Source organism: Streptomyces sp. NPDC002004 (genome assembly GCF_053593975.1).
Window position 1 is genome coordinate 1 of the sequence record NZ_JBSFDP010000039.1, and the last position, 55,217, is coordinate 55,217.

Below are 55,217 nucleotides of genomic sequence, written 5' to 3' on the forward strand. Positions count from 1 at the left end.
CAAGAAGGTCAAGCGGCTGTCGCTGCTGTCGGGCGGTGAGAGGTCGCTGACCGCCGTGGCCATGCTGGTGTCGATCTTCAAGGCCCGCCCCAGCCCGTTCTATGTGATGGACGAGGTCGAGGCCGCCCTCGACGACACCAACCTCCAGCGGCTGATCCGCATCATGCAGGAGTTGCAGGAAGCCTCACAGCTGATCGTGATCACGCACCAGAAGCGCACGATGGAGGTCGCGGACGCGCTCTACGGCGTCTCCATGCAGGGTGACGGCGTCTCGAAGGTCATCAGTCAGCGGCTGCGCTGAGCCGGGCTCTCCCTACCAGCCTCACCAGTTTCACAACTAGTTCAATACTTGAACGCAAGGTGCCGCGGCGCCTGGTCCCAACTCACACTGCTTCTCCTATTGACTTAGAAACTTGAAGGCATAGTCTCTGCAACGTTGCTTTTACCTTCAAGTGGTGGGCGGCATGAAGGTGTGCCCCACTGGAAGAGTCCCCCGACCCCCGGCAACGCGGCCGGGGCGGCCCGAGGAGAACACGTGACCAGCACAGCGCAAGCGCCGGATTCCGGAGCCAGGACAGCCCATCCCGAGCATCTGGGGCATGTCATCTTCATCGCGGCGTCCGCCGCCATGGGTGGCTTCCTCTTCGGCTACGACAGCGCTGTGATCAATGGTGCCGTCGAGGCCATCCGCAGCCGGTACAACATCGGCCCCGCCGAACTCGCCCAGGTCATCGCGATCGCGCTGATCGGCTGCGCCGTCGGCGCCGCGACCGCCGGCCGGATAGCCGACCGCATCGGCCGCATCCGCTGTATGCAGATCGCGTCCGTCCTCTTCACGATCAGTGCCATCGGGTCGGCCCTTCCCTTCGCGCTGTGGGACCTCGCCTTCTGGCGCATCGTCGGCGGCTTCGCCATCGGTATGGCCTCCGTCATCGGCCCCGCCTACATCGCCGAGGTCGCCCCGGCCGCGTACCGCGGACGCCTGGGCTCCTTCCAGCAGGCCGCGATCGTGATCGGCATCGCCATTTCGCAGCTGGTCAACTGGGCCATCCTCAACGCCGCCGGCGGCCAGCAGCGCGGCCACCTGGTGGGCCTGGAGGCCTGGCAGGTCATGCTCGGCGTCATGGTCGTCCCGGCCGTCCTCTACGGTCTGCTCTCCTTCGTGATCCCCGAGTCGCCGCGCTACCTGATCTCCGTCGGCAAGGACGCCCGTGCGCGTGAGGTGCTGCGCGAGGTCGAGGGCAAGGGCGTCAACCTCGAATACCGTATGGCCGAGATCGAGAAGGCGCTGCGCAGCGAGCACAAGCCGAGCTTCAAGGACCTGCTCGGCAGCAGCTTCTTCTTCAAGCCGATCGTCTGGGTCGGCATCGGGCTCTCCGTCTTCCAGCAGTTCGTCGGCATCAACGTCGCCTTCTACTACTCCTCGACGCTGTGGCAGTCCGTCGGCGTTGACCCGACGCAGTCGTTCTTCTACTCGTTCACCACGTCGATCATCAACATCATCGGCACCGTGATCGCGATGATCTTCGTCGACCGGGTCGGCCGCAAGCCGCTCGCCCTGATCGGCTCGGTCGGCATGGCCATCGGTCTGGCGCTGGAGGCCTGGGCGTTCTCCTACGACCTCGTGGGCGGCAAGCTGCCCGCCACGCAGGCCTGGGTCGCCCTGCTCGCCGCCCACTGGTTCGTCCTGTTCTTCGCACTGTCCTGGGGCGTCGTCGTCTGGGTCTTCCTCGGCGAGATGTTCCCCAACAAGATCCGTGCCGCCGCGCTCGGTGTGGCCGCCTCGGCCCAGTGGCTCGCCAACTGGGCGATCACCGCGAGCTTCCCCTCGCTGGCCGAGTGGAACCTCTCCGGCACGTACGTGATCTACACGATCTTCGCCGCGCTCTCCATCCCCTTCGTGCTCAAGTTCGTGAAGGAGACCAAGGGCAAGGCGTTGGAGGAGATGGGCTAAGTCCCCGCTGCCCCTCTCCTCACCTCGTCCGTCCGCCCCAGCCGGCCCACTGCGCCGGCTGGGGCGGACGGTGCTTTCGTTCCCGCTGCCCTCTCGGTCACCCCGTGGTGCCGGACTCGGCCGGCGCCTCGGACAGGGGCGCCGCGACGTCCTCCAGGGAGCGGCGTTCCGCGTTGACCGCGAGGACCGCGGCCACAAGCCCGGACGCGCACATCAGCGTCGCGCCGATCCGGAAGGCGAACGCGGTGTCGCCGACCACGCCGGACTGCGTGAGGTCGGCGAAGACGAGGGGGCCGCTGATGCCGCCGGCTGCGGTGCCGATCGCGTAGAAGAAGGCGATGGCCATGGCCCGGGTCTCCAGCGGGAAGACCTCCGAGACGGTGAGGTACGCGCTCGACGCACCGGCCGAGGCGAAGAACAGGACCACGCACCAACAGGCCGTCACCGTTGTGGCGTTGAGCGATCCCCGGTCGAACAGCCAGGCCGTGGCGAAGAGCAGCAGACCCGAGAGCAGATACGTCGAGGAGATCATCACCCGGCGGCCGAGGGTGTCGAAGAGCTTGCCGAGCACCAGCGGGCCGAGGAAGTTGCCGGCCGCGATGACGGCGAAGTAGTAGCCGGTCCCGTCGGTGGGCACCCCGAAGAACTTGGTGAGGATGGCCCCGAAACCGAAGGTGATGGCGTTGTACAGGAACGCCTGGCCGATGAAGAGAGCCAGTCCGAGGACCGCCCGCCGGGGATAGCGCCGGAAGACCGTTCCGGCGATGACGCCGAACCCGATGCTCTTACGGGTGTGCACGGTGATCGTGCGCTCGGCACGCGGCAGCCGTACGCCCTTCTCCTGCTCGATCTCCTGCTCCACCGACGAGACCAGTCCGTCCGCGTCCTCGCCGCGGCCGTGGATGAACTGCCAGCGCGGGCTCTCCGGAACGTGCCGCCTGACCAGGAGGATCACCAGACCGAGGACGACGCCGAGCGCGAAGGTGAGCCGCCAGCCGATGTTCGCGGGGAAGATCCCGGTGTCCAGCATCACGATGGACAGCAGGGCGCCGCCGATCGCGCCGAGCCAGTAGCTGCCGTTGATGATCAGGTCCACGCGGCCGCGGTACTTGGCCGGGATCAGCTCGTCGATCGCCGAGTTGATGGCCGCGTACTCGCCGCCGATGCCGAAGCCGGTGAGGAACCGGAAGGTGAAGAACCACCAGGGCTGGAAGGACAGGGCGGTCAGCGCGGTCGCCGAGAGGTAGACCGCCAGGGTCACCATGAAGAGCTTCTTGCGGCCGAAGCGGTCGGTGAGCCAGCCGAAGAACAGCGCCCCGAGGCAGGCGCCCGCCACGTACAGCGCCGCGGCGACGCCGGTGACCTGGGCCGAGCTGATGGGCAGACCGCTGTCCGGCTCGGAGAGGCGGCCGGCGATGTTCCCGACGGTGGTGACCTCCAGGCCGTCCAGGATCCAGACGGTTCCCAGTCCGATGACGATCATCCAGTGCCAGCGCGACCAGGGGAGGCGGTCGAGACGGGCCGGCACGTCCGTGGTGACGGTTCCGGTGGTGGCGGGCGCTGAGCCCGGCGACGCTGATCCAGACATGGCTCCCTCTCCCTCGGGCCCGGCGGGTGACCCCGTCCGGCCCCATGCACAGTGCCCCGGTCCTGGGGCTTTACGCCCCCGAGGACAGGGACCGTCACACCCCCGAGGACACAGGGCCGTTCACGCCCCGGGGACCTGCTCGCCGGATGCCGGGCCGGGGATCGTCCCCGGTGTCCGCCCCCTCGCCGTCTCACGGAAGCGGAGCGGTGTCGCACCGTCGCGCTTGCGGAAGAACTTGGTGAAGTCACTGGGGTCGGGGAAGCCCAGCTCGCGGGATATCTCCGCGGACGTGGCGTCGGTGTGGACCAGGAGCCTCCTGGCCTCCAGCAGGATGCGGGCGTCCAGGTACCGCTTGGCGGTGGATCCCGTCGCGGCCCGGGTGGCACGGGTCAGGGTTCGCACGCTGTAGCCGAGGGCGGCGGCGTAGTCGCCGACCTGGTGGGAGTCGGCGAAGTCGCGTTCGACGGCGGCGCGGAAGCTGCGGAAGACGTCACCGGCGGACCCGGCCGGCTCGGGGGCGGCGGGGCAGGCGTGGGCCAGCCGCAGCAGCAGGACGGTGAGGAGGTGCCGCAGCGTCTCGATGTGCGCGTCGAGGGGGAGGGACGTCAGGTCGCCGTACTCGTGGACGAGATGGCGCAGTGCGAGACCGGCGGAGCGGGAGTGCGGGCCGCTGAGCAGCACCGGGGAGCCCTCCTGGAAGGGCTCGGCGGCGACGAAGCCGGGCTGCCAGATGACGATGGTGCCCCGCGCCGCCGCGTGATCGCCGGGCACGTACTGGTGGACCTGGCCTGCCTGCACCCAGAGCCAGGAACCCGACTCCAGGGTGTGCTCCCGGAAGTCCACTGTGTGCCGCACGGGGCCCCGCCGGACGTGGATCAGATGGTGGAAGGAGGGCCGGAGCGGCGCCGACAGATTCAGTCCCCGGCGGTCTCCGCGCGTGGCCAGTTCGGCGAAGTCGAGGACGTCCATCCCGATGGGTGCGCCCAGCGAAGGCCGGTACGACACATCGGTGACGGAGAGCTGTCGCTTTTTTCCCATGGCTGGTCCTCAGATTACCCCGCCGCCCGCCGGGCCGCCCCTAGCGTCGGAAGCGAGGGGGGCGAGCGAGGAGGTGATCGACGTGCGGCTGATCGTCGCCATGACGGGAGCCACCGGTGCCGTGCTCGGCGTGCGGCTGCTGCGGCTGCTCGCCGGGCTGCCGGAGGTGGAGACGCATCTGGTCCTCAGCCGCTGGGCGCGGACCACCATCGAGCTGGAGACCGGCCTCGGCGCCCGCGATGTCGCGGACCTCGCCGACGTCGTACACGGCCCCGAGGACCAGGGCGCGACCGTCGCGTCGGGCTCGTTCCGGACCGACGGCATGGTGATCGTGCCGTGCTCCATGAAGACGCTGGCCGGGATCCGCGCGGGCTACGCCGACGGTCTCATCGGCCGCGCCGCCGACGTGGTGCTCAAGGAACGCCGCCCCCTGGTGCTCGTACCGCGCGAGACACCGCTCGGCGAGATCCATCTGGAGAACATGCTCGACCTGGCGCGCAAGGGCGTGCAGATCGTGCCGCCCGTGCCCGCTTTTTACAACCATCCCGCCTCGGTCGAGGACATCGTCGACCACATCGTGGCGCGCGTCCTCGACCAGGTGGCGCTGCCCGCCCCCGCCGCCCGGCGCTGGGAGGGCATGCGCGCCGCCCGGACCGCGCCCTTCCGCCCCGCCGTCCGATAGAAGGGACACCCCCATGGCGTACGACGACCTGCGCGGCTTTCTGGACACGCTGCGGAAGGAAGGCCGGCTGCTGCACATCCGTGACGAGGTCCTGCCGGAACCCGACCTGGCCGCGGCCGCCAACGCGGCGGGCCGGATCGGCGAAGGGGCCCCCGCCCTGTACTTCGACAACGTGACCGGCTTCCACGACGCCCGGATCGTCATGAACGTGCACGGGTCCTGGCGCAACCACGCGCTCGCCCTCGGACTGCCCCCGGGCACCCCGGTCAGGGACCAGGTCGAGGAGTTCGCGCGCCGCTGGGACGACTTCCCGGTCGCGCCCGAGCGTCGCGAGGACGCGCCGTGGCGCGAGAACACCGTGGCGGGCGCCGACGTCGACCTCTTCGCGGTCCTCCCGCTGTTCCGGCTCAACGACGGCGACGGCGGCTTCTACCTCGACAAGGCCGCCGTGGTCTCGCGCGACCCGCGCGACCCCGACGACTTCGGCAAACAGAATGTCGGCACCTACCGGCTCCAGGCCGTCGGCCGGGACCGGCTCGCCGTCCAGCCGGTCCCCATGCACGACGTCGCCCGGCATCTGCACGCGGCGGAGAGCCTCGGACAGGACCTGCCCGTCGCGATCGCCCTGGGCAACGACCCGGTGATGGCCATGGCGGCGGGCATGCCGCTGGGTTACGACCAGTCCGAGTACGAGATGGCCGGTGCCCTGCGCGGTGCGCCCGTGCCCCTCGCGACGGCCCCGCTGACCGGTCTCGATGTCCCGTGGGGCTCCGAAGTCGTCATCGAAGGGGTGATCGAGGGCGGGAAGCGCCGCTTCGAGGGCCCCTTCGGCGAGTTCACCGGCCACTACTCCGGCGGCCGACGCATGCCGGTGATCCGCATCGACCGGATCTCCCACCGCACGGACCCGGTCTTCGAGTCGCTCTATCCGGGCAAACCGTGGACGGAGGTGGACTACCTCGTCGGACCGAACACCTGTGTCCCGCTGCTGAAGCAGCTGCGGGCCGAGTTCCCCGAGGTGCAGGCGGTCAACGCGATGTACACCCACGGCCTCCTGGTGATCATCTCCACGAAGAAGCGCTACGGCGGCTTCGCGAGGGCGGTCGGCATGCGCGCGATGACCACTCCGCACGGACTCGGCTATGTGGGTCAGGTGATCGTGGTCGACGAGGACATCGACCCCTTCGACCTGCCGCAGGTGATGTGGGCGATGTCGTGCAAGGTCGATCCGGCGGTCGACGTGGTCGTCGTCCCGAACCTCTCCGTCACGGAACTGGCGCCCGCCGCATTCCCGGTCGGCATCACCAGCAAGATGATCATCGACGCCACGACCCCCGTCGCCCCGGACGACCGCGGGAATTTCAGCACCCCGGTCCGCGACCTGCCGGAGACCAGGGCCTGGACCGAGCGCCTGAAGTCCTTGACGACCGCCCGCTGAACCCGCCCCGAGGAGTCACCGTGATCTGCCCCCGCTGCACGTACGGCACGATCGAGCGCGTCACCACGGCACCGGTCCCCGGCGCGTGGGACGTGCTCCAGTGCGCCCGCTGCCTCTACATGTGGCGCACCACCGAACCGGCCCGCCGAACCCGGCGCGAGGACTATCCGCCGGAGTTCCGGCTGACCGCCGCGGCCGTCGACGGGGCCCCGGAGGTCCCGGCCGTCCCGCCGCTGGGGGCCGGCTGAGCCGGTCCAGGGGGTGTCCGGTCCGGGAGCCCCGGCAGCACACGTTCCGCGAACAGATGGAGGCTGCGCCAGCCCTCGTCCACCGGCATGCCCCCGCAGAGCGGGTGGAGGACCAGGCTGTCGGCGCCGAGTGCGAGGCAGTCGTCCGGCGTGACGACCCGGTAGACACCCTCGGCCCGCAGCTCCTCGACCGTCGTCGCCGCCGAACGCACGGCCGAACGTATGTCGTTCGACTGCCAGGAGGCGTAGGTGCGTGCCTCGTGCAGGAAGTGCTTTCCGTACTCGGCCCACACCCGGTCCGGGTCCTCGGCGATGTGCAGCAGCGGCGTCTCGGCCGCCGGCATCATCGTCCATCCCTCGGTGCCGTACTCGGCGAGCCGTTCGCGGTAGTACGTCTCCAGTTCGGGCAGATGGGCGCTCGGGAAGAACGGCAGCCCGAGCCGGGCGGCGCGGCGGGCCGCGGCCTGCGAGGAACCCCCGACCAGGAGCAGGGGATGCGGCCGGGTGAACGGGCGCGGGGTCACCCGCACCGTCCGCCCGCGGTAGGCGAAGGGCTCGCCCTTCCATGCCGTGAGCAGCGTCTCCAGCACCTCGTCCTGGAGGCGTCCCCGCCGCTTCCACTCGACGTCGAACGCCGCGTACTCCTCGGGCCGGTAGCCGATTCCGGCCACCGTCACCAGACGCCCGCCGCTCAGCAGGTCGAGGACGGCGATGTCCTCGGCGAGCCGCAGGGGGTCGTGCAGCGGTCCGATCACCGCCGAGACGGTGACCGCGATGCGCCGGGTCGCGCCGAACACCGCGCCGGCGAAGGCGAAGGGGGAGGGCAGCCAGTTGTCGGCGACGCCGTGGTGCTCCTCGGTCTGCACCGTGGACAGACCGCGGTCGTCGGCGTACGCGGCCATCTCCACGGCGGCCTTGTAGCGGGCGCTCAGCGAGTGGGGCGTCGCGTCGGGATCGACGAGGTTGAAACGTACGACCGTGACCGGCATGCGGGACGTCCCCCTTCACCGTGGGTGGCGAAGGGGGACGTTAGCTGACGTCGCGTCAGATGGGTAGGCCCGGCGTCAGACCGAGACCAGCTCGGTGGGCGCCTCCGCGTCGGCGGCCCCGTCCTCGGCCGTCTCCGACGGCAGGAGCGCCACCTTGGGCAGCACCGCGTAGAGCGCGCCCGCGATCACGATCGTGGCCAGCCAGCCCAGGCCGTTGCGGCCGACCCAGGACGTGGCGAGCGGGCCGCTGAACCAGTCGACCCTGGTGAACAGCAGCCCCGCCACCAGGGCGACACCCCAGGCGGTCATGGCCTGCCAGGCGAAGCCCGCCCGGTACCAGTAGGCGCTGGTGCGGCCGGTGTCCATCAGGGCCTCGGCGTCGTACGACCTGCGGCGGAGCATGTCGATGCCGAAGACGCCGATCCAGGCCGAGAAGGCCACCGCGAGCAGGGTGAGGAAGGAGATGAACGAACCCATGAAGCTCGTCGCGACGTTCATCAGCAGATAGCCGAAGACCAGGCTGATGACGGCGTTGACGCTGACCGCCCATGCGCGCGGAACCTTGATCCCGAGGGTCTGCGCCGTGAAGCCCGCGGAGTACATCGACATCGAGTTGATCAGCAGCATGCCGATGACGGCCATCAGCAGATACGGCACGGCGATCCAGGTCGGCAGCAGCTCGCCCAGGAACGACACCGGGTCGGCGGCCGACGACAGGTCCGGCGTGGAGACCGCCATGACCGCGCCCATCAGCACCATCGGGACGACCACGATGCCGGCGCCGCCGACGGCGTGCCCCACGAGCGCCCGGCTGGAGGCGGTGCGCGGCAGATAGCGCGTGAAGTCCGGGGCCGCGGGCACCCAGCTGATGCCGCCGGCGGCGATCGTGCCGACGCCCGCGACCATCATGGCCGTGGTGCCGGCCGGCCGGGCGAACACGGCGTGCCAGTCGGTGTTGGCGAGCAGGTAGGCCAGGACGAGGACGCTGAAGGCGCCGAAGAGATACGTCGACCAGGTGCTGCAGATGTTGAGGACCTTGCGGCCCAGACCGCTGATGACGAACGTGAGGGCGACGAAGCCGACCAGCGTGACGATCGTCAGCGCCGTGCTGCTTCTGATGCCGAAGCAGATGTCGAGCACGGTGATGATCGCGTACGCGCCCGTGACCGCGTTGATCGTCTCCCAGCCCCAGCGCGCGACCCAGATGAGGGCGCCGGGGAACAGGTTGCCGCGCTGGCCGAAGACGGCGCGCGAGAGCGTCATGCCGGGGGCGCCACCGCGCTTGCCGGCGATGGATATCAGGCCGACCAGGCCGTAACTGAGGAGCGGCGAGACGAGGGCGACGACCAGGGCCTGCCAGAAGTTCAGGCCGTTGGTGACGACAAGACCGGCGCCCATGGTGAGCAGCAGGACGCTGATGTTGGCGGCCACCCAGGTGGGGAAGAGCTCCCGGGTCCTGGCGTGCCGCTCGGTGTGGGGGACAGGCTCGATGCCGCGGGTCTCGAGTGCGCTGTCGACGGCGCCTTCGTTTTCTGCGGTGGTGCTCATGGGGGTGGGTATTGCCTCTCGCTCGGCTCTGGGGGTACCGCCCACGCCCTTGAGGCCGCGGGGAGGAAGCCGGTGGGGATCATGCGAAGGGGACTCTACGCGCGTTGACGCGAGTGCTCCAGTGGAGTTTAGTCCGACTGGTTCCTCCTGGCGACCTATGTCCTTCGGAGGAACATCCAATCGGGGCCCCCGGCGCCCCCATGGCCGATACTGGGTGCGTTATGGACATCGTCATCCTTGCTGTAGTCATCGCCGTGGTCGTGGTCGGTGCGCTCGGCGGGCTTGTGGTCGGCAGCCGCAAGAGGAAGCAGCTCCCCCCGCAGGCGCCCACCACCACGCCCACCATCACCGCTCCTCCCGCCGAGCCGCAGGTCGGCGAGGAGGCCGAGAAGCCGCGCGACGAGCCGCGGCGCACCATCGAAGAAGTGGACCTCCCGCTCGTCGAGCCGGAGCCGTCCGCCCCCATCGTGGTCGAGGAGCTCCCCCCGGCCGCTCCCGAGATCGAGATCCCGGAGCCGGCCGCCGGCCGCCTCGTGCGGCTGCGCGCCCGGCTCTCCCGCTCGCAGAACGCGCTCGGAAAGGGTCTGCTCACGCTGCTGTCGCGGGAGCACCTGGACGACGACACCTGGGAGGAGATCGAGGACACCCTCCTCACCGCCGACGTCGGCGTCGCCCCCACCCAGGAGCTGGTCGAGCGGCTGCGCGAGCGCGTGAAGGTGCTCGGTACCCGCACGCCGGACGAGCTGCGCGGGCTGCTCCGGGAGGAGCTGCTGCACCTCGTCGGCACCGACATGGACCGCACGGTGCACACCGAGTCGGATCTCGACACACCCGGCATCGTGATGGTCGTCGGCGTCAACGGCACCGGGAAGACCACCACCACCGGCAAGCTCGCCCGGGTTCTGGTCGCCGACGGCAAGTCCGTCGTGCTGGGCGCCGCAGATACGTTCCGCGCGGCGGCCGCCGACCAGCTGCAGACCTGGGGCGAGCGCGTGGGTGCCCGCACCGTGCGCGGGCCCGAGGGCGGCGACCCGGCGTCGATCGCCTTCGACGCCGTCAAGGAGGGCATCGAGGCGGGCGCCGACGTCGTCCTCGTCGACACCGCCGGCCGCCTCCACACCAAGACCGGCCTCATGGACGAGCTCGGCAAGGTCAAGCGCGTCGTCGAGAAGCACGCCCCGCTGGACGAGGTGCTGCTCGTGCTCGACGCCACGACCGGGCAGAACGGTCTGGTGCAGGCCCGTGTGTTCGCCGAGGTCGTCGACATCAGCGGCATCGTGCTCACCAAGCTCGACGGCACGGCCAAGGGCGGCATCGTGGTCGCCGTCCAGCGCGAGCTGGGCGTGCCGGTGAAGCTGGTGGGCCTGGGCGAGGGCGCGGACGACCTGGCGCCGTTCGAGCCCGAGGCGTTCGTGGACGCGCTGATCGGCGACTGACGTCGCCCCTCCTCTCCTCATGACCGGGGCCCGTCGCACGATGTGCGGCGGGCCCTCTTGCTGTCCGGTCCCGGCGCTTCTCCTCGGCCGGTGCTCGGCCTCGGGCCGGACGGGGTGGCCGCGCTCCCGGCCTCTCGGAGCGGCGGGCGAGCCTGCATGGGCCGGACCGGATGGCCGCGCTTTCGGCATCCTGGGTCGGCGTGCACGCCTGCATGGGCCGGAGGCCGAGTCGTCTCCGGAGACGGACGCGCCGACGCCGCAGTCCCGAGGAAGGGCCGGAGCTCTGGGGGACGGCCGCAGTTCCGGGGGAGGCTCGGAGCCTCCAGGAGTGGCCGCAGTCCCGAGGGAGGGCCGGAGCCCCGGTCCCGGGAAGGGGCGGGACCGGGGGAGCTCCCCGGCATGGGGGGCCTGGGGCCCGGGGGCGTCAGGCCCGGGAGCGATGAGCGACGTATGCCAGGGTGCCCAGCACCAGTCGCGCCTCGGGCGGGTTCGTCGCGGTGTCCAGGGCGGGGGCGCGCAGCCAGCGGACCGGGCCCAGGCCGGCACGGTCCGACGGCGGGGCGGTGATGTGGTCGCCCGGGCCGAGTCCGTGCAGGTCGAGCGTGGCGTCGTCCCAGCCCATGCGGTACAGGAGCAGGGGGAGCCCGGTGGCGGCGCCCGGGGCGACGAAGAAATGGGCACGGCCCTCCGGCGTCACCGCGACCGGCCCCAGCGGCAGTCCCATCCGCTCCAGCCGTACCAGGGCCCGCCGGCCCGCCGCCTCCGCCACCTCGATCACGTCGAAGGCGCGCCCCACGGGCAGCATCACCGAGGCACCGGGGAACTCGCCCCACGCCTGCGCGACCTCGTCGAGCGTGGCGCCCGCGGGGACGGCCGGGGCGAAGTCCAGCGGATGCGCGCCGGGGGACGGGCAGGCGGAACGGCCGCAGGAGCAGACGCCCTCGGACGCCCGCGCACCGGGCACCACGTCCCAGCCCCAGAGCCCGGTGAACTCCGCCACCGTGGTGCACTCAGCGATGCGGCCCCGCCTGCGTGAGCCGGACCGCATCTCGCGGATGCCGCCGATCGTGAAGCCCATGCCCCCTCCAACGGGTCCGATGCACCGGTGGTTACGGCGCGGATGCGGACCATGACGCTCCGTGTCCAGGCATTCCCCGGCACCGACCGGTCGTGGCGGCGTCCGGGGGCGGTCGTGGTGGTGCGCCGGACGTCGCACGCCCCGGCGTGCACCGTCCCGCCTTCCAGTGGTCGATCCGTGTCAAGTGAATCGTGTGGAGTCGGCAACCGGCTCGTTGGAAGGGGTGGCGAATGGTGGCGTTTCCGCAATCGCCCTCGCCGGGGCAGTGATCACCGGATTACTGTCGGTACACAAGCTCTGGAGATGCATCCGCTCGTGGGTATGCCGGAGGCAACTCGCCCCCCTGTTCGATGGGTGACAACCAGCGGACGGACGGCGGTCCGGCGCGGCATTCTGTTAGGGCTGTAGGGACTTGACGCGACCGCGGGCAAGTGGCTTCAGGGATGGGGGCGTTCGAGTGGGCGGCAACGGCGAGAGCGGTACGAACGCTGAGAAGCGCCCGAACTCCATGCTCAACTCATGGTTCGTGCGCAGCGGCTGGTCCAAGGGCGAGCTGGCACGGCAAGTGAACCGCAGGGCACGGCAGTTGGGTGCCAACCACATCTCCACCGACACCTCGCGGGTGCGCCGCTGGCTGGACGGGGAGAATCCGCGCGAGCCGATCCCGCGCATCCTCTCGGAGCTGTTCTCGGAGCGGTTCGGCTGCGTCGTCGCCGTGGAGGACCTCGGCCTGCGCGCCGCGCACCAGTCGCCCTCCGTCTCCGGTGTCGACCTCCCCTGGACCGGGCCGCAGACCGTCGCGCTGATCGGGGAGTTCTCGCGCAGCGACCTGATGCTCGCCCGCCGGGGCTTCCTCGGCACCTCGCTCGCGCTCTCCGCGGGCCCCGCGCTCATCGAGCCCATGCAGCGCTGGCTGGTGCCCACCCCGGGCGGACCGCGCGTGGAGCAGGAACCGGCAGGCGCGCGCCGGGGCAACCGGCTCTCCAAGCCGGAGCTGGACCTGCTGGAGTCGACCACGGTGATGTTCCGCCAGTGGGACGCCCAGTGCGGTGGCGGGCTGCGCCGCAAGGCGGTCGTCGGTCAGCTGCACGAGGTGACGGACCTCCTCCAGGAACCCCAGCCGGGAGCCACCACCAAGCGCCTGTTCAAGGTCGCCGCCGAACTTGCCGAGCTCGCCGGGTGGATGAGCTACGACGTGGGACTCCAGCCCACCGCGCAGAAGTACTTCGTGCTCGCCCTGCACGCCGCCAAGGAAGCGGGCGACAAGCCCCTCGGGTCCTACATCCTGTCCAGCATGAGCCGCCAGATGATCCACCTCGGGAGGCCGGACGACGCGCTGGAGCTGATCCACCTCTCGCAGTACGGCAGTCGGGACTGCGCCAGTCCGCGCACCCAGGCCATGCTGTATGCGATGGAGGCCCGCGCGTACGCCAACATGGGCCAGCCCGGCAAGTGCAAGCGCGCGGTGCGCATGGCCGACGAGTCCTTCCAGGACGCCGTCGAGTTCGACGAGCCCGAGCCCGACTGGATCCGCTTCTTCTCCGAGGCCGAGCTGAACGCGGAGAACGCGCACTCCTACCGCGACCTCGCCTATGTCGCCGGCCGCAGCCCGACGTACGCATCGATGGCCGAGCCGATCATGGCCAGGGCGGTGGAGCTGTTCCGTGACGATGCCGAGCACCAGCGTTCGTACGCACTGAACCTGGTCGGCATGGCCACCGTGCACCTGCTCCAGAAGGAGCCCGAGCAGAGCGCCAGGATGGTCGGGGAGGCCCTGCACATCGCCAGGAAGGTCCGCTCCGAGCGGGTGAACACACGCATCCGGAAGACCGTCGACGCGGCGGCCCGGGACTTCGGCGACGTCGCCGAGGTGCTGGAACTCACCGAGAAGCTGTCCATCCAGCTCCCCGAGACCGCCGAAGCGGTCTGACACCGACTCCTCGATACACCCCCGGACCGGCCGTGCCGGTCCGGCATATGCCCCCGGCCGCGGCGGCCATCCACAAACAGCCCGACTCGGCTCCCCCGTGCCAGGTCAACCGGATGGCCGTCGCGGCCGGGCCGCTCCGCGACCGAAGAACACAGGTCCCGCGTGTCCGGCTTCCCGCCACCCCGGTTTCCCCTGCGCTTCGCGGCGATTCCGTGACGGCCTCTGTAGCCATTCTCCGCACAATCGTCCGGCCTTCTCCCGGGTGCCGCCCCGGATTCTCCGTCCGCCGCCCGGGTTCATCCGGAAGGTATCCGGATCCGCGCCCGTAGCCCGGATTTCCCCGCCGTGGATGCGGCCCTCATTCAGGGACGCGATCGTCTCGACGGCGATTGCGGCACGATAACGATCCGGGTCTCATGGATCTTGCTGTTCATATGGGCGTAACACCCCGGACCTCTTCGTCACCGCCGCGAAACATCGAGAGCCGTCGACCGAAACCGCGCTGCGACAACCTCTGGCGAATAACCGGCCCACCCCTCATGACCGCACTGGCTTCGCCCGCACGGGCCGTACCGACTACGAGGAGACGCCGATGCCCCCAGGCATCACGCTTGCCGCGGACGCACCGCACCTGTCCGCCGCCAACACCGGGTTCATGCTCATCTGCTCCGCCCTGGTGATGCTCATGACGCCGGGGCTGGCCTTCTTCTACGGAGGCATGGTCCGCGTCAAGAGCACCCTCAACATGCTGATGATGAGTTTCATCAGCCTGGGGATCATCACCATCCTGTGGGTGCTCTTCGGCTTCTCGGAAGCCTTCGGCACCGACCACGGCAGCCTCATCGGCTGGTCGTCGAATTACCTCGGACTCAGCGGTATAGGCATCACCGAACTGTGGCCCGGATACACGATTCCGATCTATGTGTTCGCCGTCTTCCAGCTGATGTTCGCGATCATCACGCCCGCCCTGATCAGCGGCGCACTCGCCGACCGCGTGAAGTTCACCGCCTGGGCACTGTTCATCACGCTCTGGGCCGTCATCGTCTACTTCCCGGTCGCGCACTGGGTGTGGGGCACCGGCGGCTGGGCCTTCGAACTCGGCGTGATCGACTTCGCGGGCGGCACCGCGGTCCACATCAACGCGGGTGCGGCGGCGCTCGGCGTGATCTTCGTGATCGGCAAGCGGGTCGGCTTCAAGAAGGACCCGATGCGCCCGCACAGCCTGCCGCTGGTGATGCTCGGCGCCGGTCTGCTGTGGTTCGGCTGGTTCGGCTTCAACGCCGGCTCCTGGCTCGGCAACGACGACGGCGTGGGCGCGGTCATGTTCGTGAACACGCAGGTCGCGACCGCCGCGGCGATGCTGGCCTGGCTCGCCTACGAGAAGATCCGGCACGGTGCGTTCACCACCCTCGGCGCCGCGTCCGGCGCCGTCGCGGGCCTCGTCGCGATCACCCCGTCCGGCGGTTCCTGCTCGCCGCTCGGCGCCATCGCCATCGGCGCCATCGCGGGCGTGGTGTGCGCCATGGCCGTGGGCCTCAAGTACAGGTTCGGCTACGACGACTCGCTCGACGTCGTCGGCGTCCACATGGTCGGCGGTGTCATCGGCTCCCTGCTCATCGGCTTCTTCGCCACCGGGGGCGTCCAGTCCAAGGCCAAGGGCCTCTTCTACGGCGGCGGCTTCGACCAGCTCGGCAAGCAGGCCGCGGGCGTCTTCGCGGTCCTCGCCTACTCGCTGATCGCCTCCGCGGTCCTGGCCTTCCTCCTCGACAAGACGATCGGAATGCGGGTCTCCGAGGACGACGAGGTCTCCGGCATCGACCAGGTCGAGCACGCCGAGACCGCGTACGACTTCAGCGGCGCAGGCGGCGGCACCGCGCCCCGCACGGCCGCCCCCGCCCCCGCCGTCGAGACCAGTGCCGCGGCGAACGACACCAGGAAGGTCGACGCATGAAGCTCATCACCGCGGTCGTCAAGCCGCACCGGCTCGACGAGATCAAGGAGGCCCTCCAGGCCTTCGGCGTCCAGGGCCTGACCGTCACCGAGGCCAGCGGATACGGACGCCAGCGCGGTCACACCGAGGTCTACCGCGGCGCCGAGTACACCGTCGACCTGGTTCCGAAGATCCGCATAGAGGTGCTGGTCGAGGACGACGACGCCGAAGAGCTCGTCAACGTCGTGGTGAAGGCCGCACGCACCGGGAAGATCGGTGACGGCAAGGTCTGGACCCTCCCGGTCGACTCGGCAGTCCGGGTGCGGACCGGCGAACGCGGACCGGACGCGCTGTAGCCGGACCGTGAGGCAGAGGAAAGGAGTCGCTGGGTGACGAGCGTCGAGGTACGGACCGATTCCGAGGGCTCGGGACCCAGCGGCTACGCGGCGGCCCGGCTGCGTCTCCTGCAAGGGGAGACGCAGCCCGGGCCGCCGCGCCGTGCGGCCCTTGCCGAACTCACCGACGACTGGCTCGCCGGCCTGTTCGGAGCGGCCACGGGCGAGCTGCGGGGCATCTCGCTGATCGCCGTCGGCGGCTACGGGCGCGGCGAGCTGTCCCCGCGCAGCGATCTGGACCTGCTGCTGTTGCACGACGGCGGCGCGGACACCGCGGCGGTCGCCTCCGTCGCCGACCGGATCTGGTACCCCGTCTGGGACCTCGGACTGGCCCTGGACCACTCCGTACGCACCCCGGGCGAGGCCCGCAAGACCGCGGGCGACGACCTGAAGGTGCAGCTCGGTCTCCTCGACGCCCGCCATATCGCGGGCGACCTCGGGCTGACGGCGGGCCTGCGCACCGCGGTCCTCGCCGACTGGCGCAACCAGGCACCGAAACGGCTGCCCGAGCTCCGCGAGCTGTGCGAGGAGCGCGCCGAGCGACAGGGCCGGCTCCCCTACCTCCTCGAACCCGACCTGAAGGAGGCGGGCGGCGGCCTGCGCGACGCCACCGCGCTGCGGGCTGTCGCCGCGTCCTGGCTCGCCGACGCCCCGCGCGAAGGCCTTGCCGACGCACGGCGGCGCCTGCTCGACGTACGCGACGCCCTCCACCTCACCACCGGGCGCGCCACCGACCGGCTCGCCCTCCAGGAACAGGACCAGGTCGCCGCCGAGCTCGGCCTCCTCGACGCCGACACCCTGCTGCGACAGGTGTACGAAGCGGGGCGCACCATCTCCTACGCCAGCGACGTCACCTGGCGCGAGGTCGGGCGGGTGCTGCGCTCACGGGCCGTACGCCCCCGGCTGCGCGCCATGCTCGGCGGGGGCAAGCCGCCCCAGGAGCGCACCCCGCTCGCCGAAGGCGTCGTCGAGCAGGACGGCGAGGTCGTGCTCGCCCGCGCCGCCCGCCCCGAGCGGGACCCGGTGCTGCCGCTGCGCGCCGCCGCGGCCGCCGCCCAGGCGGGACTGCCGCTGTCCCTGCACGCCGTACGCCGGATGGCCGCCGCTGCCCGCCCGCTGCCCGCACCGTGGCCCGCCGAGGCCCGTGAACAGCTGGTGACACTGCTCGGCGCCGGACGCCCCACCGTCGACGTGTGGGAGGCGCTGGAGGCCGAGGGACTGATCACGCGGATGCTGCCCGACTGGGAGCGGGTGCGGTGCCGTCCGCAGCGCAATCCCGTGCACACCTGGACGGTCGACCGGCACCTCGTCGAGACCGCCGTCCGCGCCGCCGAGCTGACCCGCCGCGTCGGACGGCCCGACCTGCTGCTCGTCGCGGCCCTGCTGCACGACATCGGCAAGGGCTGGCCCGGCGACCACTCGGTGGCCGGCGAGATCATCGCCCGCGACGCGGCTGCCCGGATCGGCTTCGACCGCGCCGACGTCGCCGTCGTCGCCACCCTCGTACGCCACCATCTGCTCCTCGTCGAGACGGCGACCAGGCGGGACCTGGACGACCCGGCGACCGTGCAGTCCGTCGCCGACGCGGTCGGCTCGACGGGCACCCTGGAACTGCTGCACGCCCTCACCGAGGCGGACGCCCTCGCCACCGGGCCCGCCGCCTGGTCGTCCTGGCGCGGCTCCCTCGTCGCCGACCTGGTCAAACGGGTCGCGGCCCTGCTCGCGGGACGGGCCCCGGCGGACCCCGAGGACGCGGCACCCACAGCCGAGCAGGAACGGCTCGCCGTGGAGGCCGTCCGCACCGGCGGTCCGGTGCTCGCGCTGCGCGCACATCCCGCAGAGCCGGAGGACCCCGCGGGCGAGCCCGAGCCGCTGGGCGTGGAGCTGCTGATCGCCGTACCCGACCAGCCCGGGGTGCTGCCCGCGGTCGCGGGCGTGCTGGCGATGCACCGGCTGACCGTCCGCACGGCCGAGCTGCGCGCCCTGGAGCTCCCGGAGCGGATGGGCGGCTCGGTGCTCCTGCTGGACTGGCGTGTCGCCGCCGAGTACGGATCCCTGCCCCAGGCCGCCCGGCTGCGCGCGGACCTGGTGCGCGCCCTCGACGGTTCGCTGGACATCCGCGGCCGGCTGGCCGAGCGGGACGCCGCGTATCCGCGCCGCCGCGGCACGGTGGCCCCGCCGCCCCGCGTGACGGTCGCACCGGCCGGGTCCCGGCTGGCCTCGGTCATCGAGGTGCGCGCCCACGACGCGCCCGGGCTGCTGCACCGCATCGGGCGTGCCCTGGACGGTGCCGGGGTGCGGGTGCGCAGCGCCCATGTGTCCACGCTCGGATCGAACGCGGTGGACGCGTTCTACGTCACCGGGCCTGACGGGGCGCCCCTGCCGGGGGAGGAGGCCGCCGGGGTGGCCCGGGCACTGGAGGAGGCACTGCGGGGCTAGCGTCTGCCCGTCTGCCCGTCTGCCCGTCTGCCCGTCTGCCCGTCTGCCCGTCTGCCCGTCTGCCCGTCTGCCCGTCTGCCCGTCCGCCCGTCGTCCGTCGCCCGCCGCGCGCGGGCCGGTGTGCGGGGGCCCGGCGGGGGTGCCGGGAGACGGACCGGCGGGCGGCCCGTGCGGGTGCGGGCGGGACCCCCGTACGGCGGGCGGCATCTTTGACGACAGGTCCTCGGAGCCCGGTCCCCGGGATGGGTACCCTTGAGGGCGACCTGTCCGCCTTCCCTCGCAGCCGCCGGGGCATGAGGACTCCCAACGACCCGAGGATTCGCGACCGCCGTGTTCGACACTCTCTCCGATCGCCTCGCAGCGACATTCAAGAACCTCCGCGGCAAGGGGCGCCTCTCCGAGGCGGACATCGACGCCACGGCGCGCGAGATCCGTATCGCCCTGCTCGAGGCCGACGTGGCGCTGCCGGTCGTACGCGCCTTCATCAAGCAGGTGAAGGAGCGCGCCCTCGGCGCCGAGGTGTCGCAGGCGCTCAACCCGGCGCAGCAGGTCATCAAGATCGTCAACGAGGAGCTGATCGGCATCCTCGGCGGCGAGACACGCCGTCTGCGGTTCGCCAAGCAGCCGCCGACCGTGATCATGCTCGCCGGTCTGCAGGGTGCCGGTAAGACGACCCTCGCCGGAAAGCTCGGCCACTGGCTGAAGGCCCAGGGGCACACGCCGCTGCTCGTGGCCGCCGACCTCCAGCGCCCCAACGCCGTCAACCAGCTCCAGGTCGTCGCCGAGCGCGCGGGCGTCGGCTTCTACGGCCCGGAGCCGGGCAACGGTGTCGGCGACCCGATCCAGGTCGCCAAGGACTCGGTCGACCACGCGCGCACCAAGCAGTACGACGTCGTCGTCGTCGACACCGCCGGCCGCCTCGGTATCGACACCGAGATGATGCAGCAGGCCGCCGACATCCGTGACGCGGTCTCGCCGGACGAGGTCCTGTTCGTCGTCGACGCGATGATCGGCCAGGACGCCGTCAACACCGCGGAGGCCTTCCGCGACGGCGTCGGCTTCGACGGCGTGGTGCTCTCGAAGCTCGACGGTGACGCCCGCGGTGGTGCCGCCCTGTCGATCGCGCACGTCACCGGCCGCCAGATCATGTTCGCCTCCAGCGGCGAGAAGCTGGACGACTTCGACGCCTTCCACCCGGAGCGCATGGCGTCCCGCATCCTCGGTATGGGCGACATGCTCACGCTGATCGAGAAGGCCGAGCAGACCTTCTCGCAGCAAGAGGCCGAGAAGATGGCCTCCAAGCTGGCCTCCAGCAAGGGCAAGGACTTCACGCTCGACGACTTCCTGGCCCAGATGGAGCAGGTCAGGAAGATGGGCTCGATCTCCAAGCTGCTCGGCATGCTGCCCGGGATGGCCCAGATCAAGGACCAGATCAACAACATCGACGAGCGGGACGTCGACCGCACCGCCGCGATCATCAAGTCGATGACGCCGGGCGAGCGCCAGGACCCGACGATCATCAACGGCTCCCGCCGTGCCCGTATCGCCCGGGGTTCCGGCGTCGAGGTCAGCGCCGTCAAGAACCTCGTCGAGCGCTTCTTCGACGCCCGCAAGATGATGTCGCGGATGGCCCAGGGCGGCATGCCCGGCATGCCCGGCATCCCGGGCATGGGCGGCGGTCCCGGCCGTCAGAAGAAGAAGCAGAAGTCCGCCAAGGGCAAGCAGCGGTCGGGCAACCCGATGAAGCGCAAGCTGCAGGAGCAGGAGGAGGCGGCGCGCCGTGAGCAGGGCGGCGCCCTGGGCCTGCCGCAGCCCGCGCAGGACTTCGAACTTCCCGACGAGTTCAAGAAGTTCATGGGCTGAGTCCCGCCCGCAGACGTCCGCCGACTCGGGCGGCGCCCCGGCCGGGGCGCCGCCCGAGTGGCACGCTCCTCCGAACTGTGCGGTCATGGGTGCAGTCGGCAGAGGAGACGCAGGCGTGTCCAACCCCGTACCTCCACGCGATCGCCCGGACCAGCCGTGGCGCTCCGAGGGTGCGCCACCGCCCCAGCCGACGCCGCCCCCGAAGCGGCGCCCGCCGGGCGGCTGGGCCGCCCTGATCATCACCGCGCTGATCATCCTCGCGCTCGCGGCCGTCGGGCTGACGTTCTTCAACCAGAGCAGCCAGACCTCGATCTCGTACACCGAGTTCAGCAAGCAGGTCGCCTCCGGCAACGTCACCAAGATCTACGCCAAGGGCGACGCGATCCAGGGCCAGCTGAAGGCGAAGCAGCCCAGGCCGGGCGGGCACGGTGACTACACCCAGTTCACGACCCAGCGCCCGGCCTTCGCCGGCGACAACCTCTGGCAGGACCTCACCCGGAACAACGTCACGGTCACCGCCGAGCCGGTGGTCAAGGAACGCAGTTTTCTCTCCAACCTGCTGCTCTCGCTCGTGCCGCTGGCGCTGCTCGTCTTCCTGTGGATCTTCTTCGCGCGCCGGATGCGCAACGGCCTGGGCGGCACCGGCGGCATGTTCCATCGCAAGGCGCCGCCGCGCCCCGTCGAACTGTCGCCCGGCCCCGGACGCACCACGTTCGCCGACGTGGCCGGCATCGACGAGGTCAGGGGCGAGCTCAACGACGTCGTCGACTTCCTGAAGAACCCGGACGCCTACCGCAGGATGGGCGCCAAAATGCCGCGCGGTGTGCTCCTCGCGGGGCCGCCCGGCACCGGGAAGACGCTCCTTGCGCGCGCGGTCGCGGGCGAGGCCGGGGTGCCGTTCTTCTCGGCCTCCGCGTCCGAGTTCATCGAGATGATCGTCGGCGTCGGGGCCTCACGGGTGCGCGAGCTCTTCGCCGAGGCCCGCAAGGTCGCCCCCTCGATCATCTTCATCGACGAGATCGACACCATCGGCCGGGCCCGGGCGGCGGGCGCCGCGGTGGGCGGTCACGACGAGCGCGAGCAGACCCTCAACCAGATCCTGACCGAGATGGACGGGTTCTCCGGCTCCGAGGGCGTCATCGTCACCGCCGCCACCAACCGCGCCGACATCCTCGACCCCGCCCTCACCCGCCCTGGCCGCTTCGACCGGGTCGTCCAGGTCTCGCCGCCCGACCGCAGGGGACGCGAGGCCATCCTCAGGATCCACAGCAGGGACATCCCCCTCGCCCCGGACGTCGACCTCGATCGGGTCGCGCGCAGCACCCCCGGCATGACCGGCGCCGACCTGGCCAACCTCACGAACGAGGCCGCCCTGATGGCCGTGAAGCGCAAGCAGTCGCAGGTCACCCAGGCGGACCTGTCCGAGGCCCTGGAGAAGGTCCAGCTCGGCGCCGAGCGCCCCCTCGTGATGCCGGACGACGAGCGCCGCCGCACCGCCTACCACGAGAGCGGCCACGCCCTGCTCGGCATGCTCCAGCCCGGCGCCGACCCCGTCCGCAAGATCACCATCGTGCCGCGCGGACGCGCCCTGGGCGTCACGCTCTCCACACCGGAGACCGACCGCTACGCCTACACCGAGGAGTACCTGCGCGGACGCATCATCGGCGCACTCGGCGGGATGGCCGCCGAGCACGTCGTCTTCGGCGTCGTCACGACGGGTGCCGAGAACGACCTCGAACAGGTCACCAACATCGTGCGCGGCATGGTCGGACGCTGGGGCATGAGCCCGCGCGTCGGACGGCTCTCCGCCCTGCCGAGCGACGCGCAGCAGGCCTACGGACTCGCCGCGGCGCCCGAGACGCTCGACGCGATCGACGGGGAGATGCGGCGGATCGTGGACGAGTGCTACGACTCCGCGTGCGGGCAGCTCCAGGAGCACCGGGACAAGCTCGACGCCCTTGCGGAGGCGCTGCTCGCCAACGAGACGCTGGAGGAGGCCGCCGTCTACCAGGTCGCGGGGATCCCGCGGATGAAGAAGGACGCCTGAGCCCCGGCCCGCGCACCCCGCACCATGCGCCCTACGGCGTACGGGCGATCAGATAGCGGAAGACATTGGGCATCCACACCGTGCCGTCCCTCCGCTCGTACGGGTGCAGAGCCTCCGTCAGTTCCTTCTCCACCTGGGCCGGGTCGGTGGCCTCGACGGCCCGGTCGAACAGGCCCGTCGACAGCAGGCCGCGTACCGCGCAGTCCAGGTCGGCGTAGCCGAAGGGGCAGGCGACGCGGCCCGAGCCGTCCGGGCGCAGGCCCGCACGCTGGGCGACGTCCTCCAGGTCGTCGCGGCCGGCCGTGCGCCAACCGCCCGTGGCGCGCAGGGGATCGGGGAGCGGGGCGGTCCCCGCGCGCGGGAGGTCGAGAGCCTGGGGGAGTGCGGCCACGCGCAGCACCGCGGAGGTGGCGCAGCGCTCGGGCGGACCCCAGCCGGTGAGCACGACGCAGGTGCCGCGTGCCGTCAGCGGCGCGGCCTCGGTCAACAGGTCCAGAAGGTCCTCGGAGTCGCCCGCGACACATCCGATCGGCTGGAACGCCGTCACCACGGTGTATGTGGGGGAGGCCGGGCCGGCCAGGTCCGCGGGGCCGCCGTCGACCACCAGGGCCTCCGCGCCCGCGCGCACGCCGGGCGCCGTCTCCGCCGGCAGGCGCTCGCGCGCCAGTTCCAGCCGCTCGGGCCACGCCGCGTCCACGCCCGTCACCGCGGCGCCCCGGGCCGCCGCCAGGAGCAGCGCGAGCCCCGAGCCGCAGCCCAGCCCCAGCAGACGGTCGGCCGGGCCCAGCTCCAGCCGTTCGTACACCGCTTCGTAGAGCGGCACCAGCATCCGCTCCTGTATTTCCGCCCAGTCGCGTGCGCGTGCCCGCGGGTCCACGGGGCACCGGTCCACGGGGGGAGCCGTTCCCGTACCGTCCCGGTGCCGCCGCACGAGCGTAGGTGTCATCGAAATGCGCCCCAATCCGCCGAGAATGCCGCAGTGCCCTGTTGGTCCGCCCCGCGCAGTGCGCTCGCACTCCCCCCGTATGCCAGGGAACTCCCCATCCGCTGCCCCGTCCAGGGGTAGTGGGCCAATGGTTGCGAGCCACTGCACGACGCAACCGTGCGCCGGTGCAATCACGTTTCGTGCGCCCGTCGGCGCCGTAGCATGCGCGGCATGGCCAAGCAACCGGTGCTCACACCGCGTGCGGACGACTTCCCGCGCTGGTACCAGGACCTCGTCGCCAAGGCGGAACTCGCGGACAACGGGCCGGTGCGCGGCACCATGGTGATCCGGCCGTACGGGTACGGGCTGTGGGAGCGGATGCAGCACGACCTGGACGCCCGTATCAAGGCCACGGGCACCCAGAACGCCTACTTCCCGCTCTTCATCCCCCAGTCGTACCTGGCCCGGGAGGCCGAGCACGTCGAGGGCTTCGCACCCGAACTCGCCGTGGTCACCCACGGCGGCGGCAAGGAGCTGGAGGAGCCCGTCGTGGTACGCCCCACCTCCGAGATGATCGTCAATGACTACTTCGCCAAGTGGGTGCAGAGCTACCGGGACCTGCCGCTGCTCATCAACCAGTGGGCGAACGTCGTGCGTTGGGAGCTGCGGCCGAGGCTCTTCCTGCGGACGTCGGAGTTCCTCTGGCAGGAGGGGCACACCGCGCACGCCACGCGCGAGGAGGCCCGCGGCTTCGCGGCCCGGATCCACCGCGAGGTGTACGCGGACTTCATGGAGAACGTCCTCGCCATGGACGTCGTCCTGGGCCGCAAGACGCCACGGGAACGCTTCGCCGGGGCCGTCAACACGCTGACGCTCGAGGGGATGATGGGCGACGGCAAGGCCCTCCAGCTGGGCACGAGCCACGAGCTCGGCCAGAACTTCGCCCGCGCGTTCGACATTCGCTATCTGACCAGGGAGGGGCACCGGGAACTCGTCTGGCAGACCTCCTGGGGGTCCACCACCCGCATGATCGGCGCCCTGGTGATGATGCACGGCGACGACGACGGGCTCCGCGTCCCGCCCCGTCTCGCCCCCGTCCAGGTCGTCGTCCTGGCCGTCCGGGGCGACGAGGAGGTGCTCACCCGGGTCCGCGAGATCGGTGCCCTGCTGGCCGCCGCGGGGCTGCGCGTCCAGGTCGACGACCGGATGGACACGCCGTTCGGCCGGCGCGCCGTCGACTGGGAGCTCAAGGGGGTGCCGCTGCGCATCGAGGTGGGCCCCCGCGACCTGGAGAGCGGCACCGCGGTGCTCGCCCGCCGCATCCCCGGCGGGAAGGCGCCGATCACCGTGGGCTCCCTGGTGGGCGCGGTTCCCGTGATCCTCGAGGAGGACCAGGCGCTGCTGCTGCGGCAGGCCCGTGGACGCAGGGAGTCGCGCACCGCGGACGTCACGACGGCCGATGAGGCCGTGGAGGCCGCCTCGGCCGGCGGCTGGGCGCGCATCCCCTGGGCCGTGCTCGGCGCGGCGGGCGAGGCCCGGATCGCCGAGCACGGGGTGACCGTACGGTGTCTGGTCGCCGAGGACGGGTCGGTGCCCGACACCGATGACGCACCCGGTAACGTCGCCGTCGTGGCCCGCGCCTACTGACCGTCCGTTCGGCAACAGGGGTCACCGGGGCGCCGGCGGTCCCGGACGTACGAGCTCCGCTACGCGTCGGGGCGTACGTGTGGCTACGTACCACCTTGGTGGGAGCTGCGAGGCTTCTCCGCAGATCGGCGCACCCGCCCTCGTCCCTGCGCATCAGCGGCAACTGACGGGTACGTGCAAATTATTTGGGATGCCCCGGAATAGGAACACAGGGGCACCTCCGCTCGTTGTCACGACGTGAGCACGACACCACCTGTTCTCGCCGCAGAGCTGGCGCAGGCGTGGGCCGATATTCAGCGGCACCACCCCGAGCTGCCGGATCTCGCCGCGCCCGAATCCCTGATCGGGGAGTCGTCGTCCGCCTGTGGGCACGAGCTCTCCTTCGAACGACTCCTCCATGAGGCAGTCCATGGCATCGCCGCCGCCCGCGGTGTCCGCGACACCTCGCGCGCCGGCCGCTATCACAACCGCAGATTCCTTGCGATCGCCGAGGAGCTGGGTCTCGACCACCCGGAGGAGCCGCACCCCAGCAGCGGCTTCTCGCTGGTGACACTCAGCCCTGAGGCGAAGAAGCGGTACCGCCCGACGATCGAGCGGTTGCAGCGCGCCCTCAAGGCGCACACCGCGGCGACGGCCGCCGACACGGCCCGCAGCTTCCGGGGTCCGGCCGCCCGGCACGGCTCCTCCGGGGGCGGGGTCCGGGTCAAGGCGGTCTGCGACTGCGGCCGCAATGTCCGCGTGGTGCCGTCGGTCCTGGCCCAGGCGCCGATCATGTGCGGGGGCTGCGGCAAGCCCTTCCGCATCCCGGAGCCGGTGGGGGCGGGCGCGGGAGCGCACTGAGGCGGGCCGCCGCCACGGGCACGCGCCGGTCCGGCGCCGCGCCCGCGGGCAGCCGCCCGGAAGTGAGGACCGGAGGGGCTCCGGCGCCGGGGGGAGGCGCCGGGGGCCGATGCCGGAGGGCACGTGCAGCTGGGTGCGCGTGCTGGGTGCGCATGCCCGGCGGTGGCGAGGGTTGTCCGCGGGCTGAAGTGGTGGCGCGTGTGCTCCAGGCGTGCGCGGTGCGCGCGCCGGTGCATTGTGCGGGGCGCGCACGGGCGTAAGGCCGCTGTGCGGGGCGCACATGGGCGGGATGGTGCGCGCGGGGAGTGCGCCCGGCACGGGCGTGTCGCCCACCCGAGCGCCGGCTGCCGTTCGTGTGCGAAGGATGCGGACCCAGCCCGGTGTGCCGCGGACGATTACCCAGGCCATGTCCGTGGCGACGGATCGGCGGTGTGGCGCCCCTGCCGGATCGCACCGTCCGCCTCCCGGTACCGGCGGGGGGTCGGCAGCCGCGGGCACGGGCGCGCTCCGGGCCGCGTACGCCCCGGTCCGGCCACCCTGCGACGGTATGGCACAATGGCTAGCTGTACTCGACAGCCGCACAGGACCCCTCTCTCCTCCGGCTGACGCGTCCAGCGGGCCATCGGGTACCGCAACCCCACGCGGCATCTCGTTGTGCCCCACCACGTCAAACCAGGAGAACCCACTCCCGTGGCAGTCAAGATCAAGCTGAAGCGTCTGGGCAAGATCCGTTCGCCTCACTACCGCATCGTCGTCGCCGACTCCCGTACCCGCCGTGACGGCCGGGCCATCGAGGAGATCGGTCTGTACCACCCGGTGCAGAACCCCTCGCGCATCGAGGTCAACGCCGAGCGTGTGGCGTACTGGCTGGGTGTCGGCGCGCAGCCGACCGAGCCGGTGCTCGCCATCCTGAAGAAGACCGGCGACTGGCAGAAGTTCAAGGGCGAGCCCGCCCCGGCCCCGCTGCTGCAGCCGGAGGCCAAGGCCGCGCGTCCGTCGTTCGAGTCCCTCGGCGGCGACGACGAGGCCAAGGGTGAGGCCATCACCCAGAAGAAGAAGGCCGAGAAGAAGGACGAGGCCGCCGCTGAGTCCTCTTCGGCTGAGTCGACCGAGGCCTGAGCATGCTCGAGGAGGCTCTCGAGCACCTCGTGAAGGGCATCGTCGACAACCCTGACGATGTGCAGGTCGCTTCGCGCAACCTGCGCCGCGGGCGTGTCCTCGAGGTCCGGGTCCACCCCGACGACCTCGGCAAGGTGATCGGCCGCAATGGCCGCACCGCACGCGCTCTGCGCACCGTCGTGGGCGCCATCGGTGGCCGCGGCGTCCGCGTCGACCTCGTCGACGTGGACCAGGTTCGCTGACAATACGCAGCACCGGCTCGGGCCGGGGAGGGCTTACGAGCCGTCCCCGGCCCGCAGTCGTATCGCAAGCAATGCCCCAGGCAGACGACAGGAGAGCAAGCACAGTGCAGCTGGTAGTCGCACGGATCGGCCGCGCCCACGGCATCAAGGGCGAGGTCACCGTCGAGGTACGGACCGACGAGCCGGAGCTGAGGCTCGCGCCCGGGGCCGTCCTGGCCACCGACCCCGCCTCCCGTGGGCCGCTCACCATCGAGACCGGCCGGGTGCACAGCGGCCGGCTGCTGCTGCGCTTCGAGGGGGTCCGCGACCGCACCGCCGCCGAGGCCCTGCGCAACACCCTGCTCATCGCCGAGGTCGACCCGAAGGAGCGCCCCGAGGAGCCCGACGAGTACTACGACCACCAGCTCATGGACCTCGACGTGGTCACCGAGGACGGCATCGAGGTCGGCCGGATCACCGAGATCTCGCACCTGCCCTCGCAGGACCTCTTCGTGGTGGAACGGCCGGACGGCAGCGAGGTTTTCATCCCGTTCGTCGAGGAGATCGTCACCGAGATCGACCTGGAGGAGCAGCGGGCCGTCATCGTCCCGCCGCCCGGGCTCATCGACGACCGCGCGGTCGTCGCCTCGTCGAGGGACGAGGACGCGACGGCCGAGGACGAGAGCGCCACGGCCGACGGGACCGCGACGGCCGAGGACGAGAGCGCCACGGCCGGCGAAGACGCCACGGCCGGCGGGGATGCCGCGGAGGGCGGCCGCTGATGCGTCTCGACGTCGTCACGATCTTCCCCGAGTACCTCGAACCGCTGAACGTCTCCCTGGTCGGCAAGGCACGCGCGCGCGGTCAGCTCGACGTCCGGGTGCACGACCTGCGGCAGTGGACGTACGACCGGCACAACACCGTCGACGACACCCCCTACGGCGGCGGCCCCGGCATGGTGATGAAGACCGAACCGTGGGGTGACGCCCTCGACGACATCGTCGCCGAGGGGTACGAGACCGGCGCACGCGAGCCCGTCCTCGTCGTGCCCACGCCCAGCGGGCGGCCCTTCACCCAGGAGGTCGCCGTGGAGCTCGCGCAGCAGCCCTGGCTGATCTTCACGCCCGCCCGCTACGAGGGCATCGACCGCCGGGTCATGGACGAGTACGCCACCCGTATGCCCGTCCACGAGGTGTCCATCGGCGACTACGTGCTCGCGGGCGGCGAGGCCGCCGTCCTGGTGATCACGGAGGCCGTGGCCCGGCTGCTGCCCGGCGTACTCGGCAACGCCGAGTCGCACCGGGACGACTCCTTTGCGCCCGGCGCCATGGCCAACCTCCTGGAAGGCCCCGTCTACACCAAGCCCCCCGCCTGGCGCGGCCGCGGCATCCCGGAGGTGCTGCTCAGCGGCCACCACGGGAAGATCGCGCGCTGGCGCCGTGACGAGGCGCTGAAGCGTACGGCGGCCCACCGGCCCGACCTCATCGAGCGCTGCGACGCGGCGGCGTTCGACAAGAAGGACCGCGAAACCCTGTCCATACTGGGGTGGGCACCGGAACCGGGCGGCCGATTTTGGCGCAGGCCACAGGCCGTGGAAGAATAGCCCGCTGTTGTGCGTCGTCCGACGCGGCGCCCCTGCCACAGGGGGACACGACGCCCGGCCCGACGCGCACAGCAATCACCAACTCGAATCGACTTCCGTTGATGACCTGTGGCATCAGCGAAGAAAGCAGACATCATGTCTCACCTGCTCGACTCCGTCGACAGCGCGTCGCTGCGCAGCGACGTCCCGGCCTTCCGCCCGGGTGACACCGTCAACGTCCACGTGCGCGTCATCGAGGGCAACCGCTCCCGTGTGCAGCAGTTCAAGGGCGTCGTCATCCGCCGTCAGGGCGCCGGCGTGCGCGAGACCTTCACGGTCCGCAAGGTCTCCTTCTCTGTCGGCGTCGAGCGCACCTTCCCGGTGCACACGCCGATCGTCGAGAAGATCGAGCTCGTGACCCGCGGTGACGTCCGTCGCGCCAAGCTGTACTACCTGCGCGAGCTGCGCGGCAAGGCCGCGAAGATCAAGGAGAAGCGCGAGAACTGATCTCGCGTCCGGCTTCGCCCCCGGCACCCCGGAGGCGACAGAGCCGACAGAAGGTGTCACAGCAAGGGCGGATAGCATCTGGCCTCGATGGACACCGACACACAGCATCCGGAGCGCGGCCGCTCCCCCAGACCCGCCGAAGGCGGGGACACGGAGGAGCGGTCGCGCTTCGTGCGCATCCCGACCCGCGTCTCCCGGTTCGTCGAGTGGCTGCCCGGCGGGCGGATCACCCTGGGTGCCCTGCTGTGCCTGCTGTCCCTGCTGGTCCTCAGCCGTTTTGTGATGCAGCCGTTCGAAATTCCGAGCGGTTCGATGGAGCCCGCACTGAGAGTCGGGGACCGCGTTCTCGTAAACAAGGTGGCGTACCGTTTCGGTGCCGAGCCGAAGCGCGGCGACGTCGTTGTGTTCGACGGCACGGGATACTTCGGCGACGCCGACTATGTGAAACGTGTCGTCGGCATCGGGGGAGACCATGTGGTGTGCTGCGACAGCAAGGGGAGGATCCGGGTGAACGGCAATCCGGTCGAGGAGCCGTATCTCTACCCCGGGGACGCACCGTCCGCGGTGCCGTTCGACGTGGCCGTGCCGTCCGGGACCCTCTTCCTGCTCGGTGACCACCGAAGCGACTCCAGCGACTCGCGCGACCACCTCGGCCAGCCCGGCGGCGGCATGGTGCCCGTCACCTCCGTGATCGGCAGAGCCGCCTGGGTGGGCTGGCCCTTGAGGCACTGGGCCGCGCTCGGCCGGGGCGGCGCCCGTGGGTAACCGAGGAAGGACCCGCGCCAGCCACAGCACCGACACACGGCTGCCCACCGGATCGCGGCCCACCAGCGGCCCCGTGCTGCCGGGCCGCGCCGAGCGGCGCAAGCTCGCCCGCAAGGTGAAGCGGCGCAGGCGACGCTCGGCGATCAAGGAGATACCCCTCCTCGTCGGGGTCGCCGTACTCATAGCGCTGGTCCTGAAGACGTTCCTTGTACAGGCGTTCGTGATCCCGTCCGGCTCCATGGAGCAGACGATCCGGATCGGCGACCGCGTCCTGGTCGACAAGCTCACGCCGTGGTTCGGCGCCAAGCCGCACCGGGGGGACGTCGTCGTCTTCCAGGACCCCGGCCACTGGCTGGAGCAGGAGCAGGGCAAGAAGAAGAGCGACCCCGTCGTCGTCAAGCAGGTCAAGGAAGGGCTGACCTTCATCGGGCTGCTGCCGTCGGACAACGAACGCGACCTGATCAAGCGGGTCGTCGCGGTCGGCGGGGACGACGTCAAGTGCTGCGACGCGCAGGGCCGCGTCACCGTCAACGGCACCCCCCTCAACGAGCCGTACATCCATCCGGGCAACAAGCCCTCCGACTTCGCCTTCGAGGTACGGGTCCCCCAGGGCCGGCTCTTCGTGATGGGCGATCACCGGGCCGACTCGGCGGACTCGCGCTTCCACCGCAACGAGGGCTACGGCGGCACCGTGTCCGAGGACTCGGTGGTGGGGCGCGCCCTCGTCATCGCATGGCCCGTCGGTCACTGGCGGAAGCTGGAGGAGCCGGACACCTACGCATCGGTGACCGACGCGCGCGGAGGGTCGTCTTCCGCGCTCGGCGCGTCGCATAGGGTGGCTCCCTCGGATCTGAACGGATTGGTCCCACTCCCGACCCCTGCGGAACTCCCGCTCGTTATGGGAGTGGTGGGCCTGCATCGACTACGGGGCAGGCAGCGGCACGGAGTGAGGAGTGGATGTGGGGGATTTGGCGGTCGGCGCACGATCCGGACACGAAGGCCCCGAAGAGCGGCCGGGGCGCCCCGACGCCGCAGGCCCGAAGGACGACATGGACCCTGAGCGCGAGTTGAGCGGCGGCGGCCGCGGGGCGGAGGGCAACACCCCGCGCACGCGCGGCGACGGCCCGAAGAAGCCGAAGTCGTTCTGGAAGGAACTGCCGCTGCTCATCGGTATCGCGCTGGTCCTGGCCCTGCTGATCAAGACGTTCCTGGTGCAGGCGTTCTCCATCCCCTCCGACTCCATGCAGAACACGCTGCAGCGGGGCGACCGGGTGCTCGTGGACAAGCTGACCCCGTGGTTCGGTTCGGAGCCCCAGCGCGGCGAGGTCGTCGTCTTCCACGACCCGGACAACTGGCTCGCAGGTGAGCCGACACCGCACGTCAACCCGGTGCAGCGGGTCCTCAGCTGGATCGGCCTGATGCCGTCCGCCGAGGAGAAGGACCTCATCAAGCGGGTCGTCGCGGTCGGCGGCGACACCGTCGAGTGCAAGGGCACGGGCCCGCTGAAGATCAACGGCAAGGCGCTGAACGAGCCGTACGTCTACGCGGGCAACACCCCCTGCAGCGTCGACAATGAGGGCGGCCAGTTCAAGGTCACGGTGCCCAAGGGCAAAATCTGGGTCATGGGTGACCACCGGCAGAACTCGCTGGACTCCCGCTACCACCAGCAGGACAAGGACCAGGGCTTCGTGCCGATCGACCACGTCGTCGGCCGTGCCATCGTGGTCGCCTGGCCGCCCACCCGCTGGGCCACGCTGCCGGTGCCCAGCACGTTCGACCAGCCGGGCCTCGCCGCGGCCGAGGGCGCGGCACCCGGCGTGCTCGGGCTCGCGGGCGCGGCGCCGATCGTGCTCTGGCGCCGTCGCCGGACGACCGTGCGGATCACCGGCCCGGACACCAGGGTTACCGCCGGGAAGACCGCCGGGTAGGGTGCCGTCCCAGATCGCCGATCTTCCACGTCCCCTCGCCCGGGACGGGGGATCGATTCTCCGACCCTGGGGAGCACTGGGATGAGCAGGACACGTGGTACGGACGAGGGCCGCGGACGGCTCGGCAGCGTGCTGTCGGGACTGGCCGTGGCCCTTGGCTGTGTGCTGTTCCTCGGCGGGTTCGTCTGGGGCGCGATCGTCTACCGGCCCTACACCGTGCCGACCGAGTCGATGACCCCGACCATCGGCGCCGGTGACCGGGTCCTCGCGCAGCGCATCGACGGCAGCGAGGTCCGCCGTGGCGACGTGGTGGTCTTCCGCCAGGCCACCTGGGGCAACATGCCGATGGTCAAGCGGGTCGTCGCGGTGGGCGGCGACAAGGTGGCCTGCTGCACCGATGGCAAGCTGACGGTCAACGGCAAGGCGATCGACGAGCCCTACCTGCCGCAGGACCAGAAGGCCTCCCTGACCGGCATTCCGGCGACCGTGGTCCCCGCGGGCCGCATCTTCCTGCTCGGCGACGAGCGCAGCGGCTCGCTGGACTCCAGCGTGCACCTGGAGGACTCGGGCAAGGGCTCGGTGCCGCGCAGCGCGGTCGAGGCCCGGGTCGACGCCGTGGTGTGGCCCATGAACGGCATGCTGGACCGTCCCAGCAACTTCGAGTCCCTGCCCGGCGGCATCTCCCAGCCCGGCCCGTTCCGGACCGTGGTCGCGATCGTCGTGGCGGGCGCCGTGCTCGTCTTCGGCGGGGCCTCCTACGGGTCCGTGGCCAAGCGGCTGGCCGGCCGGCGCAGCCCGCAGCGCCGGGAGATGGCGAGTGCCGGGGTCTGACGCGGCCGTGCCGGACCGGGGGACGGACGGCGCCGCACGGCTCGGGAGCGACGTCCCCGCGCCGGTGCGCGAGCCGCGGAAGGTGGCCCGGGTCGTCCTTCTCGACCCGGAGGACCGCATCCTGCTGCTGCACGGGCACGAACCGGGCGACCGGGCCGACGACTGGTGGTTCACACCCGGCGGCGGCGTGGAGGGCGATGAGACGCGCGAGCAGGCCGCCCTGCGGGAGCTGGCCGAGGAGACCGGCATCACGGACGTCGAGCTGGGCCCGGTGCTCTGGCGGCGCCTGTGCTCCTTCCCGTTCGCCGGGCAGCGCTGGGACCAGGACGAGTGGTACTACCTGGCCCGTACGAGACGCACGGCGCCGACACCGGCGGCGGCCCTCTCGGACGGGCTGACGGAGCTGGAACGCCGCACCGTCGCCGGAGCGCGCTGGTGGACGTGCCGGGAACTGACCGAAGCACATGAGACGGTGTATCCGACCAGACTCGCCGGACTGCTGCGCAAGCTGCTCGACGAGGGTCCCCCGGCCACTCCTGAGGTTCTGGACACCGAAATCGTCTAGAGGCCCCCAGGACTGGCGCACAATGGGGGGATCGCACGGCTGAAGGGGAACATGCCATGAGCGCCGAGGACCTCGAGAAGTACGAGACCGAGATGGAGCTGAAGCTCTACCGGGAGTACCGCGATGTCGTCGGTCTGTTCAAATACGTGATCGAGACCGAGCGGCGCTTCTACCTCACCAACGACTACGAGATGCAGGTGCACTCGGTCCAGGGCGAGGTGTTCTTCGAGGTGTCGATGGCGGACGCCTGGGTCTGGGACATGTACCGACCCGCGCGGTTCGTCAAGCAGGTACGGGTGCTGACGTTCAAGGACGTGAACATCGAGGAGCTGAACAAGAGCGACCTGGAGCTCCCCGGCGGCTGAGGGCCACCCGGCTGAGCCAGGGGCTCCGCCCTGACCGGTGAGGGCTCCCCGCCAACAGCGGGGGCTCCGCGCCCGGCCGACCGAGGGACTCCGGCCCTCGTCGGCCCGACCGTGCGCTCGCGAGCACCGGCCCGGCAGCTCGAAAACCCGCTCACGAGACCACTCGTACGGGTGGTGGAGTTATCCCCAATCGGACGGCCATCCACCAAGATCCCATAGCGTGCCGGCCCTGCCCCAGTGTGGGTGCCGGAGGTGGTGCGACATGAACGCACGCACGGCACGCAACGCACGCACGGCACGCAGCGCACTGGGCAGATACGGCGAGGACGTGGCCGCGCGGCGGCTGACCGAGGCCGGGATGACGGTTCTGGAGCGCAACTGGCGCTGCGGCAGAACCGGCGAGATCGACATCGTGGCCCGGGACGGCGACGCCCTGGTCGTCTGCGAGGTCAAGACCCGCAGGGCGGGCTCCTTCGAACACCCCATGGCGTCGGTCACGCCCGCCAAGGCGGAGCGGCTGCGCGGACTCGCCGAGCGCTGGACCCAGGAACACGGGGGCGCACCACCCGGCGGGGTGCGGATCGACCTGGTGGGCGTCCTGCTCCCGGAGCGTGGCGCGCCGGTCGTCGAGCACGCACGGGGGGTGGCCTGATGGGATTCGCGCGTACGTGCTCGGTGGCGCTGGTCGGCGTCGAGGGTGTCGTCGTCGAGGTGCAGGCCGACCTGGAACCCGGGGTGGCCGCCTTCACGCTCGTCGGGCTCCCCGACAAGAGCCTCACCGAGAGCCGGGACCGGGTCAGGGCGGCCGTGGTGAACTCGGGCGCGGCCTGGCCCCAGAAGAAGCTCACGGTCGGCCTCAGCCCGGCGTCCGTGCCCAAGGGCGGCAGTGGATTCGACCTGGCCGTCGCCAGCGCCGTGCTCGGAGCCGCCGAGCGCATCGACCCCCGTGTGCTCGCCGACATCGTCATGATCGGCGAACTCGGGCTCGACGGCCGCGTGCGCCCCGTGCGGGGCGTCCTCCCGGCCGTCCTGGCCGCGGCCGACGCCGGATACGAGCAGGTCGTCGTCCCCGAGTCCGCGGCCGCAGAGGCGTCGCTGGTGCCGGGTGTCTCGGTGCTGGGCGTGCGGAGCCTGCGGCAGCTGATCGCGGTGCTGACGGACGAGCCCGTGCCCGAGGAGGACCCGGACGAGGAAGGCCGTGCGGGCCGGCTGCTCGCCGGCCTGTGCGCACCCGGGACGGGGTTCGGCGCCGGCCTCGGGGGCGTCGCGGCCGCACCCCAGGACCAGGCCTGCGACCTCGCCGACGTCGTCGGCCAGCGGTCGGCGAGGACAGCCGTGGAGGTCGCGGCGGCGGGCCGGCACCACCTCTTCCTCCAGGGGCCGCCCGGCGCCGGCAAGACGATGCTCGCCGAGCGTCTGCCATCGGTCCTGCCACGGCTCACCAGGGAGGAGTCGCTGGAGGTGACGGCCGTGCACTCGGTCGCCGGCATGCTGCCGCACGGCAAGCCGCTGGTGGACGTGCCGCCCTACTGCGCGCCCCACCACTCCGCGACCATGCAGTCCCTCGTCGGGGGCGGCAAGGGACTGGCCCGGCCCGGTGCGGTGTCACTGGCCCACCGGGGCGTTCTCTTCCTGGACGAGGCGCCGGAGTTCAGCGGCCATGCCCTGGACGCCCTGCGCCAGCCCCTCGAATCCGGGCACGTCGTGGTCGCACGCAGCGCGGGCGTGGTGCGCTTCCCGGCGCGGTTTCTGATGGTGCTGGCCGCGAACCCCTGCCCCTGCGGGCGTTTCACCCAGGTGGGCGACATGTGCGACTGTCCGCCCTCCGCCATCCGCCGGTACCAGGCCCGGCTCTCCGGACCGCTGCTCGACCGGGTCGACCTCAGAGTCGAGGTGGAGCCCGTGACCAGGGCCGAACTGATGGCGGGCGACACGAGGGGCGAGTCCACACGGGACGTCGCCGATCGCGTTCTCGCGGCGCGCGAGCGGGCCGCCGCACGGCTGGCGGGCACCCCGTGGCGCACCAACGGCGAGGTGCCGGGACACGAACTGCGCACCCGTTGGCACGCGGTGGCCGGGGCGATGGCCGAAGCCGAGCGGGGCCTCGAGCGAGGGCTGCTGACGGCGCGAGGCCTCGACCGCGTCCTGCGCGTCGCCTGGACCGTGGCGGACCTGGCCGGACACCCCCGGCCGGACGCGGGGGACGTGGGCCTCGCCCTCCAACTGCGTACCGGGATCCCCCGTGGGGTGCCGATGACGATCGGCGCACCGGCGTGACTCGCGACGGCGCGGACGGGGAACGCCTGGCCCGCGCATTGCTCTGCCGGGTCCTGGAGCCCGGCGACGAGGCCGGTGGACGGTGGCTGCGGCAGTGGGGGCCCGAGGCCGTGGCAGAGCGGCTGCGCGGTGCCGGGACGCCCCTGCCCGGGGTGACGGAGAAGCGGTGGGCGGGCCTGCAGGCGCGCGCCGCCCATGCCCGGCCCCGGCAGGACCTGGACACCGCCCGGGCGGCCGGTGCCCGCTTCGTGTGTCCCGGTGACGCCGAGTGGCCGGCGCAGCTCGACGACCTGGGCGATGCGCGCCCCATCGGGCTGTGGATCCGCGGCCGTGCCCACCTGCGGATATGGGCGCTGCGCTCGGTCGCGCTGGTGGGGGCCCGCGCCTGCACCTCGTACGGCGCCCATATGGCCATGACGCTGGGCGCGGGCCTGGCCGAGCGGGGCTGGGTCGTCGTGTCCGGTGGGGCCTACGGCGTGGACGGCGCGGCGCACCGCGGGGCGCTCGGCGCGGCCGGGGCCACCGTGGCCGTGCTGGCCTGCGGCGTCGACCAGCCCTATCCGCGAGGCCACGCCGAGCTGATCGAGCGGATCGCTCAGCAGGGCCTCCTGGTCGGTGAGCTGCCGCCGGGCGACCATCCGACGCCCAGCCGGTTCGTGCTTCGCAACCGGGTGATCGCCGCGCTCACCCGCGGCACCGTCGTCGTCGAGGCGGCGTACCGCAGCGGTGCGCTGTCCACCGCCCGGAGCGCGCAGCGGCTCGGCCGGCTCACGATGGGCGTCCCCGGACCCGCCACCAGCGGGCTCTCCGCCGGGGTGCACGAGCTGCTGCGCGGCGAGGCCGTCCTGGTGTCCGACGCGGCGGATGTCGTCGAGCTGGTCGGCGGCATGGGGGAGCTGGCTCCGGAGCGGCGCGGTCCGGTCCTGCCGCGCGATCTGCTCGCCCCGGGCGCCGGGCGCGTCCTGGCCGCGCTCCCCGCCCGGGGAACCGCCCGGGTCGAGGACATCGCCCGCGGCGCCGGGACCACCCCCGATGACGCGGTCGGCAGACTGTACGAACTTCGCTCACTGGGGTTCGTCGAACGACACAGCGATGGCTGGCAGTTGACACGCCAGGCGATCGTGTCGCTGTTTCCTTCCGGGCGGAGTCGGTGACCGAGCGTGCTCGGCCGTCCGGCCATCCCCCCGAAAGCCCGGGAATTCACGGCAGTTGACGGGCCGTTCCCGCTACGCTCAGCAACCATCGCGCAACCGCGCGCCCTCCCGCGGAACGTATCTGCGCAGGGGTGATCCCCGCTTCTTCGCGCACCGCGACACTCCAGTCACGCTACGCTCACAGGATTCCGACTTCGACAGACAACTCCCAGGCGATTCAGGGTGGGACCGGGCGCCGCGCTCGGTCCCGCCCGGTTCATGGCAGAACGGCACGAGAGCGACGAATGCCCCAGCACACCTCCGGGTCTGACCGGGCGGCAGCTCCCCCCGCTGCCCGCGGCAGCGTGCGGCCTCCCGCCCCCTCGACGCTCGACGAGCTGTGGCGGTCGTACAAGGCGACGGGCGACGGGCGGCTGCGCGAGCAGCTGATCCTGCACTACTCGCCGCTCGTCAAATACGTCGCGGGACGGGTCAGCGTAGGGCTGCCGCCCAATGTGGAGCAGGCCGACTTCGTTTCGTCGGGCGTGTTCGGGCTGATCGACGCGATCGAGAAGTTCGACATCGAGCGCGAGATCAAGTTCGAGACCTATGCGATCACCCGTATCCGCGGAGCGATGATCGACGAGCTGCGGGCACTCGACTGGATCCCCCGCTCCGTGCGGCAGAAGGCACGCAATGTCGAGCGGGCGTACGCCACCCTGGAGGCCCAGCTGCGGCGCACGCCCACCGAGAGCGAGGTGGCCGCCGAGATGGGTATCGCGCTGGAGGAACTGCACGCGGTGTTCGGCCAGTTGTCGCTGGCCAACGTGGTGGCCCTGGAGGAGCTGCTGCACGTCGGCGGCGAGGGCGGCGACCGGCTCAGCCTCATGGACACGCTGGAGGACACCTCCGCCGACAACCCCGTCGAGGTGGCCGAGGACCGCGAGCTGCGCCGGTTCCTGGCCCGCGCCATCAACACCCTGCCGGAGCGCGAGAAGACCGTGGTGACCCTGTACTACTACGAAGGGCTCACGCTCGCCGAGATCGGCAACGTCCTCGGGGTGACCGAGAGCCGGGTGAGCCAGATCCACACGAAGTCGGTACTCCAGCTCAGGGCGAAGCTGGCCGCCTTCGGGCGCTGACGGAGGCGAATCGTCCCTGCCGCGCGTTGCCCGGCGCCCGGCGCGCGCCACGCGCCCCCGGACCGCGCCGGGCAGGCTCCCGCCCCGCCGAGCGCCTCCGTACAGTGGAGGGCGTGCCAAGGATTCGAGCGGCCTCCGTGGCCGAGCACAGGTCGATGCAGCGCAGCGCTCTTCTGGACGCCGCCCGTTCCCTGCTGTCCGAGGGCGGTACGGAAGCGCTGACCTTCCCCGCACTCGCCGAGCGCACGGGCCTCGCGCGGTCCTCGGTCTACGAGTACTTCCGGTCGCGGGCCGCCGTCGTCGAGGAGCTGTGCGAGGTCGACTTCCCGGTGTGGGCGGCCGAGGTCGAGGCGGCGATGGAGCGCGCCGACGGACCCGAGGCCAAGGTCGAGGCGTATGTGAGACAGCAGCTCGCGCTCGTCGGCGACCGGCGCCACCGGGCCGTGGTCGCCATCTCCGCGAGCGAGCTGGATGCCGGGGCCCGGGAGAAGATTCGTGCCGCGCACGGCGGGCTGGTCGCCATGATCGTGGAGGCGCTGGCCGCCATGGGGCACCGGGAGCCGCGGCTGGCCGCCATGCTGGTCCAGGGCATCGTCGACGCGGCGGTGCGGCGCATCGAGCTCGGCGCTGCGGAGGCGCCCTCGGCCATCACCGAGGCGGCCGTTTCCCTTGCCCTCAGGGGAGTTCGGGGCTGAGTCCCCGGGCGGCGTACCCGGGCTCGGGGACGAGTGCACCGACCATGTGACCTGGCCCGGTGTCGCACTCCGCACGGTGTGACCGGCTCCGGGGTCGACGCTCCGGACAAGGTGCCCGCCTCTGGGCGACGCTCCGGGGCGGGGTGACCGGCTCCGGGGCCGACGCCTCGGATGGGGTGACCTGGCCCGGGGCCGACGCCGCGGACGGGGTGACCCTTCCCCGGGTCGCAGCTCGGACGGGTGACCCGGTGCCGGATCCGGGACCGGGTCACTAAGCTCCGGCCCGCCTGCGTTCACTCCGGCCCGCCCGTGGCCGGCACGGGCAACAGGCGCGACGGGCCGCCCCGCAGCAGCCACGGAGGCAGTAGCGACAACGGGTCCAGGTAGGTCTCCCCCCGGCGCAGCCCCCAGTGCAGACAGCTCACCGGGCAGTGGGCCCACCCCTCCGCCACATAGCCCAGCAGCTGGCCCGCGCCCACCTCCTCGCCCTTGTGCACCACCGGCCGGAGCGGCTGATACGTCGTGCGCAGCGGGGGGTCGCCCGTGCCGGGCAGATCCACCGAGACGACGCCGCGCCCCGCGACCCGTCCCGCGAAGGACACGCGTCCGGCCGCCGCCGCCCGTACCGGCACGCCCGCGGACGCCGCGAGGTCCACTCCCCGGTGACCGGCGCCGTACCGCGTGGCCGGAGGGTCCCAGCCGCGCAGCACCACCGGGCGTACCCCGACCGGCCAGTTCCGCCCGGCGGCCGGAACGGGCGAGGCCGAGGGCGTCCGCGAGGGCGACGGAGGAGGCGCAGGGGGCGCGGGCGATGCAGGGGGCGCGGGCGACGGAGCGGGGGCGGCCGCGGGAGCCGCCCCCCGCGCCGCGGAGGCGCGCGGCCCCGCGCGCACTCCCACTGCAGAGTCCGGCCCCGCGCGCACCCCCGCCACGGCTGCCAGGGCCGCCGCGCTCCCGAACAGCAGCAGGGCCGCCGTCACCACCGCGAGCGCGGGTGCGCCCCACGGCCGGGGCCCGGCCTGCGGCGCGCCCCTGCCCGTCCCCATCGATCCGTGTCGCATGCGCCCACGGTCCCGCCCCGCGGCGCATCCCGGGGATCTTGGTCCGGAACTGTGGACAACCGGCCAGTTGTGGAGAGCGGCGTCACCCGGCGCTCCGGCGGTCCCGTACACTTCTTGTGGCGATCCGGGTCACCGGGTCGACTTCGCACGCCCCGACACCGGTCCGTCGATTCTCACGATGCGAACGTGTGTCAGCGCCCCTCGGTCCTTTGTGGCACGGCGCGCTCGGGCGTCAGGCGCGACCGCCGTCCGGCGGACGCGACAACCGAGAATTAGGAGAACACGGCCATGGCCGTCGTCACGATGCGGGAGCTGCTTGAGAGCGGCGTCCACTTCGGTCACCAGACCCGTCGCTGGAACCCGAAGATGAAGCGCTTCATCTTCACCGAGCGCAACGGCATCTACATCATCGACCTGCTCCAGTCGCTGTCGTACATCGACCGCGCCTACGAGTTCGTCAAGGAGACCGTCGCCCACGGCGGCACGGTCATGTTCGTCGGCACGAAGAAGCAGGCGCAGGAGGCCATCGCCGAGCAGGCCACCCGCGTCGGCATGCCCTACGTCAACCAGCGCTGGCTGGGCGGCATGCTCACCAACTTCTCGACCGTCTACAAGCGTCTGCAGCGCCTCAAGGAGCTCGAGCAGATCGACTTCGAGGACGTCGCGGCCTCCGGTCTGACCAAGAAGGAGCTCCTGGTCCTCTCCCGCGAGAAGGCCAAGCTCGAGAAGACCCTCGGCGGTATCCGCGAGATGCAGAAGGTGCCCAGCGCCGTCTGGATCGTGGACACCAAGAAGGAGCACATCGCGGTCGGTGAGGCCCGGAAGCTCAACATCCCGGTCGTCGCCATCCTCGACACCAACTGCGACCCGGACGAGGTCGACTACAAGATCCCGGGCAACGACGACGCCATCCGCTCCGTCACCCTGCTCACCCGCGTGATCGCCGACGCCGTCGCCGAGGGCCTCATCGCCCGCTCCGGTGCCGCCGCCGAGGCGAAGGGTGAGAAGGCCGCCGGCGAGCCCCTCGCCGAGTGGGAGCGCGACCTGCTCGAGGGCGAGAAGAAGGCGGACGCCGAGGCCGCCGCTCCGGCCGCCGAGGCTGCTCCGGCCGCCGAGGCCGAGAAGCCGGCCGAGGACGAGAAGCCGGCCGAGGACGAGAAGCCGGCCGACGCCCCGGCCGCGGACGCCGAGCAGGCCTGACCCCTCACCCCTTCGGGGCGACGACGGCGGGGGCCCACTCGAGCCCCCGCCGTCTCACCCGTAGATCTTCAGACTTCGAGAGAGATTCCAGGAATCATGGCGAACTACACCGCCGCCGACGTCAAGAAGCTCCGTGAGCTCACGGGCGCCGGCATGATGGACTGCAAGAAGGCGCTGGACGAGGCCGAGGGCGACGTCGACAAGGCCGTCGAGGCGCTCCGGATCAAGGGCCAGAAGGGCGTCGCCAAGCGCGAGGGCCGCTCCGCCGAGAACGGTGCCGTCGTCTCCCTCATCGCCGACGACAACACCTCCGGCGTCATCGTCGAGCTGAAGTGCGAGACGGACTTCGTCGCCAAGGGCGAGAAGTTCCTGGCCGCCGCGAACGCGATCGCCGCGCACGTCGCCAAGACCTCCCCGGCCGACATCGAGGCGCTGCTCGCCTCGGAGATCGAGGCCGGCAAGACTGTCCAGGCGTTCGTCGACGAGGCCAACGCCAACCTCGGCGAGAAGATCGTCCTGGACCGCTTCGCGCAGTTCTCCGGCGGCTACGTCACGGCGTACATGCACCGCACCATGCCCGACCTCCCGCCGCAGATCGGTGTCCTCGTCGAGCTCGACAAGGAGAACGCCGAGGTCGCCAAGGGCGTCGCGCAGCACATCGCCGCTTTCGCGCCGAAGTACCTCTCCAAGGAGGACGTCCCGGCCGAGGTCGTCGAGTCCGAGCGCCGCGTCGCCGAGGAGACCACCCGCGCCGAGGGCAAGCCCGAGGCCGCCCTGCCGAAGATCGTCGAGGGTCGCCTCAACGGCTTCTTCAAGGACGCCACGCTCCTGGGCCAGCCGTACGCGCTGGACAACAAGAAGTCCGTCGAGAAGGTCCTGGACGAGGCCGGTGTCACCCTGAAGCGCTTCTCGCGCATCAAGGTCGGCATCTGAGTCCGTACCGCGATCGACGGAAGACCCGGCTAGGGTCGACAGCAGTCGCCCGCGTACGCACCGACGCGCGCGTGCGCGTCGGGCGACCGCAGATCTGACGAGGAGGCCATTGCCGTATGGGAGGCGAACACCACCCCACCGGCAATGGCCTTCTTCGTATGTGCACCACGAGGAGATCTCCATGACCACCAAGACCCACACGGGTGAGAAGGGCGCGAAGAGCGAGGACGGCAAAATCGCCGGGCGCTTTCTGCTGAAGCTTTCCGGAGAAGCTTTCTCCGGCGGCGGAGGGCTGGGTGTCGATCCCGACGTGGTGCACAAAATCGCCCGGGAGATCGCGGCCGTGGTGCGCGACGGCGCACAGATCGCCGTCGTCATCGGCGGCGGGAACTTCTTCCGCGGCGCCGAGCTCCAGGTCCGCGGCATGGACCGCGCCCGCTCCGACTACATGGGCATGCTCGGCACCGTCATGAACTGCCTCGCCCTCCAGGACTACCTGGAGAAGGAGGGCATCGACAGCCGCGTGCAGACCGCCATCACCATGGGTCAGGTCGCCGAGCCGTACATCCCGCTGCGCGCGGTGCGCCACCTGGAGAAGGGCCGCGTGGTCATCTTCGGTGCCGGTATGGGCATGCCGTACTTCTCGACCGACACCACCGCCGCCCAGCGTGCCCTCGAGATCGACGCCGAGGCGCTGCTCATGGGCAAGAACGGCGTGGACGGGGTCTACGACTCCGACCCGAAGACCAACCCGGACGCGGTGAAGTTCGACTCCCTCGGCTACGGCGAGGTGATCACCCGCGACCTGAAGGTGGCCGACGCGACCGCCATCACGCTGTGCCGGGACAACAAGCTTCCCATCCTCGTGTTCGAACTCCTCGCCGAGGGCAATATCGCCCGGGCCGTCAAGGGTGAGAAGATCGGCACGCTCGTGGGCGACCAGGGCGCCCAGGGCTGACCCGGCCGCCCAGCCAGGGGATGGACAAAGCCCTGCCGGTCGGACACCGTGCAGGGAAGAGACACGACGCAGCCGGCCGCCGCCGGAATGCCGGGCCTACTTCAAGACACGCAGGAGCAAGTGGTGATCGAAGAGACCCTCCTCGAGGCCGAGGAGAAGATGGAGAAGGCCGTCGTGGTCGCCAAGGAGGACTTCGCCGCGATCCGTACCGGTCGCGCCCACCCGGCGATGTTCAACAAGATCGTGGCCGACTACTACGGCGCGATGACGCCGATCAACCAGCTGGCCTCGTTCTCCGTGCCGGAACCGCGCATGGCCATCGTGACGCCGTTCGACAAGAGCGCCCTGCGCAACATCGAGCAGGCCATCCGTGACTCCGACCTCGGCGTCAACCCGAGCAACGACGGCAGCATCATCCGGGTGGTCTTCCCGGAGCTGACCGAGGAGCGCCGCCGCGACTACATCAAGGTCGCCAAGACCAAGGGTGAGGACGCCAAGGTCTCGATCCGTTCCGTCCGCCGCAAGGCCAAGGACGCCATCGACAAGCTGATCAAGGACGGCGAGGTCGGTGAGGACGAGGGGCGCCGCGCCGAGAAGGAGCTCGACGACACCACCTCGAAGTACGTCGCCCAGGTGGACGAGCTGCTCAAGCACAAGGAAGCCGAGCTGCTCGAGGTCTGATGAACGACTCTTCCTGGGGGGTGCCGCCACAGGCCGGGTACGGCGGGCAATGGCTTCCGCCCGATCAGCAGAACCAGCCGATGCCCGTCGCACCCGACGTGCCCGCGAGCGGCCCGTACCAGGATGACCCGGGGGCCGCTCGGTCGAGCGGCCCCTCGTTCCACGAGGAGACCCGACCGATGCCGTCGTACGCCGGCGCACCGCCGTACGACGGCACGATGCGGTACGAGAACACGTCGTCGCCGTACGAGAACGCGTCGCCCCGTCCGAGCGCGACGCCGCACCAGAAGCCGCAGGAGCCCATGCCCAGCGCCCCACAGCCAGCACCGGCCCCCCAGAAGAAGAGCGCGGGCCGCGACCTCGGCGCGGCCATAGGAGTGGGCGTGGGGCTCGGCGCCGTGATCATCGCGTCGCTCTTCATCGTGAAGGCCGTCTTCGTCGGTGTCGTCGCGGTCGCCGTGGTGGTGGGCCTGTGGGAGCTCACCTCGCGACTCCAGGAGCGCAAGGGCATCAAGGCGCCGCTCGTACCGCTCGCGGTGGGCGGCGCGGCCATGGTGGTCGCCGGATATGTCCGGGGCGCCGAGGGCGCGTGGGTGGCGATGGCTCTCACCTCGCTCGCCGTCCTCGTCTGGCGCATGACCGAGCCGCCCGAGGACTACCTCAAGGACGTCACGGCCGGCGTCTTCGCGGCGTTCTACGTGCCGTTCCTCGCCACCTTCGTCGCGCTGCTGCTGGCCGCCGACGACGGCCCCTGGCGCGTGCTGACGTTCCTGCTGCTGACGGTGGTCAGCGACACCGGTGCGTACGCGGTCGGCTGGCGCTTCGGCAAGCACAAGCTCGCGCCGCGGATCAGCCCGGGCAAGACCCGTGAGGGCCTGCTCGGCGCGGTCGCGTTCGCGATGGTGGCGGGCGCGCTGTGCATGCAGTTCCTGATTGACGGCGGAGTCTGGTGGCAGGGCCTGCTGCTCGGCCTCGCAGTCGCCGCGAGCGCCACGCTGGGCGACCTCGGCGAGTCGATGATCAAGCGCGACCTCGGCATCAAGGACATGGGCACGCTCCTGCCGGGCCACGGCGGAATCATGGACCGCCTCGACTCACTGCTCCCCACCGCGCCCGTGGTGTGGCTGCTGATGGTGGTGTTCGTCGGCGCCGGGTGACCGGTGACCGCGCGGGGATCGGCCCGCGGATAGGGAGACGAGGGGCACGTCGTCCACAGGACGGCGGGCCCTTCGTGGCGTTCTCGGCGGCAGCCGTCGTCCCGTGTCCCGGACCGCTCGCCGCCGCCTCGAACCCCGGAACCGCCCGCCGCGTTCGTGACGCCTCGGGAGGCCGTCGCGCCCTCGTCCCGCCCCGGGGTGTCGCCCCGGGCCTCCGAGGAGGATCGTGGAAGGTGAACCGTACGCCTGCCCCCGGCCGTCACCGCCCGTGCGCCGCTCGGGTGGTGACGGCCGGCAGCCGTCGCCATCCCGGAGGCACCACCATGCGCAAGGTCATGGACTGCAGGGACTACCCCAGCGAATCGCACTGCACCCTGACCATCTCGGGTCAGGAGGACGAAGTCATGGAGGCGGCCGCCCAGCACGCTGTCGCCGTGCACGGCCACGAGGACACCCCGGAGTTCCGCGCATCGCTGCGCGGCCTGCTGAAGGACGAGGTGCCGCAGCACGCCTGAGCCACGACACCCACGAACTCTGCCCGGCCCCGGTGGCGAGGGGGCGCCGACCGGGGCCGGTTCACCCGGGTCCGTACGTTGCGGGAAGGGCGGCGCTTCGGGGCGGTCACGTGCCCGGACGGGGGGCTCGCAGATGTTGACGCCGGGCCAGCTCGTCGTCGTCGACCAGGGTCAGCATGGGCCGGCCCGGCGCACACATCATGGTGACGAGGAAGCGGCTCCAGGAGTCCGTCCGGTTGTTCCCGTCCTGGTAGTGGATGACGTCGCCGCCCGGCTCCCAGAACGTCTCCCCGGCCTTGATCACCCGCTCCGGCTCGCCTTCCAGCTCGAAGAGCATCTCCCCTTCCAGCATGTAGCCGAAGGCGGGTCCCGAGTGCCGGTGCGGAGGAGTGCCGGGGTCGCCGGGAGGGAACTCGACGAGAACCGTCATCGCCTCCGCCTCCTGCGGAACGAACGGCGGCTCCACCGACTGCAGCACGGTGAGCGCCGTTTTCCATGCTTCCGAGCGCGGCCGGCTCGTGGTGCCGGCCGGCGCCGGCTCCTTGTTCGACATCGCGAGGCCTCCAGTGGCGGGCCGGCCCGGTCAGCCGAGCCAGTCGGTGTAGTGGGTGGGGGCGATACGGGCGTCACCCCTGGTCACGAGGACGTCGCCCTCGACGGCGGCGAACATGCCGGCGTCGGCGTCGGTGACGACCGTGCGGCCGTCGGGATGCGCGGTCAGGGTGATCCGGCCGAGTTCGTCGAGGGGGAGGACATCGGGCCCGCCGACGTCGACGGTGCCGTTCACAGGGGATCCTGCGGCGACCTCGGCAACGGTGTCGGCGACGTCCTGCGCGGCGATCGGCTGGATCGGGGTGGTGGGCAGGCGGACGGTGTCGCCCTCGGTGGTCCAGGACATGACCGCGTCCATGAACTCCATGAACTGGGTGGCGCGGACGATCGAGTAGGGGATCGGCCCGGCCTTGAGGATGTCCTCCTGAAGGGCCTTGGCCCGGTAGTAGACGAGTCCGGGCACCTGGTCCACGCCGACGATCGAGAGGATGACGACATGCCCCACCCCGCCCTTGCGGCAGGCGGCCAGAAGGTTGTCCATCGAGGTCCGGAAGAACCCCGAGGAGGCGTCGTCGAAGGTCGGGGAATTGGTCAGGTTGACGACGACATCGGCGCCGGCCACCGCCTCCGCCAGGCCCTGCCCGGTGATCACGTCAACACCTGTGGACAGCGAGTGCGGCACGGCCTCGTGCCCTGCCGCGTCCAGTTTCTTCACGACCTGCGACCCGATCAGGCCGGTACCGCCGATGACTGCGCACTTCATGGGTCACCTTTCGTCGCACGTCGATGGGTCATGCGTCCAGATTGCGACGGCGCGGTGCCCGGCGCACGTGGCCGGTGCACGCCCGGGCACCCGTGTCAGCCGGTGTCCGCGCGCCCACTGCCGTGGACGGCCGGCCGAGCGCTGCGGCTTCCCGCGCCGGCACGCGGGCCGTCTCGGCGCCGGGGTGGGTCCCGTCCCTGCACTGCGCGTGTGGACGGGAGCCGGCTCCGGCGCCCGGTGTGGGATTCAGTCGCCTCGGCGGCTGCCCTGTGAGAGGAAGGCGCTGTGGGCCGGCCACTGGGCCCAGGTGAGCGGATCAGAAGGCAACCCCGGGCGCAGGGCCCCCGCCTCCCCCCGTCAGAGGTGCGAGCCGGTGTCGACGTGATCGACCACGTCGGGCTCGGGCCACAGGGCGGCGGCTCGTCCGCGTACCAACAGGTTCTGCGTGCCCAGGCCGATGGCCACATACGCGTACAGCGACACCGTTCCCAACACCCCGGCCCCGGCCGCCCGGTTGATCCACAGGCCCAGTCCGAAGTGCACGGCCGCCGAGGCCAGCCACAGAGCCGTAGTGGCAGCCGTTCCCTTGCGCAGCACGTCGCCCTCGGGGCCACGCCACACCCGTACGGTCCGGGCCCTGGCCGTGCCCAAGCCCGCCGCGACGGCGAGGCTCACCACCAACAGGACGACGGGCAAGGCGGTCAGCGGCCGGTCCTTGACCACCGAGGCGACACCGAAGGCGATTCCGACGGCGCCCAGGACACCGAAGACCACCGGCGTGATCAGTGAGCCGTAGCGCCGCACCTGACGGGTGCGCAGCTGCTGCCGCACCACCAGGGCGACTATCGCCACAGCCAATAAGGAGCCGGCACCGTTGTTGGCATTCTGCATGTGAACTCCCCGTTGTGGCACTGCTCTCCACCGGCAGCGCCCTTCCGCCCATTGTGTCGCGGAGGTCCACGAAGTCCTGACAGAAGGCCGGTTGGCAGCAAGCGGCCGGTGGCGTTGTGCCTCGATCCCCGTCGCGACCACGCCGACAGGCACGCCGAAGGGGAACGTCGCCGAGTGACGCTCGGCGACGTTCCCCTTCCTGGCAGGTGGCGCAGTCGCTGGACGGTGGCGCAGTCGCGCGGCTACCGCGACCTGACGGCGAAGAGCTGGACGGCGTACTGGCCGTTCGTGCCGATCCCGGTCTCCTTGAACTCACAGTTCAGGATGGTGTCCCGGTGGCCCCGGTTGCTGGCCATCCAGCCATCGACATGGGCCTTCGAGGAGTTGTAGCCCGGTCCGGAGACGTTCTCAGCGGACCGCCCCGCGGGCGAGTAGCCGGCCCGCTCCATCCGGGTCAGGTCGCTGGACCCGTCCGAGCCGGTGTGCCCGGTGAGCCCGTTCGCCGCCATGTCGTCGGCGTGGGCCTGGGCGGCCTGCATGAGCCGCGAGTCCTCCTTCAGGGGATCGCAACCGACCTTGGCCCGCTCGGCGTTGACCAGGGCGAGGATCTCGCCCGGCGACGACTCCTCCACGGCGCGGGTGACGGAGGCCTGCGGCGCGATGACCGTTGCCGGGGCGGCGGCCACCGCGGCGCCCAGCACGAGCAGCGGGGCGGTACAGGCAGCGGCGCACACGCGGCGGATCCGATGGTTCGTGGTACGCATGGGAGTTCCCCTTCGCGGGGGTGATGGGGAGCCGCCCACGGCACCCGGCCCCCGGGGCGGCCGCATGGGAGCGGCCGCGGGGTGGTGCGCGGCCTGTGGTGAGACGGACACCGCCGCAGCTGGATGCGGGCGCGCGCCTCCTGCTCTTTCCACCGTACGACCGGGGCTGCCGCACCACGAGCGGGCCGTCCCGCCCCCCCCGCGGGTGGACGCACTGCGTGGACGGCTGGTCCCGCGTCGTCGTGCGACCGCGCGCAAGATCTGGCCCGAAGTCGAGATCGTCAGCGCGTCCAGCCCGATGACGCTGGACGGGTACGTCGACTCCATTGATCCAATGCGTGCCGTCGCCATACATATGCCACCAGCCGACGCTGGACCGACAAGTCCGCGTGGCCAGGGCGAGCCGTTACAGGTTTCTCTACCTCATCTAGGGCCCGCGCAAGGCGCGGGCTGGCCCCTTGGGACCGCAGCAGGGCAACGGCCCGCCGTTGACGCCCATTGCTGACCGGCCTGAAGATGCCGCGTGTGAGCAGAGATTGTGAAGTGATAGTCATCGCTTTCGGAGCCGGAGAGGTGATGGAGCCTCTCACTCGGCCTGACGATCACCGTGAGTGGCACCAGCGGTTCGAGGCCATCCCCGGTATGGACGCATGGGCCATCGACTTCTGGAGGCCCAACTGGACTGGTCTCCTGCGCCACCTGGAACAGATGCCCTGGCCGTTCCCCCGCTCCGTTCAGGTCCTGCTTCGGGACCAGGACGACGATTGCTTCGGGCTCTGGATGCTGCATGGAGGCAGCCTGAAGGAGGTGCCGCTCCCCTGCACGGTGAGGGTGACGGATGACGTGGCGCCGCTGGGCTCAGTACTTGCCCGCACGGACCGGGAAGGATGCCCGGTCACCTGACCAGCCGGAGATCCCGTGCCACAACCGTGCCGGATGCAAGGGGCAGCAGCGGTCGACGAGGGTGACTGGCAGGCGCACTCGTGCCTGATGGCCAAGCCGGCGAAACCGCAGGTCACGCTCGTGATCGCCCAACCTCGCTCCGGAAGCGGGTGTCGGCCGGCGAAGCCGGTGGCGGTACAGCAGTGAGGTGCGGCGATCACAGCAACCGGCCCCGTCCGGCAGCGGCCTCGTAAGGCCGTGGCGCGACCGATACGGCCCTCACCGACCGTTCCGCACAGAGCTACGGATCAAGACGTGGGACGGGTCGCGCGCCAAGGCGGTGACCGCGACAGCTGGGCCCCCTGGGCCGTCTCCGGGCTGTGCGAGGTTGGCCGCGGGATGACGGATGACGACCCAGGGTGACCAGCCCCTCACCGTTCCCACCTGGGCCGCAGTAGTTGATCTGCCACACTGGTGGGACCATGCCTGCACCCGGAGAACTCACCTTCGTCGCCCCCCGCGGAGCCAAGAAGCCGCCGCGGCATCTCGCCGACCTCACGCCCGCCGAGCGCAAGGACGCCGTCGCCGCGATCGGCGAGAAGCCGTTCCGCGCCAAGCAGCTGTCGCAGCACTACTTCGCGCGGTACGCGCACGACCCGGCGCAGTGGACGGACATCCCCTCGGCCGCGCGCGGCAAGCTCCAGGAGACGCTGCTGCCCGAGCTGATGTCCGTGGTCCGGCACATCAGCTGCGACGACGACACCACCCGTAAGACCCTGTGGCGTCTGTTCGACGGCACGCTGGTCGAGTCCGTGCTGATGCGGTACCCGGACCGGGTCACCATGTGCATCAGCTCGCAGGCCGGCTGCGGCATGAACTGCCCGTTCTGCGCGACCGGCCAGGCCGGCCTGGACCGCAATCTGTCGACCGCCGAGATCGTGCACCAGATCGTCGACGGCATGCGCGCGCTGCGGGACGGGGAGATCCCGGGCGGCCCCGCCCGCCTCTCCAACATCGTCTTCATGGGCATGGGCGAGCCGCTCGCCAACTACAACCGTGTGGTCGGCGCCATCCGGCGGCTGACCGACCCCGAGCCGGACGGGCTCGGGCTGTCCCAGCGCGGCATCACCGTCTCCACGGTCGGCCTGGTCCCGGCGATCCACCGTTTCGCCGACGAGGGCTTCAAGTGCCGGCTCGCGATCTCCCTGCATGCGCCGGACGACGAGCTGCGCGACACGCTCGTCCCGGTCAACACACGGTGGAAGGTCCGCGAGGTCCTCGACGCCGGGTGGGAGTACGCGGAGAAGTCGGGCCGCCGCATCTCCATCGAGTACGCACTGATCCGGGACATCAACGATCAGGCGTGGCGTGGCGACCGGCTCGGCCGGCTCCTCAAGGGCAAGCGGGTCCATGTCAACCTGATCCCGCTGAACCCGACCCCGGGCTCCAAGTGGACCGCGTCCCGTCCCGAGGACGAGAAGGCGTTCGTCGAGGCCATCGCGGCCCATGGTGTGCCGGTGACGATCCGGGACACCCGTGGCCAGGAGATCGACGGAGCGTGCGGTCAGCTGGCGGCGGCCGAGCGGTAGAACGGTAGTCTGACCCCCGTACCACATCTGCATATTCCGACAGGGGAGCGCCACAGCGCTGAGAGTGCGGAAGCCGGGAGACCGGTGGCTCCGCAGACCCTCTGAACCTCGCCCGGGTCATTCCGGGTAGGAAGTTCGGTCACCACTCGAGCTGTTGCGCCCTGCCCGGAGACCACGGTCCCCGGGCAGGGCCGCGTCTCTTCCTGGTCACCCAGGAGGAAAATCAGTGAGCACCATCAGAAAGATCTCGGCCGTCGCGCTGGCGTCCGGGCTGGGCGTCGTCGCGCTGTCCGCGTGCAGCGGCCCCGGCCACGCCGACGGCGAGGGCTCCGCGGAGGGCACCAGGACGGTGACGCTCGTCAGCCACGACTCCTTCGCCGTGTCCAAGAACGTGCTGAAGGACTTCGAGAAGCAGTCCGGATACACCGTGAAGATGCTGCCCGACGGCGACGCCGGGCAGGCCGTCAACAAGGCCATCCTCACCAAGGACAACCCCCAGGGCGACGTCTTCTTCGGCGTCGACAACACGCTGCTGTCCCGCGCACTCGACAACGGCCTCTTCCAGCCGTACGAGGCCAAGGGCGCGGACCTGATCCTGCCGCAGTACCGCGTCGACCAGGCCGAGCACCGGGTCACGCCCATCGACTCCGGCGACATCTGCGTCAACTACGACAAGAAGTACTTCGCGGACCACAAGCTCCAGCCGCCGCGGTCCTTCGCCGACCTGGCCGAGCCGAAGTACAGGAACCTCCTGGTCACCGAGAACGCCGCCACGTCCTCGCCCGGCCTGGGCTTCCTGCTCGGCAGCGCCGCCCAGTACGGCGACCAGGGCTGGCAGGGCTACTGGAAGAAGCTGAAGGCGAACGGGGTCAAGGTCGTCGACGGCTGGGACCAGGCGTACAACAACGAGTTCTCGGGCTCCGCCGGAGGCAGGAAGGCCAAGGGCGACCGGCCGCTGGTCGTCTCGTACGCCTCGTCGCCGCCCGCCGAGGCCATCTACACCCAACCGCGGCCGAAGGAGTCCCCGGTCGGAGTCTCCACCGGCACGTGCTTCCGGCAGGTCGAGTACGCCGGTCTGCTGAGCAACGCCGGGAACGCCAAGGGCGGCAAGGCCCTGCTGGACTTCCTGATCAGCAAGGAGTTCCAGGGCGACATGCCGCTGAAGATGTTCGTGGACCCGGTGCGCAAGGATGCCCGGGTGCCGAGGGACTTCGCCAAGTACGCCGTCACGGTCGGGAACTCGCACACCATGGCTCCCCGGAAGATCGCCGCCAACCGTGATCAGTGGGTCAAGGCGTGGACGTCGCTCGTACTGAAGTAGGGCCCCGCAAGCAGGGCGTGAACCGCGGGGGCGCGATGCGGCTCGGCCTCATGGCCGTGCCCGTCGCGTTCTTCGCGGTCTTCTTCGCCTACCCGGTCACCGCGATCGTCGCCCGCGGCCTGAAGACCGACGGCGTCTGGCGGTTCGGGCGCATCGCCGACGTCCTCGCACAGCCGGACATCCGGCACGTGCTGTGGTTCACGACCTGGCAGGCGCTGGTGTCGACGGCGCTCACGCTGCTGATCGCGCTCCCCGGCGCATACGTCTTCGCGCGCTTCGACTTCCCCGGCAAACAGCTTCTGCGCGCGGTCGTGACCGTACCGTTCGTGCTGCCGACCGTCGTCGTCGGCACGGCGTTCCTCGCGCTCGTCGGCCGCGGCGGGATGCTCGACGAGCTGTGGGGCGTACGCCTCGACACGACGGTGTGGGCGATTCTGCTCGCGCACGTCTTCTTCAACTACGCCGTCGTCGTCCGTACCGTCGGCGGCCTGTGGGCGCAGCTCGACCCGCGACAGGAGGACGCCGCGCGGGTGCTCGGCGCGTCCCGGTTCGCCGCCTGGCGGAGGGTGACGCTGCCCGCGCTCGCGCCCGCCGTAGCGGCCGCCGCGCTGATGGTGTTCCTGTTCACCTTCACCTCGTTCGGCGTCGTCCAGATCCTCGGCGGCCCGACCTTCTCCACCCTCGAAGTGGAGATCTACCGGCAGACCTCCCAGATCTTCGACCTGTCGACGGCCGCGGTGCTCACCCTGATCCAGTTCGCCGCGGTGGGCCTGATCCTGGCGGTGCACGCACGGACCGTCCGCCGCCGCGAGAGCGCGCTCCGGCTGGTCGACGCCGCGGTCACCGCACGCAAGCCCCGCGGCGCCGGGCAGTGGGCGCTGCTCGGCGGGGTGGTGCTCAGCGTTGCCGTGCTGCTCCTGCTGCCGCTCGGCGTCCTCGTCCAGCGCTCCCTGAAGGGCCCCGACGGGTACGGCCTCATCTACTACCGGGCCCTGACCTCCGCCGACGGCGGGGTCTTCCCGGTGCCGGCGGTCGACGCGGTGTGGACCTCGCTCGGCTACGCACTCGCGGCCACCGCCATCGCGCTCGTCGTCGGCGGACTCGCGGCCGCCGCGCTCACCAGGCGCGCGGGCAGGCTCCTGCGCGGCTTCGACGCCCTGCTGATGCTGCCGCTCGGCGTCTCCGCCGTGACCGTCGGCTTCGGATTCCTCATCACGCTCGACAAGCCCCCGCTGGACCTGCGCGCGTCCTGGCTGCTGGTGCCGCTCGCGCAGGCCCTCGTCGGCGCGCCCTTCGTGGTCCGCACGATGCTTCCGGTGCTGCGCGCCGTCGACACGCGGCTGCGGGAGGCCGCCGCCGTGCTCGGGGCCTCGCCGCTTCGGGCCTGGCGCGAGGTCGACCTGCCGATGGTGCGGCGCGCGCTGCTCGTCGCCGCCGGCTTCGCATTCGCCGTGTCACTGGGCGAGTTCGGCGCCACCGTCTTCATCGCGCGGCCCGACGGCCCGACGCTGCCCGTCGCCGTCGCCCGGCTGCTCGGGCGCGCCGGTGACCTCAACTACGGCCAGGCGATGGCGCTCTCCACTGTGCTGATGCTGGTGTGCGCGGTGTCGCTGCTGCTCCTCGAACGCATCCGCACCGATCACACGGGGGAGTTCTAGACCATGACGAGCGGGGTTCTGCGCAAGGACATGCTGCGCCTGGACGGCGCGACGGTGACGTTCGGCGGGCGTGCCGCCCTCGACGCGGTCGACCTCGCCGTCGCCGAGCACGAGACGGTGTGCGTGCTCGGCCCGAGCGGCAGCGGCAAGTCGACGCTGCTGCGGGCCGTCGCCGGGCTCCAGGAGCTGGACCGCGGTCGGATCGCCCTGGCGGGCCGCGACCAGACCGGGGTGCCCGCGCACAAGCGCGCCGTGGGCCTGATGTTCCAGGACCACCAGCTGTTCCCGCAGCGCGACGTGGCGGGCAACGTCGCCTTCGGACTGCGCATGCGCGGCGTCCCGCGCGCCGAACGCGACGCGCGTGTGGCGGAGCTGCTGTCCCTGGTCGGGCTGCCCGGCGCCGGCGGGCGCGCCGTCGCAGCGCTGTCCGGCGGCGAGCAGCAGCGGGTCGCGCTGGCCCGTGCGCTGGCCCCGCGGCCGCGGCTGCTGATGCTGGACGAGCCGCTGGGCCAGCTCGACCGCTCCCTGCGCGAACGGCTCGTCGTCGAGCTGCGCGACCTCTTCCGCGAACTGGGGACGACCGTGCTCGCGGTGACGCATGACCAGAGCGAGGCCTTCGCGCTGGCCGACCGGGTGGTGGTCATGCGCGACGGCCGGATCGCCCAGTCCGGTACGCCCCTCGAGGTGTGGCAGTCCCCGGCCGACGAGTTCGTGGCCCGCTTCCTCGGCTTCGACAACGTCGTCGACGCGGCCGTGTCCGGCGGGACCGCGGACACCCCGTGGGGCAAGGTGCCCGTCCCGGACGGCGCCCCTCAGGGGCCGGGCCGCCTGCTCGTACGTCCCGCCGGCGTACGTCTCGTGGCGGCCGCGGACGGTCTGTCCTGCACGGTGACGGCACGCGCCTTCCGCGGCACCCATGTCTCCGTCCACCTCCGGCCCCAGGCCGGGCCGCGCCTCGAAGCGGCCTGCGCCCTGCGGGACGCACCGGAGCCCGGCGACGAGGTCGGGGTCGCCTTCGACGCCGGGGAGGTCGTCGTCCTGCCGTGACCCCTTCCGTGCGGCGCGCAAGGCCAGCCGTGCCGCACGCCGGTCACCCGGCCACGACACCGAGGGGCCGGTGAGTACGTCCTCACTGGACCGGGCCCGC

51 protein-coding genes are annotated in these 55,217 nt (G+C 71.3%); 40 read left to right on the plus strand and 11 right to left on the minus strand.

Annotation, left to right across the window (positions count from 1 at the left end):
* Positions 1 to 301: AAA family ATPase (locus tag ACWCP6_RS32605; RefSeq protein WP_450936219.1), on the plus strand; the 301-nt coding region annotated here is incomplete at its 5' end.
* 234 nt (positions 302 to 535) lie between these two features.
* Positions 536 to 1,954, plus strand: a complete 1,419-nt coding sequence (locus tag ACWCP6_RS32610) for a sugar porter family MFS transporter (protein WP_450936220.1) — start codon at positions 536 to 538, stop codon at positions 1,952 to 1,954.
* Between the two features lie 97 nt (positions 1,955 to 2,051).
* Here ACWCP6_RS32610 and ACWCP6_RS32615 read toward each other — a convergent pair whose 3' ends face one another.
* Both ACWCP6_RS32615 and ACWCP6_RS32620 read right to left on the minus strand, forming a co-directional pair.
* Positions 2,052 to 3,542: an MFS transporter gene (locus ACWCP6_RS32615; protein WP_450936221.1), complete on the minus strand. Its 1,491-nt coding sequence runs from the start codon at positions 3,540 to 3,542 to the stop codon at positions 2,052 to 2,054.
* Between the two features lie 120 nt (positions 3,543 to 3,662).
* Positions 3,663 to 4,580 (minus strand): helix-turn-helix domain-containing protein, encoded by a 918-nt coding sequence (locus ACWCP6_RS32620; RefSeq protein ID WP_450936222.1) that lies wholly within the window; start codon positions 4,578 to 4,580, stop codon positions 3,663 to 3,665.
* Between the two features lie 82 nt (positions 4,581 to 4,662).
* Between ACWCP6_RS32620 and ACWCP6_RS32625 the strand changes: the two genes are divergently transcribed.
* From ACWCP6_RS32625 to ACWCP6_RS32635, 3 genes are read left to right on the plus strand one after another with little or no spacing between them, the layout of a single operon-like run.
* Positions 4,663 to 5,262, plus strand: coding sequence for a UbiX family flavin prenyltransferase (locus ACWCP6_RS32625; protein ID WP_450936262.1), 600 nt, complete (start codon positions 4,663 to 4,665; stop codon positions 5,260 to 5,262).
* 13 nt (positions 5,263 to 5,275) lie between these two features.
* Entirely contained in the window at positions 5,276 to 6,700 is a 1,425-nt protein-coding gene (locus tag ACWCP6_RS32630; protein ID WP_450936223.1) for a non-oxidative hydroxyarylic acid decarboxylases subunit C, read from the plus strand.
* Between the two features lie 20 nt (positions 6,701 to 6,720).
* Positions 6,721 to 6,948, plus strand: coding sequence for a non-oxidative hydroxyarylic acid decarboxylases subunit D (locus ACWCP6_RS32635; protein WP_450936224.1), 228 nt, complete (start codon positions 6,721 to 6,723; stop codon positions 6,946 to 6,948).
* On the opposite strand, the gene ACWCP6_RS32640 is transcribed toward ACWCP6_RS32635, so the two are convergent.
* The gene (locus tag ACWCP6_RS32640; protein ID WP_450936225.1) at positions 6,864 to 7,937 is read right to left on the minus strand and encodes an LLM class flavin-dependent oxidoreductase; all 1,074 of its coding nucleotides are present in this window, start codon (positions 7,935 to 7,937) and stop codon (positions 6,864 to 6,866) included. The genes ACWCP6_RS32635 and ACWCP6_RS32640 overlap by 85 nt on opposite strands.
* Positions 7,938 to 8,012: 75 nt before the next feature.
* On the minus strand, positions 8,013 to 9,485 hold the full coding sequence (locus tag ACWCP6_RS32645; protein WP_450936226.1) for a cytosine permease: 1,473 nt from the start codon (positions 9,483 to 9,485) through the stop codon (positions 8,013 to 8,015).
* Between the two features lie 221 nt (positions 9,486 to 9,706).
* On the opposite strand from ACWCP6_RS32645, the gene ftsY reads away from it, so the two are divergent.
* A complete protein-coding gene (gene ftsY / locus ACWCP6_RS32650; protein ID WP_450936227.1) occupies positions 9,707 to 10,921 on the plus strand; it encodes a signal recognition particle-docking protein FtsY in 1,215 nt (404 codons plus the stop codon).
* Between the two features lie 424 nt (positions 10,922 to 11,345).
* Here the strand turns inward: ftsY and ACWCP6_RS32655 are convergent, their stop codons facing one another.
* Positions 11,346 to 11,999, minus strand: coding sequence for a bifunctional DNA primase/polymerase (locus ACWCP6_RS32655; protein ID WP_450936228.1), 654 nt, complete (start codon positions 11,997 to 11,999; stop codon positions 11,346 to 11,348).
* A 457-nt stretch (positions 12,000 to 12,456) separates the two neighbouring features.
* Between ACWCP6_RS32655 and nsdA the strand changes: the two genes are divergently transcribed.
* The 6 genes from nsdA to ftsH all read left to right on the plus strand — a co-directional run bounded on the left by nsdA (position 12,457) and on the right by ftsH (position 22,603).
* The gene (nsdA, locus tag ACWCP6_RS32660; RefSeq protein ID WP_450936229.1) at positions 12,457 to 13,929 is read left to right on the plus strand and encodes a transcriptional repressor NsdA; all 1,473 of its coding nucleotides are present in this window, start codon (positions 12,457 to 12,459) and stop codon (positions 13,927 to 13,929) included.
* A gap of 592 nt (positions 13,930 to 14,521) precedes the next feature.
* Positions 14,522 to 15,880, plus strand: coding sequence for an ammonium transporter (locus tag ACWCP6_RS32665; RefSeq protein WP_450936230.1), 1,359 nt, complete (start codon positions 14,522 to 14,524; stop codon positions 15,878 to 15,880).
* On the plus strand, positions 15,877 to 16,215 hold the full coding sequence (locus tag ACWCP6_RS32670; RefSeq protein ID WP_450936231.1) for a P-II family nitrogen regulator: 339 nt from the start codon (positions 15,877 to 15,879) through the stop codon (positions 16,213 to 16,215). Before ACWCP6_RS32665 ends, ACWCP6_RS32670 begins: the two co-directional genes overlap by 4 nt.
* A 33-nt stretch (positions 16,216 to 16,248) precedes the next feature.
* Positions 16,249 to 18,693 carry a [protein-PII] uridylyltransferase gene (locus tag ACWCP6_RS32675; RefSeq protein WP_450936232.1) on the plus strand — a complete coding sequence of 815 codons (2,445 nt, stop codon included), beginning with the start codon at positions 16,249 to 16,251 and terminating at the stop codon, positions 18,691 to 18,693.
* Positions 18,694 to 19,023: 330 nt separating this feature from the next.
* Positions 19,024 to 20,556 (plus strand): signal recognition particle protein, encoded by a 1,533-nt coding sequence (gene ffh / locus ACWCP6_RS32680; RefSeq protein ID WP_450936233.1) that lies wholly within the window; start codon positions 19,024 to 19,026, stop codon positions 20,554 to 20,556.
* A 115-nt stretch (positions 20,557 to 20,671) separates the two neighbouring features.
* The gene (gene ftsH / locus ACWCP6_RS32685) at positions 20,672 to 22,603 is read left to right on the plus strand and encodes an ATP-dependent zinc metalloprotease FtsH (protein WP_450936234.1); all 1,932 of its coding nucleotides are present in this window, start codon (positions 20,672 to 20,674) and stop codon (positions 22,601 to 22,603) included.
* Between the two features lie 31 nt (positions 22,604 to 22,634).
* On the opposite strand, the gene ACWCP6_RS32690 is transcribed toward ftsH, so the two are convergent.
* Positions 22,635 to 23,549: an SAM-dependent methyltransferase gene (locus ACWCP6_RS32690; protein WP_450936235.1), complete on the minus strand. Its 915-nt coding sequence runs from the start codon at positions 23,547 to 23,549 to the stop codon at positions 22,635 to 22,637.
* A 210-nt stretch (positions 23,550 to 23,759) separates the two neighbouring features.
* Here ACWCP6_RS32690 and proS point away from each other — a divergent pair, with 210 nt between their 5' ends.
* The 18 genes from proS to ACWCP6_RS32780 all read left to right on the plus strand — a co-directional run bounded on the left by proS (position 23,760) and on the right by ACWCP6_RS32780 (position 39,145).
* On the plus strand, positions 23,760 to 25,175 hold the full coding sequence (gene proS, locus ACWCP6_RS32695; RefSeq protein ID WP_450936236.1) for a proline--tRNA ligase: 1,416 nt from the start codon (positions 23,760 to 23,762) through the stop codon (positions 25,173 to 25,175).
* A gap of 237 nt (positions 25,176 to 25,412) precedes the next feature.
* On the plus strand, positions 25,413 to 26,015 hold the full coding sequence (locus ACWCP6_RS32700; protein WP_450936237.1) for a hypothetical protein: 603 nt from the start codon (positions 25,413 to 25,415) through the stop codon (positions 26,013 to 26,015).
* 690 nt (positions 26,016 to 26,705) lie between these two features.
* Positions 26,706 to 27,134 (plus strand): 30S ribosomal protein S16, encoded by a 429-nt coding sequence (rpsP, locus tag ACWCP6_RS32705; RefSeq protein WP_450936238.1) that lies wholly within the window; start codon positions 26,706 to 26,708, stop codon positions 27,132 to 27,134.
* A gap of 2 nt (positions 27,135 to 27,136) precedes the next feature.
* Positions 27,137 to 27,376, plus strand: coding sequence for an RNA-binding protein (locus tag ACWCP6_RS32710; protein ID WP_014176063.1), 240 nt, complete (start codon positions 27,137 to 27,139; stop codon positions 27,374 to 27,376).
* A gap of 104 nt (positions 27,377 to 27,480) precedes the next feature.
* On the plus strand, positions 27,481 to 28,137 hold the full coding sequence (gene rimM, locus ACWCP6_RS32715; RefSeq protein ID WP_450936239.1) for a ribosome maturation factor RimM: 657 nt from the start codon (positions 27,481 to 27,483) through the stop codon (positions 28,135 to 28,137).
* Entirely contained in the window at positions 28,137 to 28,958 is an 822-nt protein-coding gene (gene trmD / locus ACWCP6_RS32720) for a tRNA (guanosine(37)-N1)-methyltransferase TrmD (RefSeq protein WP_450936240.1), read from the plus strand. Before rimM ends, trmD begins: the two co-directional genes overlap by 1 nt.
* A gap of 135 nt (positions 28,959 to 29,093) precedes the next feature.
* Positions 29,094 to 29,444 carry a 50S ribosomal protein L19 gene (gene rplS, locus ACWCP6_RS32725; RefSeq protein ID WP_004924850.1) on the plus strand — a complete coding sequence of 117 codons (351 nt, stop codon included), beginning with the start codon at positions 29,094 to 29,096 and terminating at the stop codon, positions 29,442 to 29,444.
* An 87-nt stretch (positions 29,445 to 29,531) separates the two neighbouring features.
* Positions 29,532 to 30,209, plus strand: coding sequence for a signal peptidase I (gene lepB, locus ACWCP6_RS32730; protein WP_450936241.1), 678 nt, complete (start codon positions 29,532 to 29,534; stop codon positions 30,207 to 30,209).
* A complete protein-coding gene (gene lepB, locus ACWCP6_RS32735) occupies positions 30,202 to 31,269 on the plus strand; it encodes a signal peptidase I (protein ID WP_450936242.1) in 1,068 nt (355 codons plus the stop codon). The genes lepB (ACWCP6_RS32730) and lepB (ACWCP6_RS32735) overlap by 8 nt, the downstream gene beginning before the upstream one ends.
* Positions 31,169 to 32,137, plus strand: coding sequence for a signal peptidase I (gene lepB / locus ACWCP6_RS32740; protein ID WP_450936243.1), 969 nt, complete (start codon positions 31,169 to 31,171; stop codon positions 32,135 to 32,137). Before lepB (ACWCP6_RS32735) ends, lepB (ACWCP6_RS32740) begins: the two co-directional genes overlap by 101 nt.
* Positions 32,138 to 32,218: 81 nt before the next feature.
* On the plus strand, positions 32,219 to 32,968 hold the full coding sequence (gene lepB, locus ACWCP6_RS32745) for a signal peptidase I (RefSeq protein ID WP_450936244.1): 750 nt from the start codon (positions 32,219 to 32,221) through the stop codon (positions 32,966 to 32,968).
* 64 nt (positions 32,969 to 33,032) lie between these two features.
* Entirely contained in the window at positions 33,033 to 33,533 is a 501-nt protein-coding gene (locus tag ACWCP6_RS32750; RefSeq protein ID WP_450936263.1) for an NUDIX hydrolase, read from the plus strand.
* Between the two features lie 56 nt (positions 33,534 to 33,589).
* Positions 33,590 to 33,898 (plus strand): DUF2469 domain-containing protein, encoded by a 309-nt coding sequence (locus ACWCP6_RS32755; protein ID WP_003965949.1) that lies wholly within the window; start codon positions 33,590 to 33,592, stop codon positions 33,896 to 33,898.
* A 262-nt stretch (positions 33,899 to 34,160) separates the two neighbouring features.
* Positions 34,161 to 34,550 (plus strand): YraN family protein, encoded by a 390-nt coding sequence (locus ACWCP6_RS32760; RefSeq protein WP_450936245.1) that lies wholly within the window; start codon positions 34,161 to 34,163, stop codon positions 34,548 to 34,550.
* Positions 34,550 to 36,175, plus strand: a complete 1,626-nt coding sequence (locus ACWCP6_RS32765) for a YifB family Mg chelatase-like AAA ATPase (RefSeq protein ID WP_450936246.1) — start codon at positions 34,550 to 34,552, stop codon at positions 36,173 to 36,175. The genes ACWCP6_RS32760 and ACWCP6_RS32765 overlap by 1 nt, the downstream gene beginning before the upstream one ends.
* On the plus strand, positions 36,172 to 37,329 hold the full coding sequence (gene dprA / locus ACWCP6_RS32770) for a DNA-processing protein DprA (RefSeq protein ID WP_450936247.1): 1,158 nt from the start codon (positions 36,172 to 36,174) through the stop codon (positions 37,327 to 37,329). The genes ACWCP6_RS32765 and dprA overlap by 4 nt, the downstream gene beginning before the upstream one ends.
* Positions 37,330 to 37,613: 284 nt before the next feature.
* Positions 37,614 to 38,450 (plus strand): RNA polymerase sigma factor WhiG, encoded by an 837-nt coding sequence (whiG, locus tag ACWCP6_RS32775; protein ID WP_450936248.1) that lies wholly within the window; start codon positions 37,614 to 37,616, stop codon positions 38,448 to 38,450.
* 137 nt (positions 38,451 to 38,587) lie between these two features.
* Positions 38,588 to 39,145 (plus strand): TetR/AcrR family transcriptional regulator, encoded by a 558-nt coding sequence (locus tag ACWCP6_RS32780; protein WP_450936264.1) that lies wholly within the window; start codon positions 38,588 to 38,590, stop codon positions 39,143 to 39,145.
* Positions 39,146 to 39,438: 293 nt separating this feature from the next.
* On the opposite strand, the gene ACWCP6_RS32785 is transcribed toward ACWCP6_RS32780, so the two are convergent.
* Complete coding sequence (locus tag ACWCP6_RS32785; protein ID WP_450936249.1) at positions 39,439 to 40,206, minus strand: peptidoglycan DD-metalloendopeptidase family protein; 768 nt, start codon at positions 40,204 to 40,206, stop codon at positions 39,439 to 39,441.
* A 288-nt stretch (positions 40,207 to 40,494) separates the two neighbouring features.
* Here ACWCP6_RS32785 and rpsB point away from each other — a divergent pair, with 288 nt between their 5' ends.
* The 6 genes from rpsB (at position 40,495) to ACWCP6_RS32815 (ending at position 45,650) form a co-directional block, all read left to right on the plus strand.
* A complete protein-coding gene (gene rpsB / locus ACWCP6_RS32790) occupies positions 40,495 to 41,406 on the plus strand; it encodes a 30S ribosomal protein S2 (RefSeq protein ID WP_450936250.1) in 912 nt (303 codons plus the stop codon).
* A gap of 96 nt (positions 41,407 to 41,502) precedes the next feature.
* The gene (tsf, locus tag ACWCP6_RS32795) at positions 41,503 to 42,339 is read left to right on the plus strand and encodes a translation elongation factor Ts (RefSeq protein WP_450936251.1); all 837 of its coding nucleotides are present in this window, start codon (positions 41,503 to 41,505) and stop codon (positions 42,337 to 42,339) included.
* Positions 42,340 to 42,520: 181 nt separating this feature from the next.
* Complete coding sequence (gene pyrH / locus ACWCP6_RS32800; protein WP_450936252.1) at positions 42,521 to 43,297, plus strand: UMP kinase; 777 nt, start codon at positions 42,521 to 42,523, stop codon at positions 43,295 to 43,297.
* Positions 43,298 to 43,420: 123 nt separating this feature from the next.
* Positions 43,421 to 43,978: a ribosome recycling factor gene (gene frr, locus ACWCP6_RS32805; RefSeq protein WP_450936253.1), complete on the plus strand. Its 558-nt coding sequence runs from the start codon at positions 43,421 to 43,423 to the stop codon at positions 43,976 to 43,978.
* The gene (locus tag ACWCP6_RS32810; protein ID WP_450936254.1) at positions 43,978 to 45,135 is read left to right on the plus strand and encodes a phosphatidate cytidylyltransferase; all 1,158 of its coding nucleotides are present in this window, start codon (positions 43,978 to 43,980) and stop codon (positions 45,133 to 45,135) included. The genes frr and ACWCP6_RS32810 overlap by 1 nt, the downstream gene beginning before the upstream one ends.
* A 323-nt stretch (positions 45,136 to 45,458) precedes the next feature.
* Positions 45,459 to 45,650, plus strand: a complete 192-nt coding sequence (locus tag ACWCP6_RS32815; RefSeq protein ID WP_450936255.1) for a DUF1059 domain-containing protein — start codon at positions 45,459 to 45,461, stop codon at positions 45,648 to 45,650.
* 106 nt (positions 45,651 to 45,756) lie between these two features.
* Here the strand turns inward: ACWCP6_RS32815 and ACWCP6_RS32820 are convergent, their stop codons facing one another.
* The 4 genes from ACWCP6_RS32820 to ACWCP6_RS32835 form a co-directional block, all read right to left on the minus strand.
* Positions 45,757 to 46,203 carry a cupin domain-containing protein gene (locus ACWCP6_RS32820; RefSeq protein ID WP_450936256.1) on the minus strand — a complete coding sequence of 149 codons (447 nt, stop codon included), beginning with the start codon at positions 46,201 to 46,203 and terminating at the stop codon, positions 45,757 to 45,759.
* A 30-nt stretch (positions 46,204 to 46,233) separates the two neighbouring features.
* Entirely contained in the window at positions 46,234 to 46,965 is a 732-nt protein-coding gene (locus tag ACWCP6_RS32825; protein ID WP_450936257.1) for an SDR family oxidoreductase, read from the minus strand.
* A gap of 357 nt (positions 46,966 to 47,322) precedes the next feature.
* On the minus strand, positions 47,323 to 47,856 hold the full coding sequence (locus tag ACWCP6_RS32830; protein ID WP_450936258.1) for a hypothetical protein: 534 nt from the start codon (positions 47,854 to 47,856) through the stop codon (positions 47,323 to 47,325).
* Between the two features lie 242 nt (positions 47,857 to 48,098).
* Positions 48,099 to 48,620, minus strand: coding sequence for a CAP domain-containing protein (locus ACWCP6_RS32835; RefSeq protein WP_450936259.1), 522 nt, complete (start codon positions 48,618 to 48,620; stop codon positions 48,099 to 48,101).
* 1,364 nt (positions 48,621 to 49,984) lie between these two features.
* Here ACWCP6_RS32835 and rlmN point away from each other — a divergent pair.
* From rlmN to ACWCP6_RS32855, 4 genes are all read left to right on the plus strand, one after another.
* Positions 49,985 to 51,091, plus strand: a complete 1,107-nt coding sequence (gene rlmN / locus ACWCP6_RS32840) for a 23S rRNA (adenine(2503)-C(2))-methyltransferase RlmN (protein WP_450936260.1) — start codon at positions 49,985 to 49,987, stop codon at positions 51,089 to 51,091.
* Between the two features lie 226 nt (positions 51,092 to 51,317).
* Positions 51,318 to 52,412 (plus strand): thiamine ABC transporter substrate-binding protein, encoded by a 1,095-nt coding sequence (locus ACWCP6_RS32845; RefSeq protein ID WP_450936261.1) that lies wholly within the window; start codon positions 51,318 to 51,320, stop codon positions 52,410 to 52,412.
* A 35-nt stretch (positions 52,413 to 52,447) separates the two neighbouring features.
* Complete coding sequence (locus tag ACWCP6_RS32850; protein WP_450936265.1) at positions 52,448 to 54,070, plus strand: ABC transporter permease; 1,623 nt, start codon at positions 52,448 to 52,450, stop codon at positions 54,068 to 54,070.
* Positions 54,071 to 54,100: 30 nt separating this feature from the next.
* Positions 54,101 to 55,117 (plus strand): ABC transporter ATP-binding protein, encoded by a 1,017-nt coding sequence (locus ACWCP6_RS32855; protein ID WP_450936266.1) that lies wholly within the window; start codon positions 54,101 to 54,103, stop codon positions 55,115 to 55,117.
* Positions 55,118 to 55,217: the final 100 nt, after the last annotated feature.

Coding starts and splice junctions, on each gene's coding strand:
- ACWCP6_RS32615 (WP_450936221.1), bottom strand. CDS start 3,542: ATGTCTGGATCAGCGTCGCCGGGCTCAGCGCCCGCCACCACCGGAACC.
- ACWCP6_RS32620 (WP_450936222.1), bottom strand. CDS start 4,580: ATGGGAAAAAAGCGACAGCTCTCCGTCACCGATGTGTCGTACCGGCCT.
- ACWCP6_RS32630 (WP_450936223.1), top strand. CDS start 5,276: ATGGCGTACGACGACCTGCGCGGCTTTCTGGACACGCTGCGGAAGGAA.
- ACWCP6_RS32640 (WP_450936225.1), bottom strand. CDS start 7,937: ATGCCGGTCACGGTCGTACGTTTCAACCTCGTCGATCCCGACGCGACG.
- ACWCP6_RS32645 (WP_450936226.1), bottom strand. CDS start 9,485: ATGAGCACCACCGCAGAAAACGAAGGCGCCGTCGACAGCGCACTCGAG.
- ftsY (WP_450936227.1), top strand. CDS start 9,707: ATGGACATCGTCATCCTTGCTGTAGTCATCGCCGTGGTCGTGGTCGGT.
- ACWCP6_RS32655 (WP_450936228.1), bottom strand. CDS start 11,999: ATGGGCTTCACGATCGGCGGCATCCGCGAGATGCGGTCCGGCTCACGC.
- ACWCP6_RS32665 (WP_450936230.1), top strand. CDS start 14,522: ATGCCCCCAGGCATCACGCTTGCCGCGGACGCACCGCACCTGTCCGCC.
- ACWCP6_RS32670 (WP_450936231.1), top strand. CDS start 15,877: ATGAAGCTCATCACCGCGGTCGTCAAGCCGCACCGGCTCGACGAGATC.
- ACWCP6_RS32690 (WP_450936235.1), bottom strand. CDS start 23,549: ATGACACCTACGCTCGTGCGGCGGCACCGGGACGGTACGGGAACGGCT.
- proS (WP_450936236.1), top strand. CDS start 23,760: ATGGCCAAGCAACCGGTGCTCACACCGCGTGCGGACGACTTCCCGCGC.
- ACWCP6_RS32710 (WP_014176063.1), top strand. CDS start 27,137: ATGCTCGAGGAGGCTCTCGAGCACCTCGTGAAGGGCATCGTCGACAAC.
- trmD (WP_450936240.1), top strand. CDS start 28,137: ATGCGTCTCGACGTCGTCACGATCTTCCCCGAGTACCTCGAACCGCTG.
- rplS (WP_004924850.1), top strand. CDS start 29,094: ATGTCTCACCTGCTCGACTCCGTCGACAGCGCGTCGCTGCGCAGCGAC.
- lepB (WP_450936241.1), top strand. CDS start 29,532: ATGGACACCGACACACAGCATCCGGAGCGCGGCCGCTCCCCCAGACCC.
- lepB (WP_450936244.1), top strand. CDS start 32,219: ATGAGCAGGACACGTGGTACGGACGAGGGCCGCGGACGGCTCGGCAGC.
- ACWCP6_RS32755 (WP_003965949.1), top strand. CDS start 33,590: ATGAGCGCCGAGGACCTCGAGAAGTACGAGACCGAGATGGAGCTGAAG.
- ACWCP6_RS32760 (WP_450936245.1), top strand. CDS start 34,161: ATGAACGCACGCACGGCACGCAACGCACGCACGGCACGCAGCGCACTG.
- ACWCP6_RS32765 (WP_450936246.1), top strand. CDS start 34,550: ATGGGATTCGCGCGTACGTGCTCGGTGGCGCTGGTCGGCGTCGAGGGT.
- whiG (WP_450936248.1), top strand. CDS start 37,614: ATGCCCCAGCACACCTCCGGGTCTGACCGGGCGGCAGCTCCCCCCGCT.
- ACWCP6_RS32785 (WP_450936249.1), bottom strand. CDS start 40,206: ATGCGACACGGATCGATGGGGACGGGCAGGGGCGCGCCGCAGGCCGGG.
- rpsB (WP_450936250.1), top strand. CDS start 40,495: ATGGCCGTCGTCACGATGCGGGAGCTGCTTGAGAGCGGCGTCCACTTC.
- tsf (WP_450936251.1), top strand. CDS start 41,503: ATGGCGAACTACACCGCCGCCGACGTCAAGAAGCTCCGTGAGCTCACG.
- pyrH (WP_450936252.1), top strand. CDS start 42,521: ATGACCACCAAGACCCACACGGGTGAGAAGGGCGCGAAGAGCGAGGAC.
- ACWCP6_RS32810 (WP_450936254.1), top strand. CDS start 43,978: ATGAACGACTCTTCCTGGGGGGTGCCGCCACAGGCCGGGTACGGCGGG.
- ACWCP6_RS32815 (WP_450936255.1), top strand. CDS start 45,459: ATGCGCAAGGTCATGGACTGCAGGGACTACCCCAGCGAATCGCACTGC.
- ACWCP6_RS32820 (WP_450936256.1), bottom strand. CDS start 46,203: ATGTCGAACAAGGAGCCGGCGCCGGCCGGCACCACGAGCCGGCCGCGC.
- ACWCP6_RS32825 (WP_450936257.1), bottom strand. CDS start 46,965: ATGAAGTGCGCAGTCATCGGCGGTACCGGCCTGATCGGGTCGCAGGTC.
- ACWCP6_RS32830 (WP_450936258.1), bottom strand. CDS start 47,856: ATGCAGAATGCCAACAACGGTGCCGGCTCCTTATTGGCTGTGGCGATA.
- ACWCP6_RS32835 (WP_450936259.1), bottom strand. CDS start 48,620: ATGCGTACCACGAACCATCGGATCCGCCGCGTGTGCGCCGCTGCCTGT.
- rlmN (WP_450936260.1), top strand. CDS start 49,985: ATGCCTGCACCCGGAGAACTCACCTTCGTCGCCCCCCGCGGAGCCAAG.
- ACWCP6_RS32850 (WP_450936265.1), top strand. CDS start 52,448: ATGCGGCTCGGCCTCATGGCCGTGCCCGTCGCGTTCTTCGCGGTCTTC.
- ACWCP6_RS32855 (WP_450936266.1), top strand. CDS start 54,101: ATGCTGCGCCTGGACGGCGCGACGGTGACGTTCGGCGGGCGTGCCGCC.